The organism is Neobacillus camarae, from assembly GCF_054950115.1.
In genome coordinates, this window is sequence record NZ_JBUCKX010000002.1 from 694233 (window position 1) to 751903 (window position 57671).

General features: G+C 43.6%; 58 protein-coding genes, 1 pseudogene and 1 riboswitch (2 of these 60 cut by a window edge). Of the genes and pseudogenes, 51 read left to right on the forward strand and 8 right to left on the reverse strand.

From position 1 onward, the window contains the following. The 24 genes and pseudogenes from ACY8D0_RS11030 to ACY8D0_RS11145 all read left to right on the forward strand — a co-directional run. Positions 1-164, forward strand: the 3' portion of a protein-coding gene (locus ACY8D0_RS11030; protein ID WP_462411345.1) for a BMC domain-containing protein. Its footprint begins 118 nt before the window's first position; the window shows 164 of its 282 coding nt (coding positions 119-282); the start codon falls outside the window, past its left edge; it ends in the stop codon at positions 162-164. 19 nt (positions 165-183) lie between these two features. Next, positions 184-963 carry a propanediol utilization microcompartment protein PduB gene (pduB, locus tag ACY8D0_RS11035; protein ID WP_462410553.1) on the forward strand — a complete coding sequence of 260 codons (780 nt, stop codon included), beginning with the start codon at positions 184-186 and terminating at the stop codon, positions 961-963. Between the two features lie 18 nt (positions 964-981). Continuing rightward, entirely contained in the window at positions 982-2646 is a 1665-nt protein-coding gene (locus ACY8D0_RS11040; protein ID WP_462410554.1) for a propanediol/glycerol family dehydratase large subunit, read from the forward strand. Positions 2647-2668: 22 nt separating this feature from the next. Next, on the forward strand, positions 2669-3334 hold the full coding sequence (locus ACY8D0_RS11045; RefSeq protein ID WP_462410555.1) for a propanediol/glycerol family dehydratase medium subunit: 666 nt from the start codon (positions 2669-2671) through the stop codon (positions 3332-3334). Positions 3335-3351: 17 nt separating this feature from the next. Beyond that, positions 3352-3873, forward strand: a complete 522-nt coding sequence (locus ACY8D0_RS11050; protein ID WP_462410556.1) for a diol dehydratase small subunit — start codon at positions 3352-3354, stop codon at positions 3871-3873. Positions 3874-3905: 32 nt separating this feature from the next. Next, positions 3906-5732: a diol dehydratase reactivase subunit alpha gene (locus ACY8D0_RS11055; protein WP_462410557.1), complete on the forward strand. Its 1827-nt coding sequence runs from the start codon at positions 3906-3908 to the stop codon at positions 5730-5732. Next, positions 5729-6202 (forward strand): glycerol dehydratase reactivase beta/small subunit family protein, encoded by a 474-nt coding sequence (locus tag ACY8D0_RS11060; protein WP_462410558.1) that lies wholly within the window; start codon positions 5729-5731, stop codon positions 6200-6202. The genes ACY8D0_RS11055 and ACY8D0_RS11060 overlap by 4 nt, the downstream gene beginning before the upstream one ends. Beyond that, a complete protein-coding gene (locus tag ACY8D0_RS11065; RefSeq protein ID WP_462410559.1) occupies positions 6199-6882 on the forward strand; it encodes a BMC domain-containing protein in 684 nt (227 codons plus the stop codon). Before ACY8D0_RS11060 ends, ACY8D0_RS11065 begins: the two co-directional genes overlap by 4 nt. Beyond that, positions 6875-7162, forward strand: a complete 288-nt coding sequence (locus tag ACY8D0_RS11070; protein ID WP_462410560.1) for a BMC domain-containing protein — start codon at positions 6875-6877, stop codon at positions 7160-7162. Before ACY8D0_RS11065 ends, ACY8D0_RS11070 begins: the two co-directional genes overlap by 8 nt. Before the next feature lie 13 nt (positions 7163-7175). Further along, a complete protein-coding gene (locus ACY8D0_RS11075) occupies positions 7176-7820 on the forward strand; it encodes a phosphate propanoyltransferase (protein WP_462410561.1) in 645 nt (214 codons plus the stop codon). A gap of 14 nt (positions 7821-7834) precedes the next feature. Continuing rightward, complete coding sequence (gene eutJ, locus ACY8D0_RS11080; protein ID WP_462411346.1) at positions 7835-8656, forward strand: ethanolamine utilization protein EutJ; 822 nt, start codon at positions 7835-7837, stop codon at positions 8654-8656. Positions 8657-8668: 12 nt separating this feature from the next. Further along, a complete protein-coding gene (locus tag ACY8D0_RS11085) occupies positions 8669-9448 on the forward strand; it encodes a flavoprotein (protein ID WP_462410562.1) in 780 nt (259 codons plus the stop codon). Between the two features lie 14 nt (positions 9449-9462). Then, positions 9463-9765, forward strand: coding sequence for a EutN/CcmL family microcompartment protein (locus tag ACY8D0_RS11090; RefSeq protein WP_462410563.1), 303 nt, complete (start codon positions 9463-9465; stop codon positions 9763-9765). Beyond that, a complete protein-coding gene (locus ACY8D0_RS11095; protein ID WP_462410564.1) occupies positions 9740-10726 on the forward strand; it encodes a cob(I)yrinic acid a,c-diamide adenosyltransferase in 987 nt (328 codons plus the stop codon). Before ACY8D0_RS11090 ends, ACY8D0_RS11095 begins: the two co-directional genes overlap by 26 nt. 5 nt (positions 10727-10731) lie before the next feature. Next, positions 10732-12126 (forward strand): aldehyde dehydrogenase family protein, encoded by a 1395-nt coding sequence (locus tag ACY8D0_RS11100; protein WP_462410565.1) that lies wholly within the window; start codon positions 10732-10734, stop codon positions 12124-12126. 89 nt (positions 12127-12215) lie between these two features. Next, positions 12216-13052: a DUF7973 family transport facilitator gene (locus tag ACY8D0_RS11105; RefSeq protein WP_462410566.1), complete on the forward strand. Its 837-nt coding sequence runs from the start codon at positions 12216-12218 to the stop codon at positions 13050-13052. Positions 13053-13104: 52 nt separating this feature from the next. Beyond that, positions 13105-14259, forward strand: a complete 1155-nt coding sequence (locus ACY8D0_RS11110; protein WP_462410567.1) for a 1-propanol dehydrogenase PduQ — start codon at positions 13105-13107, stop codon at positions 14257-14259. 153 nt (positions 14260-14412) lie between these two features. Then, positions 14413-14766, forward strand: a complete 354-nt coding sequence (locus ACY8D0_RS11115; RefSeq protein WP_462410568.1) for a BMC domain-containing protein — start codon at positions 14413-14415, stop codon at positions 14764-14766. 9 nt (positions 14767-14775) lie between these two features. After that, positions 14776-15221, forward strand: a pseudogene (locus tag ACY8D0_RS11120) (EutP/PduV family microcompartment system protein). Positions 15222-15313: 92 nt separating this feature from the next. After that, positions 15314-15492, forward strand: a riboswitch (cobalamin riboswitch). Positions 15493-15599: 107 nt separating this feature from the next. Further along, positions 15600-17483 (forward strand): DUF4430 domain-containing protein, encoded by a 1884-nt coding sequence (locus tag ACY8D0_RS11125; RefSeq protein ID WP_462410569.1) that lies wholly within the window; start codon positions 15600-15602, stop codon positions 17481-17483. Between the two features lie 336 nt (positions 17484-17819). Continuing rightward, positions 17820-18596, forward strand: a complete 777-nt coding sequence (locus ACY8D0_RS11130; RefSeq protein ID WP_462410570.1) for a DUF4430 domain-containing protein — start codon at positions 17820-17822, stop codon at positions 18594-18596. After that, the gene (locus ACY8D0_RS11135) at positions 18596-19474 is read left to right on the forward strand and encodes an energy-coupling factor transporter transmembrane component T (RefSeq protein ID WP_462410571.1); all 879 of its coding nucleotides are present in this window, start codon (positions 18596-18598) and stop codon (positions 19472-19474) included. Before ACY8D0_RS11130 ends, ACY8D0_RS11135 begins: the two co-directional genes overlap by 1 nt. Next, the gene (locus ACY8D0_RS11140; RefSeq protein WP_462410572.1) at positions 19456-21084 is read left to right on the forward strand and encodes an ABC transporter ATP-binding protein; all 1629 of its coding nucleotides are present in this window, start codon (positions 19456-19458) and stop codon (positions 21082-21084) included. The genes ACY8D0_RS11135 and ACY8D0_RS11140 overlap by 19 nt, the downstream gene beginning before the upstream one ends. Further along, on the forward strand, positions 21054-21746 hold the full coding sequence (locus ACY8D0_RS11145; protein WP_462410573.1) for an ECF transporter S component: 693 nt from the start codon (positions 21054-21056) through the stop codon (positions 21744-21746). The genes ACY8D0_RS11140 and ACY8D0_RS11145 overlap by 31 nt, the downstream gene beginning before the upstream one ends. 291 nt (positions 21747-22037) lie before the next feature. On the opposite strand, the gene ACY8D0_RS11150 is transcribed toward ACY8D0_RS11145, so the two are convergent. Continuing rightward, positions 22038-22937 carry an EamA family transporter gene (locus ACY8D0_RS11150; protein ID WP_462410574.1) on the reverse strand — a complete coding sequence of 300 codons (900 nt, stop codon included), beginning with the start codon at positions 22935-22937 and terminating at the stop codon, positions 22038-22040. Between the two features lie 260 nt (positions 22938-23197). Between ACY8D0_RS11150 and ACY8D0_RS11155 the strand changes: the two genes are divergently transcribed. Further along, entirely contained in the window at positions 23198-23890 is a 693-nt protein-coding gene (locus ACY8D0_RS11155; protein ID WP_462410575.1) for a hypothetical protein, read from the forward strand. A gap of 229 nt (positions 23891-24119) precedes the next feature. Continuing rightward, the gene (locus tag ACY8D0_RS11160) at positions 24120-26606 is read left to right on the forward strand and encodes a tetratricopeptide repeat protein (RefSeq protein WP_462410576.1); all 2487 of its coding nucleotides are present in this window, start codon (positions 24120-24122) and stop codon (positions 26604-26606) included. A gap of 201 nt (positions 26607-26807) precedes the next feature. On the opposite strand, the gene ACY8D0_RS11165 is transcribed toward ACY8D0_RS11160, so the two are convergent. Further along, on the reverse strand, positions 26808-27497 hold the full coding sequence (locus ACY8D0_RS11165) for a copper homeostasis protein CutC (protein WP_462410577.1): 690 nt from the start codon (positions 27495-27497) through the stop codon (positions 26808-26810). A 173-nt stretch (positions 27498-27670) separates the two neighbouring features. Between ACY8D0_RS11165 and ACY8D0_RS11170 the strand changes: the two genes are divergently transcribed. From ACY8D0_RS11170 to ACY8D0_RS11185, 4 genes are all read left to right on the forward strand, one after another. Further along, positions 27671-28171, forward strand: a complete 501-nt coding sequence (locus ACY8D0_RS11170; protein WP_462410578.1) for an RNA polymerase sigma factor — start codon at positions 27671-27673, stop codon at positions 28169-28171. Continuing rightward, a complete protein-coding gene (locus tag ACY8D0_RS11175; protein WP_462410579.1) occupies positions 28168-28932 on the forward strand; it encodes a hypothetical protein in 765 nt (254 codons plus the stop codon). The genes ACY8D0_RS11170 and ACY8D0_RS11175 overlap by 4 nt, the downstream gene beginning before the upstream one ends. Before the next feature lie 123 nt (positions 28933-29055). Beyond that, positions 29056-30369 (forward strand): glycosyltransferase family 2 protein, encoded by a 1314-nt coding sequence (locus tag ACY8D0_RS11180; RefSeq protein WP_462410580.1) that lies wholly within the window; start codon positions 29056-29058, stop codon positions 30367-30369. Positions 30370-30489: 120 nt separating this feature from the next. Continuing rightward, positions 30490-30783 carry a hypothetical protein gene (locus ACY8D0_RS11185; RefSeq protein ID WP_462410581.1) on the forward strand — a complete coding sequence of 98 codons (294 nt, stop codon included), beginning with the start codon at positions 30490-30492 and terminating at the stop codon, positions 30781-30783. Positions 30784-30979: 196 nt separating this feature from the next. Here the strand turns inward: ACY8D0_RS11185 and ACY8D0_RS11190 are convergent, their stop codons facing one another. Beyond that, positions 30980-32893, reverse strand: coding sequence for an oxidoreductase (locus tag ACY8D0_RS11190; RefSeq protein ID WP_462410582.1), 1914 nt, complete (start codon positions 32891-32893; stop codon positions 30980-30982). Positions 32894-33222: 329 nt separating this feature from the next. Between ACY8D0_RS11190 and ACY8D0_RS11195 the strand changes: the two genes are divergently transcribed. The 8 genes from ACY8D0_RS11195 (at position 33223) to ACY8D0_RS11230 (ending at position 40780) form a co-directional block, all read left to right on the forward strand. After that, positions 33223-34287, forward strand: a complete 1065-nt coding sequence (locus tag ACY8D0_RS11195; RefSeq protein WP_462410583.1) for a PD-(D/E)XK nuclease family protein — start codon at positions 33223-33225, stop codon at positions 34285-34287. Between the two features lie 123 nt (positions 34288-34410). Further along, entirely contained in the window at positions 34411-34629 is a 219-nt protein-coding gene (locus ACY8D0_RS11200; protein ID WP_462410584.1) for a hypothetical protein, read from the forward strand. Between the two features lie 195 nt (positions 34630-34824). After that, positions 34825-35532: a DNA alkylation repair protein gene (locus ACY8D0_RS11205; protein ID WP_462410585.1), complete on the forward strand. Its 708-nt coding sequence runs from the start codon at positions 34825-34827 to the stop codon at positions 35530-35532. A 152-nt stretch (positions 35533-35684) separates the two neighbouring features. Then, complete coding sequence (locus tag ACY8D0_RS11210; protein ID WP_462411347.1) at positions 35685-36167, forward strand: DUF2975 domain-containing protein; 483 nt, start codon at positions 35685-35687, stop codon at positions 36165-36167. A gap of 10 nt (positions 36168-36177) precedes the next feature. Then, entirely contained in the window at positions 36178-36387 is a 210-nt protein-coding gene (locus ACY8D0_RS11215; protein WP_462410586.1) for a helix-turn-helix domain-containing protein, read from the forward strand. A gap of 56 nt (positions 36388-36443) precedes the next feature. Next, positions 36444-37244, forward strand: coding sequence for an ElyC/SanA/YdcF family protein (locus ACY8D0_RS11220; protein ID WP_462410587.1), 801 nt, complete (start codon positions 36444-36446; stop codon positions 37242-37244). Positions 37245-37783: 539 nt separating this feature from the next. Then, positions 37784-38941 (forward strand): glycerate kinase family protein, encoded by a 1158-nt coding sequence (locus tag ACY8D0_RS11225; protein WP_462410588.1) that lies wholly within the window; start codon positions 37784-37786, stop codon positions 38939-38941. A 357-nt stretch (positions 38942-39298) separates the two neighbouring features. Further along, entirely contained in the window at positions 39299-40780 is a 1482-nt protein-coding gene (locus ACY8D0_RS11230) for a glycoside hydrolase family 1 protein (RefSeq protein WP_462410589.1), read from the forward strand. A gap of 58 nt (positions 40781-40838) precedes the next feature. Here the strand turns inward: ACY8D0_RS11230 and ACY8D0_RS11235 are convergent, their stop codons facing one another. After that, the gene (locus tag ACY8D0_RS11235; protein WP_462410590.1) at positions 40839-41891 is read right to left on the reverse strand and encodes a YeiH family protein; all 1053 of its coding nucleotides are present in this window, start codon (positions 41889-41891) and stop codon (positions 40839-40841) included. A 267-nt stretch (positions 41892-42158) separates the two neighbouring features. On the opposite strand from ACY8D0_RS11235, the gene ACY8D0_RS11240 reads away from it, so the two are divergent. Then, positions 42159-43280, forward strand: coding sequence for a DUF6688 domain-containing protein (locus ACY8D0_RS11240; protein ID WP_462410591.1), 1122 nt, complete (start codon positions 42159-42161; stop codon positions 43278-43280). Between the two features lie 143 nt (positions 43281-43423). On the opposite strand, the gene ACY8D0_RS11245 is transcribed toward ACY8D0_RS11240, so the two are convergent. Continuing rightward, positions 43424-44179: a DeoR/GlpR family DNA-binding transcription regulator gene (locus ACY8D0_RS11245; RefSeq protein ID WP_462410592.1), complete on the reverse strand. Its 756-nt coding sequence runs from the start codon at positions 44177-44179 to the stop codon at positions 43424-43426. 492 nt (positions 44180-44671) lie between these two features. Here ACY8D0_RS11245 and rhaM point away from each other — a divergent pair, with 492 nt between their 5' ends. The 12 genes from rhaM to ACY8D0_RS11305 all read left to right on the forward strand — a co-directional run bounded on the left by rhaM (position 44672) and on the right by ACY8D0_RS11305 (position 55987). After that, the gene (gene rhaM, locus ACY8D0_RS11250; RefSeq protein ID WP_462410593.1) at positions 44672-44986 is read left to right on the forward strand and encodes an L-rhamnose mutarotase; all 315 of its coding nucleotides are present in this window, start codon (positions 44672-44674) and stop codon (positions 44984-44986) included. A 60-nt stretch (positions 44987-45046) separates the two neighbouring features. After that, positions 45047-46150 (forward strand): beta-galactosidase BglB, encoded by a 1104-nt coding sequence (gene bglB / locus ACY8D0_RS11255; RefSeq protein WP_462410594.1) that lies wholly within the window; start codon positions 45047-45049, stop codon positions 46148-46150. Between the two features lie 68 nt (positions 46151-46218). Continuing rightward, on the forward strand, positions 46219-47763 hold the full coding sequence (locus tag ACY8D0_RS11260) for an MFS transporter (protein ID WP_462410595.1): 1545 nt from the start codon (positions 46219-46221) through the stop codon (positions 47761-47763). A gap of 80 nt (positions 47764-47843) precedes the next feature. Next, the gene (gene kduD, locus ACY8D0_RS11265; protein ID WP_462410596.1) at positions 47844-48620 is read left to right on the forward strand and encodes a 2-dehydro-3-deoxy-D-gluconate 5-dehydrogenase KduD; all 777 of its coding nucleotides are present in this window, start codon (positions 47844-47846) and stop codon (positions 48618-48620) included. A 292-nt stretch (positions 48621-48912) separates the two neighbouring features. Further along, positions 48913-49932: a C40 family peptidase gene (locus tag ACY8D0_RS11270; RefSeq protein WP_462410597.1), complete on the forward strand. Its 1020-nt coding sequence runs from the start codon at positions 48913-48915 to the stop codon at positions 49930-49932. Positions 49933-50300: 368 nt separating this feature from the next. Further along, on the forward strand, positions 50301-51398 hold the full coding sequence (locus tag ACY8D0_RS11275) for an ABC transporter ATP-binding protein (protein ID WP_462410598.1): 1098 nt from the start codon (positions 50301-50303) through the stop codon (positions 51396-51398). Positions 51399-51600: 202 nt separating this feature from the next. After that, positions 51601-52080: a GNAT family N-acetyltransferase gene (locus ACY8D0_RS11280; protein ID WP_462410599.1), complete on the forward strand. Its 480-nt coding sequence runs from the start codon at positions 51601-51603 to the stop codon at positions 52078-52080. A gap of 11 nt (positions 52081-52091) precedes the next feature. Further along, on the forward strand, positions 52092-52700 hold the full coding sequence (locus tag ACY8D0_RS11285; RefSeq protein ID WP_462410600.1) for a transglutaminase-like domain-containing protein: 609 nt from the start codon (positions 52092-52094) through the stop codon (positions 52698-52700). 173 nt (positions 52701-52873) lie between these two features. Then, positions 52874-53887 (forward strand): DUF3231 family protein, encoded by a 1014-nt coding sequence (locus ACY8D0_RS11290; RefSeq protein ID WP_462410601.1) that lies wholly within the window; start codon positions 52874-52876, stop codon positions 53885-53887. Positions 53888-53890: 3 nt separating this feature from the next. Beyond that, a complete protein-coding gene (locus ACY8D0_RS11295) occupies positions 53891-54145 on the forward strand; it encodes a DUF6688 family protein (protein WP_462410602.1) in 255 nt (84 codons plus the stop codon). Then, complete coding sequence (locus ACY8D0_RS11300) at positions 54090-54443, forward strand: MarR family winged helix-turn-helix transcriptional regulator (protein WP_462410603.1); 354 nt, start codon at positions 54090-54092, stop codon at positions 54441-54443. Before ACY8D0_RS11295 ends, ACY8D0_RS11300 begins: the two co-directional genes overlap by 56 nt. Positions 54444-55171: 728 nt before the next feature. Next, a complete protein-coding gene (locus tag ACY8D0_RS11305) occupies positions 55172-55987 on the forward strand; it encodes a DUF8832 domain-containing protein (protein ID WP_462410604.1) in 816 nt (271 codons plus the stop codon). Between the two features lie 41 nt (positions 55988-56028). Here the strand turns inward: ACY8D0_RS11305 and ACY8D0_RS11310 are convergent, their stop codons facing one another. The 3 genes in view from ACY8D0_RS11310 to ACY8D0_RS11320 are tightly spaced (at most 21 nt apart) and all read right to left on the reverse strand, a layout consistent with a single transcriptional unit that may run on beyond the window. Next, complete coding sequence (locus ACY8D0_RS11310; RefSeq protein WP_462411348.1) at positions 56029-56670, reverse strand: YcnI family copper-binding membrane protein; 642 nt, start codon at positions 56668-56670, stop codon at positions 56029-56031. 21 nt (positions 56671-56691) lie between these two features. Beyond that, entirely contained in the window at positions 56692-57342 is a 651-nt protein-coding gene (locus ACY8D0_RS11315; RefSeq protein WP_462410605.1) for a FixH family protein, read from the reverse strand. A gap of 21 nt (positions 57343-57363) precedes the next feature. Beyond that, positions 57364-57671: the end of a copper resistance CopC/CopD family protein gene (locus tag ACY8D0_RS11320; RefSeq protein WP_462410606.1), read on the reverse strand. 667 nt of this gene lie beyond the right edge of the window; 308 of the gene's 975 nt are visible here — the last part of the coding sequence; the start codon falls outside the window, past its right edge; it ends in the stop codon at positions 57364-57366.

A 57671-nucleotide genomic window follows, 5' to 3' on the forward strand; every position in this document is an offset into this window, starting at 1 on the left:
GTCTTGTCACTGTCATGGTTCGCGGGGACGTTGGTGCAGTAAAAGCAGCAACAGATGCTGGTGCAGCTGCAGCAGAAAAAGTGGGAGAGGTTGTTTCGATCCACGTGATTCCAAGACCACACTCTGAAGTGGAAGGCATTTTACCTAAGTTAGTTCAAGAATAAAAACCGGAGGTGTTGAAATATGAAAGAACAACTGATCGAGCAAATCATGGAAGAAGTCATGAAAAAGGTTGAAGCTCCAAAAGCGGCACCTAAAACCGAAGAAAAGAAGTATTGCAATTTGACTGAATTTGTTGGAACCGGCCGCGGCGATACCATTGGCCTTGTCATTGCAAACGTCGATTCTAGTGTTCATGAGGCAATGAAACTGGACAAAAAATATCGTTCCATCGGAATTATCGGTGCACGTACAGGTGCAGGCCCGCAAATTTTGGCAGCGGATGAAGCTGTGAAAGCAACCAACACAGAAATTTTGGCTGTGGAACTTGCCCGTGATACAAAAGGCGGAGCAGGCCATGGTTCCTTAATTATCTTTGGTGCAGAGGACGTGGCAGATGCCCGCCGTGCTGTAGAGGTAGCTCTTAAAGAATTAGACCGTACTTTTGGTGATGTGTACGGAAACGAAGCAGGACATATCGAACTTCAATATACGGCACGTGCAAGCTATGCATGTGAAAAAGCCTTTAATGCACCAATTGGTAAGTCGTTTGGTTTAGTAGTAGGGGCTCCAGCAGCTATTGGGGTAGTTTTAGCAGATACCGTGGTTAAAGCGGCAAATGTAGATGTACTCGGATACAGCTCTCCTGCACAAGGAACTAGCTTTTCCAACGAAGTCATTTTGACATTCAGTGGTGATTCAGGTGCTGTTCGTCAGGCCTTAATCGCAGCTAGAGAAGTTGGAATTAAACTGCTAGGAACTCTTGGAAGTCAGCCTGTTTCAGATACAGTTCCTTACATTTAAATTAAAGGAGGGTAACCCATGAAATCCAAACGCTTTCAAGTATTAGCAGAACGTCCAGTAAACCAAGATGGGTTCGTTGCTGAATGGCCAGAAGTTGGCTTAATTGCCATGAGCGGTCCGAATGACCCGAAACCAAGTATAAAAATCGAAAATGGCATCATTGTTGAATTAGATGGAAAAACCCGCAGTGAATTTGACTTCATTGACCGCTTTATTGCGGATTACGGGATTAATATAGAAAAATCAGAAGAAGCCATGGCAATTGACTCCGTTGATTTTGCCAAAATGTTGGTGGACATTCATGTTCCTAGGGAAACCATCATCCCGCTTACCACTGCGATGACACCGGCAAAAATTACCGAAGTGTTAGGACATATGAACGTGGTGGAAATGATGATGGCCCTTCAAAAAATGAGAGCCAGAAAAACTCCTTCCAACCAATGTCACGTTACTAACGTAAAAGATAACCCAATCCAAATCGCCGCTGATGCTGCTGAAGCTGCCTTGCGTGGCTTTGACGAACAAGAAACCACTGTTGGGATCGTTCGTTATTATCCATTTAACGCCTTAGGCTTGCTCATTGGTGCACAAACAGGACGCGGTGGAATCTTAACTCAATGTTCTGTTGAGGAAGCTACTGAATTGCAATTGGGCATGAGAGGTTTAACTTGTTATGCCGAAACCGTTTCTGTTTATGGTACAGAGCCTGTCTTTGTTGACGGTGATGATACTCCATATTCGAAGGCATTCCTTGCCTCAGCCTATGCCTCCCGCGGTTTGAAAATGCGGTTTACATCTGGTACAGGTTCAGAAGTGCAAATGGGCTATGCAGAAGGAAAATCCATGCTTTATCTGGAAGCCCGTTGTGTGTTCATCACAAAAGGTGCCGGATCTCAAGGTCTTCAAAATGGATCCATCAGCTGTATCGGTGTACCAGGAGGAGTTCCATCCGGTATCCGCGCAGTACTTGCTGAAAACCTAATTACGACGATGCTGGATATGGAAGTGGCATCTGGTAATGACCAGACATTCTCTCACTCTGATATCAGAAGAACAGCCCGTCTCTTGATGCAAATGCTTCCTGGTACAGACTTTATTTTCTCAGGATATAGTTCAACACCAAACTATGACAATATGTTTGCAGGCTCAAACTTTGATGCGGAAGACTTTGATGACTATAACGTATTGCAGCGTGACTTAAAAGTGGATGGCGGTTTGCGTCCTGTCACAGAAGAAGAAGTAGTGGCCATCCGAAATAAAGCGGCTAAAGCAGTACAAGCGGTCTTCGAAGAATTAGGACTTCCTGCTGTCACCGATGAAGAAGTCGAAGCTGCCACCTATGCACATGGCAGTAAGGATATGCCAGACCGTAATGTCGTAGAAGACTTAAGAGCGGCTGAAGACTTTATGAAACGCGGAGTTACAGGTCTTGAAGTTGTCAAAGCTTTGAAAAATAAAAACTTTGATGATGTGGCCCAAAATGTCTTAAATATGCTGAAACAACGGGTTTCAGGAGATTATCTCCATACTTCTGCGATTATTGATAAAGATTTTAATGTCATTAGTGCAGTAAATGATGTCAACGATTATATGGGACCTGGAACAGGATACCGTATGAGTGAAGCACGTTGGGAAGAAATCAAAAATATTCCTCGTGCCATTAGACCGGAAGAAATCAACTAAAACGGAAAGGGGTGTACCTAAAGTGGCCGTGAATGAAACATTAATTCGTCAAATTATTGAAGAAGTAATTCTTGAAATGACAGCTGGTGACAAAAAGGTCGAAGCTGCTCCTAAGCAAGCATCTGTTGCCGACACCGCAAAAGGTTTGGAACTAGTTGTGAAAGGCAATGCCTCCGTTGGAACTAGAAAAGATGAAGTGGTCATTGCACTTGCGCCAGCGTTTGGCCAATATCAAACCAAAACCATTGTGGGAATTCCTCACAAAGATCTTTTAAAAGAAGTCATTGCTGGTATTGAAGAAGAAGGCTTAAAAGCTCGCATTATTCGTGTATATAAGACATCTGATGTTGGATTTGTTGCTCATGAAGCAGCAAAACTCAGCGGTTCTGGAATCGGTATTGGCATTCAATCCAAAGGAACCACTGTCATCCATCAGAAAGATTTACAGCCATTGAATAACTTGGAACTTTTCCCACAAGCACCTTTATTGGATCTCGATACGTTCCGTGCCATTGGGAAAAACGCAGCAAAATATGCAAAGGGTGAGTCACCAAATCCGGTGCCGACCCGAAATGACCAAATGGCCCGTCCTAAATACCAAGCCATTGCGGCACTTTTGCATATTAAAGAAACCGAACATGTGGATCGGAATAAAAAGACAATCGAACTAGACGTTAAGTTCTACTAATAACGGAGGTGAACAGTATGAACACACTACTAATAGAGCAAATCGTAAAAGAAGTATTGTCCTCCATGGGTGAAGCGAACGAAACGCTAGTACAACCAGCAACAGGTGGGACAAAAGTAAGCGCAAAGGTTGAGGCAAAAGCCGATTACCCGCTTGCTGCTAAACGCCCGGAGCTTATTCAAACCCCAACAGGCAAATCGCTGGATGATATCACATTACCTGGAGTTATGAATGGTGAGGTAAGGCCAGAGGATGTCCGGATTTCTGCTGAAACTCTAGAATTGCAAGCACAAATTGCTGATTCTATGGGCCGGAAACCATTTGCGCAGAATCTTCGCAGAGCGGCAGAATTAATCGCTGTTCCAGACGATCGAATTCTTGAAATCTATAATTCTCTAAGACCTTATCGTTCTACCAAAGCAGAATTATTGGCAATTGCTGATGAGCTCGAGACAGTTTACGGAGCAAAGATGAATGCCAAATTGGTGCGTGAATCTGCAGAAGTTTACGAGCTGAGAGATCGACTTAAAAAAGATTAATGGACCCTGTGTGGTAACAGGAGGTAAAGCTAATGAAATTGGTCGCAGGAGTGGATATTGGGAATGCCACGACAGAGGTTGCCATTGCGAATGTGTCAACTGACAACCAAGTAACATTTTTAACCAGTGGCTTTGTCAATACAACAGGTATTAAAGGTACCCGGCAAAATATCCATGGTGTCCTAGCTGCCATCAAAGAAGCTCTTAATAAAATTAATCGAACCATAGAAGATTTGGATCTCATTCGAATTAATGAAGCAGCTCCTGTAATAGGGGATGTGGCCATGGAAACCATCACCGAGACGATTATCACCGAGTCGACGATGATCGGCCACAACCCCTCCACTCCAGGAGGGTTGGGCTTAGGCATTGGAGTAACCATCGATATCAAGGCAATAGAAAATGCTGATCGAAACCAAGAGTATATTGTTTTAATTGATAAGGAAATAGATTTTAACCAAGCTTCGGAAAGAATCAATCAAGCTTGGCAAAAAGGAATTAAAATCAATGGCGCAATTGTTAAAAAAGACGATGGCGTTCTAATTAATAACCGGGTGAACAAGAAAATCCCGATTATTGATGAAGTAAGTTTATTAGAAAAAGTGCCTGTCGGGATGAAGGCCGCGATTGAAGTGGCACCGCCTGGCGGAGTCGTCGAAGTGTTGTCCAATCCATATGGAATCGCTACTGTATTCGACTTAAGTGCCGATGAAACAAAAATGATTGTTCCCATCGCAAGAGCCTTGATCGGAAATCGTTCAGCTGTTGTCATCAAGACACCAAAGGGAGATGTCCAAGCAAGAAGTATCCCTGCCGGAAAAATCCATGTGATCGGGAAAAAGAAGGCAACCGTAGATGTGGATGAAGGCGCCGAAAAAATGATGGAAGTCTTAACCGCTTCCGCACCGATTGAAGATATTAAAGGCGAACCGGGAACCAATGCCGGCGGAATGCTTGAACGAGTAAGACAGGTAATGTCAGAGCTTACCAATCAGCATCCGAAGGACATCAAAATCCAGGACCTGTTGGCGGTGAATACGTTTATCCCGAAAAAGGTAAAAGGCGGCTTGGCAGAGGAATTCTCCATGGAAAACGCCGTAGGGATTGCGGCGATGGTCAAGGCAGATAAATTGCAAATGCAAATGATTGCCGATGAACTTCATGCCCAACTGAACGTGGAAGTAGTAGTCGGCGGGGTTGAAGCAGATATGGCCGTACGAGGCGCACTGACCACGCCGGGAACGAACACACCACTTGCCATTGTCGATATGGGAGCCGGTTCGACCGATGCTTCGATTATGACGAAGGATGGTAAAACGACATCCGTCCATTTAGCGGGTGCAGGCGATATGGTGACGATGCTGATTAATTCAGAATTAGGTCTTGAGGACCTGGCTCTGGCAGAAGACATCAAAAAATATCCACTTGCAAAAGTAGAAAGCTTATTCCATATCCGCCATGAAGATGGAACCGTTCAGTTTTTCGAGAAGCCTTTAGAACCGCATGTGTTTGCAAGGGTTGTCATCCTGAAAGATGGCTATATGATTCCGATTCCAGGAGAGCAATCGGTTGAAAAAATCAAGATTGTGAGAAGAGGCGCAAAAGAGAAAGTATTTGTTACCAATGCGGTCCGTGCACTAACTCTTGTTTCTCCGACCCGCAATATACGGGAAATGGAGTTTGTTGTGTTAGTAGGAGGATCCGCCCTGGATTTTGAAGTTCCTCAACTTGTCACAGATGCTTTATCACAATATGGTGTTGTAGCCGGCAGAGGAAATATTAGAGGGCTTGAAGGTCCACGTAACGCAGTAGCTACAGGACTCATATTGGTTCTAAATGAAGGGGGAAGAGTTCAGTGAGAATAAACAGTGGTCAAGAGACACCAGCCATCCATGTTTATTATAGTTCACAACTGAATGATTCTTCCTTTTTTCATTCCTTGCTGTATGGCATGGAAGAAGAAGGTGTACCCTGCCACCTGCAAGCAGCACAAGGAGATACGGCTGTTGAGATCGGGTATCAAGCTGCCATTGACTCTCCCTTAGGAGTAGGAATTGGAATTGGTTTAGATGAGCAAATCATCCTTCATTATACCAAGCTGCCGAAGGAACAGCCGCTATTTCAAATCGATCATAAAGAGCCGTATAAGCAGAATGTGCTCGGAGCAAATGCTGCCCGGCTGGTAAAGGGAATTCCGTTTAAGAGTTTCGATGAAATTCACGAACAGAATGAAGAAACCCTATCCTCTGAGGAAATGTCTGCGATTGTGAAAGAAGTGATCCGGCAGGTATTGGAAAGAAGGCAAAAGGAGGTGGAATTTAGGAGATGAAAGCATTAGGGTTTATTGAAACAGTGGGATTAGCAGCAGCAGTGGAGGCCGCTGACACCGCCGTTAAATCAGCAAACGTCACTCTGTTGGGCTATGAGCTTACAAAGGGCGGCGGGATGGTACTGATCAAGTTTGAAGGCGATGTTGGGGCTGTTAAAGCCGCGTTGGAAGCTGGCAGCATGCAAGCCAGAAGAGTTTCTAAAGTGGCAAGCTCCCACATGATTGCAAGACCGCACGATGAACTAGAAGGAATGATTTACTCCAAATCCACGGTCGGACCTGCTCACAAGGACGAAAAGGAACTGCCACAGGCCCCAGCTGCCAGTGCAAGCAGGCCAGAACAGCCAGAGGTACAGGTTGAGGGAAGAACGGAAAAAGCGGATGAAGAGCTTCATGTCGATTCCGCTTCTATCCCTGATGATGAAAATATAGGTGATGAAGCTTTATTGGCCGACAATCAGCCTGAAGAGGTGGATTCAGCCCTTGAAGCACCTCCTATTCTAGAAGAACCAGCCGATGGTCAGGAGCCACGGGAAGAGGAGACGAAAATTTTTTCAGAGCAAATTGTAAAAAAAGCAACCTGCAACCAATGCCATGATCCTAAATGCCCAAGACAAAAAGGAGATTTACGATCAACGTGCATTCATTATAAAGAAATAGGAGGAACGGAAAATGAATGATTCATTAGGAATGATTGAAACAAAAGGACTTGTTGGAGCCATTGAGGCTGCAGATGCGATGACAAAATCAGCCAATGTCTCCTTAGTAGGGATTGAGCAAATCGGTTCAGGGCTTGTCACAGTTATGGTACGGGGTGATGTCGGTGCCGTAAAGGCGGCTGTGGATGCTGGTGCGGCTGCTAGTGAAAGAGTGGGCGAAGTGATTTCTGTTCATGTCATTGCAAGACCACACTCTGATGTAGAAAACATTCTTCCACATGGCCCAATGTTGGTGAAATAACGGGGGCTATGAAATGACGAACAGCTCGAGTTTACAAGAAAGAATCATAAAAGAAGTTGTCAAAAGACTGCAAAACCTGGAAGCGGAGCCCTTGGTCCCTATCGGAATTTCCAACCGGCACATCCACTTGAGTAAACAAGATTTGGAGACTCTCTTTGGAACAGGCTATCCATTAACCAAAATGAAGGACTTAAAACAACCCGGGCAATTTGCAGCCAAGGAAACCGTGTCACTCATAGGACCTAAAGGTGAAATCAAGAATGTGAGAATCTTAGGCCCTGTAAGAGGCAAAACCCAAGTGGAGGTCTCGTTAACAGACAGCTTCAAACTGGGGGTCGCTTCTCCTATACGTGAATCCGGGAAAGTAACAGGCACGCCGGGCTTGACCTTGGTTGGCCCTAACGGCAAATTGGAGCTCAAAGAAGGCGTCATCATTGCCCTTAGGCATATTCATGTACCACCTGAATTTGCGGAAGCATTTGATTTGAAAGATAAGGAAATGGTCGAAGTAGAGGTGGGCAGTGAGCGAAAAACCATCTATACAAACGTCCTGATCCGCGTATCAGATAAATTCCGATTGGAAATGCATTTAGACACGGATGAAGCGAATGCCGCTGGAGTGAAAAACGGGGAGCTCGGGAAAATAAGGAAAGGCTAAGAGATATTATGTCTATTGATCTTATAACAGTAAATAACTATATTGATAGGTTTGCCCAATTGGTTAACCAGCAAAAAAGTAATCCCTATCAAGGGGAGTTGAAGGTCGGAGTTGACCTGGGTACGGCCAATATTGTTTTATCTGTCTTGGACGAATCCGGCAATCCGGTTGCTGGTGCATCCCATCCTGGATCCGTCGTGAAGGATGGGTTGGTTGTAGATTATGTTGGAGCCGTAAGAATTGTAAGAAAGCTAAAGAGTGAGATTGAGGCGCTGCTCGGAGTGACGTTAACCAATGCGGCCACCGCCATCCCTCCTGGTACGGTGGGCGGGAACCTAAAAGCCATTGCCAATGTGGTGGAATCCGCAGAAATGGACGTCATCAAAGTGGTCGATGAACCGACTGCGGCCGCTGCAGTACTGGGTATTACCGATGGCGCCGTTGTGGATGTCGGAGGCGGGACCACAGGGATTAGTATTCTGCAAAACGGTGAGGTCATTTATACAGCGGATGAACCAACGGGTGGAACTCATATGAGTCTAGTGGTTGCTGGAGGTTTTAAAACATCTTTTGAGGAAGCGGAAAAGATAAAAAAAGATCCTAGTAGACAAAGAGAAGTCTTCCCTGTCATTAAACCGGTCGTCGAAAAAATGGCCTCGATTGTTAAAAGGCATATCAGTGGCCATGACGTGAAGGAAATTTACGTCGTGGGGGGTGCTAGCTGCTTTGATGAGTTCGAAAAGGTCTTTACGAAAGAGATTGGCATTACAACCATCAAACCGGCTCACCCTCTATTAATCACTCCTTTAGGCATTGCTCTATCCTGCTTGGAATGAGGTGAACGGATTTTGCAAGCTGAAGGCCTATTAGACCGCATCGTGGAAGAAGTATTGAAGCGACTGCAGAAGAAAATGAAAAAGGCCACCGTCCTCTTCACTGGAGGGGCCAGCGGATTTGAAGAATCTTTACAGCAGCTAAAGCTCCTCGTGGAGGACGGTTGGGATTTAAATGTCCTTTTATCTCAAAGTGCTGAATATGTTCTGAAACCTGCTTTCATAAAGGAACAACTCGGTGTTTCCACGATCCATGTTGAAAAAGAGATGAAGGGATTAAAACCATATTACGAGGGAATAAGCGCCCTGATTATTCCGACGTTAACCTTAAATACAGCCGTGAAGATTTCAGTGGGGATTTCGGATACCATGTCCACCAACTTGGCGTCCCACGTCATTATGGAAGGTATTCCGATTATTGCGGCCAAGGATGCATGTGACATGCAAAATCCCATTCGAAAACAACTTGGGTTGCATAAAGCACCGAAAGCCTATTTACAAAACATGAACGAACATCTTCAAACGTTGGAAAGTTACGGGGCCGTGCTGGTCGAGGCAAAGGATTTATACGAAGCCGTTAAACAGAATGTCTTTACCTTCTCGCCTCGGTTTGAAGAGCAGCCTAACCGGCCACAGAAAATGAGAGTTTTTAAGAAAAAGGTCCTGGCAAGATCGGATATTATCGAAGCGAAGCAAAAGCAAGAAACGCTCTCTATACCTAAGAATTCTATTATAAGTCCGCTTGCTCTTGAAACTGCCAAAGAGCTCGGAGTGACGATTATACAAGATAGTTGAGAAGGTGATCCAAGATGTACGTTGGAATTGTAGTTGGCAGTGTAGTAGCAACCAGAAAAGATGATGACCTTGTCGGAAAGAAACTGTTAATTGTGGAAAAAGTCCAGCCCAGCGGGGAAAAAACCGGGGTAATCGAAGTGGCAGTGGACAGTGTCGGAGCCGGCAGGGGCGAATATGTAGTGGTGACAAAAGGAAAATCAGCAGGAAATGTATTCGATAAGCCTGCTTCCGTCATAGATGCTGCGATTGTGGCGATTGTCGATTCGTTAGAGGTAGAGGAGGTAAAGAGTTTTGAGCATCTATACCAAACAAGGTGACCGGGGAGAAACCGGCTTACTAGGCGGGAGCCGGATTGCCAAGGACTCCAAGAAAGTCTCCTGCTACGGGACACTTGATGAAGCCAATGCTTCCCTAGGTGTCGCTTATTCTTTAATCGAAAAAGACGAATTAAAAACGATCATTAAAGAGATCCAGAAGCAGCTGTTTGTCGTTGGGGCGGAATTAGCCAGTGATGACAAAGGGGCGGACCTCCTTAAAAATAAAGTGGGCCAAAAAGAAATTGCCCGGTTTGAGCAAATCATCGATTCTTATGAAGAGAAGCTTGGGAAGATTCATGAGTTTATCATTCCAGGAGAAACGACGGCCTCGGCTGCGCTTCATTTGTCGAGATCGATTATTCGCAGAGCGGAACGATTAATCGTTGAATTGAGTAAAGAAACTGCGGTTCGTTATGAGATTATCCAATACGTAAACCGGTTATCCGATACCTTGTTTATGTTAGCCCGAGCAGAGGTTTACTATCATTTGGTAGCTGATATCAAAGAAAAGGTCATGGATAAATTGGAGGGTTCAAACGTCCATATGACAACGGTTTCCCTGCAGCTGGCCGTTAAGATGGCCGAGGCAGCAGAGGAAAAGGCTCTTCGTTTAGGCGTTCCTGTCGTATTTTCCGTGGTTGACCAAGGTGGGAACATCACGTTAATCCATCGCATGGAGGATTCCCTGCTTGCCAGTTTGGATATTTCCGCAAACAAGGCTTATACCGCTGTCGCCTTGAAAATGGCGACGCATGAACTGGTACCTGCCATTCAACCAGGTGCTGAGCTATATGGGATTCAATTCACGAATCAAAATAAAATTGTCACTTTCGGCGGAGGCTATCCGCTCATAGTTCAAGACCAAATAATCGGAGGCATCGGAGTCAGCGGTGGGACGGTAGAGGAAGATATGACCATTGCGGCCGAAGCCTTAAAGATTTTTAACAACGAAAGAAGGTAACTTAAATGGCTGTTGATGTGCTTAAAATAGAAGATCTTGTTAAAAAAATATTGGATGAAATGAGTTTTACCCAAGAAGAACCGGCTAAACCACAATATGGCTTATTCGAGACCATGGAAGAGGCCATTCAAGCGGCAGAGATGGCCCAAAAAGAATTGGTGAAACTTTCTTTTGAAAAAAGAGGCCATTTAATAGAAGCGATTCGCCAAGCAGCGAGGGAAAATGCCGAAAAGTTTGCCAGAATGGCAGTCGACGAATCTGGAATGGGCAACTACCAAGACAAAGTGACAAAAAATCTTGTTGCTGCTGACAAAACTCCAGGTTTGGAAGACTTAAAAACAGAAGCCTGTTCGGGTGATAATGGTTTAACCGTGGTTGAACTATCTCCTTATGGAGTTATTGGTTCAATTACCCCAACCACCAACCCAACCGAAACAGTCATTTGTAATTCAATTGGGATGATTGCCGCTGGGAACTCGGTTGTCTTCAGTCCTCATCCAACTGCTAAAAACACCTCCCTTTTTGCGATTGAGATGTTGAATAAAGCCATTGTGGCGGCAGGCGGACCAGATAACTTGCTTTCTACCACGATTAATCCATCAATTGAAGAAGCCAACACTATGATGAAGCATAAAAAAATCAGAATGCTAGTTGCAACCGGTGGCCCAGGTGTGGTCAAGGCCGTTCTTTCAAGCGGCAAAAAAGCCATTGGTGCGGGTGCAGGCAATCCTCCTGCTGTTGTGGATGAAACCGCCGATCTTGAAAAAGCAGGAAAAGATATTGTGGACGGGTGCAGTTTTGACAATAACCTTCCATGTGTAGCCGAAAAAGAAGTCATCGTGGTCGAGTCTGTTGCTGATTACCTAGTATTCTATATGAAACAAAATGGCGCTTTCCATATTACCAATAAGGAACAAATTCAAAAGCTTACCGATCTAGTGGTCGACAAAGGGCATGCCAATAAAAAATATGTGGGCAAAGACGTTGCTTACATTTTAAAGCAAATTGGTATAGAGGTTCCAGAGGGTACACGCGTTGCCATCATGGATGTAGAAGGAGATCACCCATTAGTCACCGTTGAACTGATGATGCCGATCCTTCCCATCGTCCGGGTTGAAAATGTTGATCAGGCCATTGACCTGGCTGTGGAGGTAGAGCATGGCTTCCGTCATACGGCCATCATGCACTCGAAGAATGTGGACAATCTCACGAAATTCGCAAGAGCCATTCAAACCACTATTTTCGTGAAAAACGGGCCATCCTTTGCAGGAATTGGTGTGGGCGGAGAAGGTTATACTACCTTTACCATCGCGGGACCTACCGGAGAAGGTTTAACTTCAGCTAAAAACTTCGCAAGACGGAGAAAATGCGTGCTGGTTGACGGTTTATCTGTTCGATAGAGGAATTTATTTGAAGTCAGTAAGGAAATGCACTTCTAGATATCACTTTACAAAATTATTAAAAAAGCGAAACCATTGGAGGCATTTACATGACTTGGACATTAATATTAGCTGCATTTGGCGGCGGAATTTTTGGAGCGGTTCTAGGAGCTCTGCCAGCCTTTATTTTCACAGGATTTATCGGATTAATCGGGGTAGGTGTCCTTTCTGCCGGCGGCCCCGCCACAATTTTAAATGATATCACATTTGGGACGTTATTTGGCCCGCATATCGCATTTGCCGGCGGGGTTGCCGCTGCGGCATTTGCGGCCAATAATAAACATGAATTAGAGAGCGGCGCCGATATTTTAACCCCTTTGAATAAGACCCATGATTTACAGGTTTTATTAGTGGGCGGGATGTTTGGTATCATTGGCTATTTGATCAACTATCTTTATGCTTACTTGAAAATTCCGGTCGATACGGTGGCGATGACGGTCTTTACATCCGGATTAATTGCCCGTTTCCTATTTGGCCATACAGGACTAACCGGCAAGTACACCTCCACCAATGGGGAAAAACGACATTTTATCCCGAATAAGCAATCATTAGGATTTGTTTTGGTTTATTCACTGGGTTTTGGTTTGGTTGTGTCTTACTTGGTCGATCTAACGCAAATCAATGTCCTAGGTTTTGTGATCAGTGCGGCCCTGCTAATTTTCTTGCAGTTTGGCATTGATATACCGATTACCCATCATATTACCCTTGTAGCCGGTTATGCGACCATTGCTTCCGGAAGTGTTCTGGTTGGTGCCTTGTTTGCCGTCATTGCCGGACTGCTGGGTGAAGTCATTGGAAATACGTTTAATAGTTATGTGGATACCCATATCGATCCGCCGGCAACGACAATCTTTCTCTGTAGTTTGTTCATCTTTTCACTAATGTAAAGGGAAATGATGCGGCTTATGGGTATGGCACAATCATCGGAGGAAAGAGCAGATGAATACACTCTTATTAAAGCCAAAAGTTTATTATGGAAATCACTCACTAGAATCCTTACAGGATCTTCATGTTGAAAGAGCTTTAATCATCACGGACCAAATGATGGTCAAGCTTGGAACAGCTGAGAAAATTACCAAGCTGTTGCCGGATGCCTCCTGTACGATTTTTTCTGAGGTAGAACCCAATCCTTCATTAGAAACCGTGAAAGCAGGGTTATCCGCCTTTTTGACCGTGCAGCCGGATTTACTCGTGGCACTTGGAGGAGGCTCGCCGATTGATACTGCCAAAGCCATCTTGTTGTTTGCCCAGCAGGTAAACAACAAGGCTGGCGGTGCCTTGAATGTAAAAAGGCCCTTATTTGTGGCCATCCCAACGACCAGTGGAACTGGTTCAGAGGTTACTTCTTATGCTGTCGTCACCGATACGGCCCGCAACGTGAAAATTCCGTTGAGTGATGACAGCATGTATCCGGATATTGCTATTTTGGATGAGCAGCTGACTAAGTCTGTACCACCTTCTGTCACGGCCGATACCGGTATGGATGTGTTAACGCATGCCATTGAGGCATATGTATCGTTACAGGCTACTGATTTCACCAATATTTTTGCTGAACGAGCCATCAAAGATGTCTTTACTTACCTACTGCGGGCATACCGATTCGGGGAAGACCTTGAGGCGAGAGGGAAATTGCATCTGGCATCCTGTATGGCAGGGGCTGCGTTTACCAATGCTACTCTAGGAATCAATCATAGTTTAGCCCATGCAGTCGGGGCGAAATTCCATTTGTCCCATGGGAAAAGCAACGCCATTTTGCTTCCTTACGTCATCCAATATAATGGTGGTTTATGTGACGGAACGGTTCAAACTTCAGAGGCGGCAAGAAGATACACAGAGATTTCCCAAATGTTAGGACTCGCCAGTTCTACCTTGGAAGAAGGTGTGTTGAGCCTATCGACAGCCGTTCATTATCTTAATAGAAGATTAGGCATTCCGCAGACCTTTAAAGATGGCAAGATTGAGGAAGACACCTATCAAAATTGGATCCCAACCCTTGCAGAGGATGCCTTGAAGGATATTTGCACCGCCGGCAATCCCAAAAGGGTTACTAAGGAAGATTTAGAGTATCTATTAAAATGGGCCTATCAAGCATAATTCATAAGTAAAAAATCAGGAGGGGTAAGTATGGAAAACAGGATTAGAAGACCGCTTCCAAGATTGGTTTATAAATGGCTGATTGGGAAAAAGTAACCCTTTGTTAACAGATGACTAGCGCCAATGATAATAAAAAAATAGGATGTAGTGGAAATGGACGAAAACAGAAAAGACAGAGTCATTCAAGAATATGTTCCTGGTAAACAAGTCACGCTGGCACATATCATCGCCAATCCTGATGGGGATTTGTATAAAAAGTTAGGTCTCGTAGGCAATCATAACCAAGCGATTGGCATTTTAACCATCACGCCAAGCGAGGCATCCATCATTGCTGCAGATATTGCCATGAAGTCAGGAAATATCGAGATCGGATTTGTGGATCGATTTAGTGGTTCCGTCGTGATGACAGGAGATATCTCTTCGGTGGAGTATGCCTTGCAAGAAGTCATCTCAGGATTGTCGGCCATCTTAAATTTTTCAATTGCCACTAAGGTTACAAGAACATAGGAGTCCATGATGAGAAAAATGATTCTAATTGGCAAAACGGGCTGTGGAAAAACAACTCTATGTCAGCAACTCCATGGGGAACCCATCGAATATAAAAAAACTCAAGCCATCCAAACACTTCCCTATGCCATCGATACTCCTGGTGAGTATATTGAAAATCGGTTTTATTACAATGCGCTTACTGTCACGGCCGCTGATGCAGATGTGATTGGTTTGATACAAGACTGTACGGAGAAACGGAACTATTTTCCGCCTTTATTTGCTTCTATTTTTCCGAAGCCGGTCATTGGATTAGTGACAAAAATTGATCTTGCAGAAAGTAAGGAAGATATTCAAGAGGCTGAAATCTATCTTGAAATGGCTGGGCTGGGGCAGAGAAGGTGTTTACTGTTTCTGTTTCCACTGGACAAGGAATCGAACAGGTGGCCAACTATCTAAATCAGGATCAGGTCTAGAAATTACTAACATATATTTGTCGGAAATGGTAAAAATGTAGAAAATAATATCCAAAAAAGTCAATTTTCACATATAATAGTATTATCATAAAAAAATAGTTTTTAAAATAGGTACATCACTATGATGTAAAAGGGAAGTTGGTATAATCCAACGCGGTCCCGCCACTGTAAATGGGAGCAACCTATCACAAGCCACTGTCGGGATTCGATGGGAAGGCATTAGGAAGCGATGAACATGAGCCAGGAGACCTGCCTATTTTTCTTACCATAGCCTACGCGGATAGGAGGGTGTTAAGATTTAGTTGCCTATTTCATCTTAACTGTTACCATACATCCTCCTCCTCCCATAGGGGGATTTTTTTATGGAGAATTTGTAGAATGGAGCGGAGGACAATGTATCGGAATACGAAATTAAGAGTAGGTATGATTCTTTTGCTAGTTTTTGGTTTCTTTGCTAGCGGGCTAAACTTAACAGCAGCATCTGCGGCAGAAAATCAAGCAACGGTTTCCGTAGTAGACCAATACGGAAAAATACTCTTTCCGGAAACGACTGTGACGATTGCAACCAATGAAAATGCTTTTGATGCATTAGTGGGTGCAGTTGGGGAAGAGAATGTAGAGTATACACAATATAGTTTTGGAAAATGGATTGACAGTATCCTTGGTCTTGCAGGAACTGCTGATTTCACCAAATATTGGGGATTTTTCATCAACGGGGAATCCGCGGCAACGGGCGCAGATGGTTATATTGTCCAAGCAGGCGACAAACTGACCTTCCAATATACTGACACCACAGCAGTGAAGCAGGCGACGCTTTCAGTTATCGGTGTAAACGGAGCAGTACTTTATCCGAAAACAAATATAGCGATTGCAGATAATGAAAATGGTTTTGATGCATTAGTGGCTGCAGTTGGAGAAGAGAATGTGGGATATACACAATATAGTTTCGGAAAATGGATCGACAGTATCCTTGGTCTCGCAGGGACAGCCGATTTCGCTAAATATTGGGGTTTTTACATAAATGGGGAATCCGCGACAACGGGAGCAGATGGTTATACCGTTCAAAACGGCGATCAACTAACCTTCCAATATACGGATACGACAGCGGCAGCTGGCGACGGCACACCAACAAACGATGATAGCTCAAATACTGAAACGAACAATCCTATATCCAATGAGCAACTTCAAACTGCTATGGACCAAGCCAGCCAGTATACGCTTTCTAACTGGGATGATACCAATACGTGGGGAGCTGTCGCTTTAAGACAAGCCGGAAAAACAGTTCCTGACAGTTATTTGGAAACGGCCAAACAGTTGATTCAAAGTAAAGGCGGAAATTTTCGTCTGATTACGGATGCAGAAAAATATACGATGGGGATCCTAGCTGCAGGAGGGGACCCAGCCAATATTGCTGGGTATAACCTTGTAGAGAAAATCTATAACGGTGATGTAACCAAACAAGGCAACAACGGTGTAGTCTATGCACTAATTGCCTTGGACAGTGGTAATTTTACCATCCCATCTTCCGCCGTTTGGACGAGGGAAAAATTAATCCAACAGCTTTTGGATGTTCAACAGTCAGACGGCCATTGGTCATTGAGTGCCACTGATTCTTCGACTGACATTGATGTTACGGCAATGGTTCTTACGGCCCTTGCTTCCTATAAGGATCAAGAAGGAGTAAAAGACAGTATTACGAAAGCGGTGGATTATTTATCCACCCAATATCTGTCCGGAAAAGTCGATAACAGTAACTCGGCTGCACAGGTTGTGATTGCATTATCGGCATTGGGAATTGATGCAAATGATTTATTATTTACAAAAGATAATGTGAGTATCATGCAATATCTGATGTCCTTTCAAAATGCAGATGGCGGATTTGGCTATAAGCCGGGGGATGCAAGTGAAACTATGTCCACTCCGCAAGGTCTTCTAGCTGTCGGAGCGTACCAGCGCTTTATGAATGGTAAAGGATCGATTTATCAATTACCTGTTAACAGTCCAGTATCGAATGAGACCGCAACTAATGATGGGCAAACAACAGCACAGACACAAACTCAAACACAAACACAGGCTCAAGCTCAAACCCAAACTCAAGTACAAACCCAAACTCAAGCGCAAACCGAAACACAAGCTGGAAGCCAGGAAGGAAGCACTTTACCAAAGACTGCTACCAATACATGGAACCTCTTGGCTGCAGGGATGCTGCTAGTCATTGGTGGTTTGGTAGTTCTTTATTTTACTAGAAGAAGAAACGCTTAATTGTTGGAAAAATCCCTCTGTCTTTCAAGGTGGAGGGGGGATTTTAAAAAGTTTAAGAATGTATATCATTTTGTAACTTGAGAATTGTCTAGCTCCAGCGCCCTAACGCCTAGTGTCCTTCGCTCTCCGCCCTACGATAAGTCAACATCGATTCGCCACCTGCTCCTGCGCCAAAGCATATTCGAGGAGGCGGCTGTTCAGCTCGTCGCAAAGCCCTGGAAGCTTATTCAGGTAGTTGCTTGGCTCATCGTGTTTCCTTTATCTCAGTTGAAGAGGCTCTAGGCCATACGGCGCTGACCAGGGCGCTTGCGCTTTTCTTAGAAAGGAGTTTTTAATATGAAGAACCGTCCTAAAAAGTTGATTTTTGCTATAGTGGCTTTCCTCCTGATAGTAGGTATTGCCGGATTTAGTTCCATCGCTAAATCGAAGGATGAGGCGAAAAGCGAAAATGTACAGACTGCGGAAGAAAAGTCCGTGAGCACAACGGCAACAGAAAAGAAAGCGGAAGAAAAGGCTGCGACAACCGAGCCAGCAGCAGAAAACACTGCAGAGGACCAGGCTGCCACAACAACAGCCGCAACCGAACAAACCAATGCCACTCAAACTGGGCAAATCGCTGCCTCGGCAGCCACTCCAACAGAGAATAAACAGCCTGCTGCTTCTGCCAGTAGTAGTACATCCGCAGCGTCTGTTGCCCAACCAAGCCAAACTACTACAAATGCAGCCGCCAGCCAGCCGGCAACAACGCCAACTGCACCTGCTGTTACGACGACAAGCCCAGCACCAGAGCAAACTGTCAAGATTACGATTATTGGTCCAAAGGATCGTGGGACGATTTTGGGTGCCGAAAGCGTTACCATTAAAGAGGGTAATACAATCTTGGACGTACTGTTTAATGCTATTGGGAAATCCAATGTCGATTATAGCGGGAGCGGGGCCACAGCTTACGTTGCTGGTATCAATAATATTTATGAGTTTGACTACGGTCCGAAAAGCGGCTGGACCTGCTACCAGAACGGAACGAAGCTTTCAAGAGGTGTAGGAATCACCCAAGTGAAAGCAAATGACCAAATTGAGTGGAAATATACCGAGGATTATTCGGTGAATCAGTGATGAGAAACGAGTTTAAGAGATTCCATCCACTCGTTTTATTTTCCTACTACGTAGGAGCTCTAGCTTTGGTTATCATCATGCAGCATCCGATTTTTTTATGCCTAGCATTCCTGGTTATTTTAGCCGTTAATTATGTGGAAGATCAGTTAAAAGGCGTATCCAAATGGGTTACGTTTATGATTACGACGGGGTTATTCATTCTTATCCTAAACCCCGTTTTTAATGAGCGGGGCCAGCATGTCCTTTTTACTGTGTTTAGCCATCGAGTGACAGGGGAATCAGCCTTGTATGGCGGCATCAATGCCCTGCTCTTAATCGGGGTGATGGCACTGTTTGTTTCCTATAATGAGGTCATGGCCCCCAATAAATTATTGTATTTATTTTCTAAGTTTCTGCCGCAATTTGCTGTATTACTCATGTTAACCCTTCGTTTTATCCCGTTAATGAGAAGAAGGGTAGAGGAGATTTCCGCCATTCAAACGAGTAAGGGAATGTCAGTTGCTCATGGCAGGTGGAGAGACAAAGCCAAAACGGGCATGCTCTACCTGCAATTGCTGCTTGTTCACTCGCTCGAAGAAGCGATCCAAACAGCCGATTCCATGAAGGCGCGTGGGTATGGGCAAGGCTCACGGTCCACCTATGAATATTTCATCTTGAAAAAATCTGACGTGATGGCGCTTGTGTACCTGCTTTTCTTATGTTCTGTTGTGATTTATGGCCGGATTTCAGGATTTGGTTATTTAACCATCTACCCAATCTTGGAGACATTGACGATCTCCGCAACTGAATCCATCATTCTCGTCGTTTATTTATTATTTATTAGTTTTCCACTGTTCGTTCAAATGGGAGGGTATATCCGATGGCGGTTATCCAAATAGACAATATGACTTTTACTTATCCGGATGCACCTGAACCCGCAATCAGGAACCTATCGCTCGAAATCGAAAAGGGTCAATTTGTTGTGCTTTTTGGTTCCTCAGGTTCCGGAAAAAGCACCTTATTACGGTTATTGAAAAAGGAAATTCAACCGCACGGTCAGTTATCGGGCGGGATTTCTATAAATGGCAGTGACTTGCAGGAATCCAAGGAGGTTGGCTTTGTTTTCCAGGATCCGGAAAACCAAGTGGTTGCTGATGATGTGCTGCATGAACTTGTGTTTGGTCTTGAAAATATTGGTCTCTCGACAAATGAGATGAGAAGCAGGGTGGCTGAAATGGTCCATTATTTTGGAGCAGAAGCTTTGCTATCTCGCAAAACGTATGAACTTTCTGGCGGAAAGAAGCAGCTGATTAATCTGGCTTCGGTGCTTCTGATGCAGCCGGACATCCTGCTGTTAGACGAACCTACCTCACAATTGGACCCGGTGAGTGCGCGGGAATTTTTAGATATGCTCATCAGGATTAATGAGGAATTTGGGGTCACGATTATTTTAGCCGAGCACCGCTTAGAGGAAGTGTTACCATTAGCAGATAAAATTGTCATGATGGAAGCGGGGGAAATCATTCATGAGGGCGACTCAAGACAGGTTCTCACGGATCTATGGGATTCACCCTATAAAGCCTATGTCCCTAGCATTCCATCGTTATTTTTGAAAATAAATGGCGAGGGAACCCTGCCTTTAACCGTAAAAGAGGGGAGAGGCTGGATTCAACGCTATTCTATAAAGGAAAAAGTCCTAACGCCTAGGGCTGCCATCCGGGATGAATTCATCCAGACAAAAAATGTTTCTTTTTATTATGATAAGAATTCGATGGTCTTAAATGAGCTGGATTTCACCTTAAATAGGGGTGAGTTTTATTCCCTTCTGGGCGGAAACGGGTCAGGAAAATCAACCCTGCTCAAAATTTTGACGGGAATATTGAAGCCCAAACACGGGAAAGTGATGTTTCAAGGAAAATCATCTAAAGCATTGAAAAACCAAGAGCTGGTGAACAAAATCGGCTACCTGCCGCAGAATCCGAAACTCTTTTTTATCCAGGACAGTCTTGAGAAAGAATTGGAAGCCACGATGGAGCAGTGGGGCATCATGGATCAGCAGGAAGTGGACAACTTATTGGAAAAACTGGGGATTGCCCATCTCACGAAAAAACATCCTCATGATTTGAGTGGGGGAGAGCTGCAAAAGGCTGCGATTGCCTGTTTGCTGATCCGTAAGCCTGAATTGTTATTGCTTGATGAGCCGACAAAAGGATTGGATCCTGTTTCGAAACATCAGTTGGCGGCCATTCTTCAGGAACTCAATGGGTCGGGCATTACGATTTTAATGTCGACGCATGATGTGGAATTTGCTGCCCGGTATTCATCGAGATGCGGCATGATGTTTCAAGGGACCATCACATCCGAAGAAACTTCCGAAAACTTTTTTAAGGGGAATTTCTTTTATACCACGATGATTCAACGGCTTTTCCGCCATATTCCGGACAACAGGATTCTCACGGTGGAGGAGGCGGAGCGTTTATGCGTGTTAACCGAGTACTCGTTAATGTAATATTTCTAGCCCTGCTTGCGGTTTTATTGTATTTGTCGCTATTTTGGCAGGATCATTATTTGTTGCTAAGCTTTGCGCTTGTCTCCGTTTCGCTGTTGTTTTTGCTTTTCCGTTTTGAGAGCAGAAATGTGGAAGCCAGGGAACTCGTTCTGTTGGCTGTTTTAGCGGCGATTGCGGCTGTCGGCCGAATTCCGTTTGCCAGTATCCCCAGTGTCCAGCCAACCACTTTTGTGATTATGATGTCTGGGTATGTGTTTGGTGCTGAAAGTGGCTTCATGATTGGTACGCTGGCCGCGCTAGCTTCCAATATGGTGTTAGGGCAAGGCCCATGGACGCCTTGGCAAATGGTTTCTTGGGGTTTGGTCGGGTTTACAGCAGGCTATCTGCGCCATACCGCCATGATGAACCGTAAGTGGGGAAGAATCTTCTTTGGGATTGTTTGGGGCTATTTATTTGGCTGGATCATGAACCTATGGGGTTTTTTCTCTTTTACTCAATCGGCAGGAACCATTAGTTCGAAAGAAATCATTACCTATTTTGCCGGCAGTGCCTTATTTGATACCCTGCATTCCGTATCCAATGTCTTCTTTCTCGTTGTCTTTGGTGATGTTTGGATAAAAATTTTAACCAGATTCAAACGAAAATATGGGCTGCTTGAATGAAGCTGGAGGTCACGGGGACGGTTCGAGGGCACTGAAAAAGTCCGTCTGGAGAGAAAAGGAAGCTAATAGCCTGGAATATAGGCCGTTAGCTTCTTTTATATTTACTAAGTTCATTTAGAACATCCCCTATTACCTCTAGGGGCCTTTTTTTCTTCGGTACGGTCGTTAGAGAGAGCTTCCTAATTCCTCTGAAGGCCTTTTCTCCTTCAGAACGGTCATTAGGGTACCTACCTCATTTCTCTGAAGAGTCATTTTCCAAAAGCCAGGAGGACCTTCCCATGTACAACGTCCTCATGAAGCAATGCGCAGGAGGATGATACCGAAAAATGCCATTAACAGACCTAAAGCTTCCCGTTTGGTCCAATCTTCCTTCAGATAGAAACGGGCATATAACAGGACAAGGGCGACATTGGAGGCGACGATGGCAGAAACAATCCCTGTGATCCCGTCCCGATAAGCCGGAAAAATCAATAGCATTCCGAGCGCATTGGTGATCCCAACCGCCATGCCCCAGCCCACGGTTTTACCCATTGTCCAACCGGTGGCCACTTGCCGATTAACCAATTCGCTTGCTGCTGCGACTTCTTTACGTACTTTGTTTTCATGGGACTTTACCAAAGCCCATGAAGTTCCGAACATTAAGCTGCCGGTTGCAAACATGAGAGTTAAGGCTGGCAGAGCAGATGCCCCGAATAAGGTAGCCTGCTTCACCGATACATCGGTAAAGCCAAAGAAAAACATGGTTAACAGCCCCCATTGCACTCCTTTTAATTGGCCGAGCCTTAAATCCTGTGAGTATTTAATCAGCAGCAGTCCAATCAAGACGATAAAGAAGGCGGCAAATTGCCAGGGTGTCAGCCCTTCCTGCCACAATATGTAGGCAACCGTCATCACCACAAGCGGCGGCAGTCCGGTAAATAAAGCGACAATGGAGGCTTTGCCGACGGCATACCCCTTATACATAGAGGCGTTGGCAATAAACGAGAACATCCCCATTAGTACTCCCATCAGAGCCCCCATGGACCATGGCTGCTGGACGAACAGATTCACACCCACTGTGATGATGGTGCCGGACAAATAGACCCCCATCAATAATAAATTGCGATCAATCGGCCGCTGCGATGTCCAATGATAAAGAATTCCCCTTAAACCAAAACAGACCGCTGCGGCGACCGCGAAAACAAACCACATACCCCTTCACCCACTTTTAAAATTTCCAACTCATGTAAGTCTATGGTTAGTATACATGAAACATGAAGCGTGAGGATGGTTCCTCTGTATTAATTATTGATTAATAGACTGAGATGGATGAAAAGGGCTAAAAATAGTTAACGAGGTTCCTACTGGTATCTGTGGTAAAATTTTTCAATATATTTACAGATTTGTTACATAGGTGTAAAATATATTTCGGATATTGTTATATTAATATAGCTTTTCGGAGGGGATAAATTGTGAACAAATCACTTATTGCTGGTTTTGCGGCGCTTATATATGCAGGAACTGTTCTTGTTGGTTGCAGCGGACAAAAGGCATCTGAAGAACCTAAAAAAGCAGCTACAGCGGCTGAACAAAAAGAGGTTTCCAATAAACCAGTTAGTAAACCGCAAAAAGATGAAAGCGGGAATATTATTTTAACAGAGGTAGGGCAAAAAGCATCAGATGATGATGGGACAACGGCTGAACTGATGAAGATCAAAGAAGTTAATCAAACCGTTGATATCGCTCCTGTAAAACTAACAGTCCAGGATTTAAAAGTCATCAAGTTAACCAATGTAGGAAAAGACTTTGGAGATTTCCTATTACAATATACCGGTGGTTCGGAATTGCCAAAGGAATTAAATTATATCCAAGTGAATTATACAGCTGAGAATACAGAGGATAAAAATATTAGCTGGAACCAAGTTCAAACGCTTGTTACGAATACTGGGGAACAATTAGATGCAAGCGGAAATGACTTTATCTGGGAGAAGAACCCATTTGATGGCACTTTTTACGGGAAGACGAAAATTGAGGGCACGATTGGGGTCATCACGAATAGTAAGCCAGAGGATTTAACTTCATTGAAGTTCATTATTAGCAGTACATTTGATCCGGATACTTTCGAGGACATTACACCGGAGCAGCAAGCAGTTTTCCAATTTTAATTTCAAAAAGCCAATGCTAAAAATAAATGTCTGTTTAAGAAGCTTGAGGCCTATATGTAATTTGTTAAAACAAGGAGATACGTTCTATCTTCTTGTTTTTTTGATAGCCTGTTTACCACAACTCTGGTAAATAAATTTCATATGGAAAATAGGCACAAAGTTTAATACTATAAAAATAGTAACTAAACCGAAAGTCTTGCTTTAAGGGAAGCATTAAAGGAGTTCAATTATGATCAAGCCTAAATATACCCTGCAGTCCAAATATAAAAGCCCGGCCAGCAGGCAGTTCACCGACCGCGAGGAATTCGTGACCTCATTTCTAAATGCATTAAGAAATAAAGAAAGTGATACATACAAAGTTCTATCATTCTATGGAGTCGGCGGCATCGGGAAAACCAGTCTACGTAAAAAGCTGGGCGAAATATTAGAGGATGACTTTCCGAACAGCGTGTGGACCGTGATCGATTTTGAAGTATCCAATTTCCGTAACTTGGATACCGCCCTTTTCGTATTGCGCAAAAACCTTAAATCCCAATATCATATTAAGTTTCCATTATTTGAACTGGCCTACTCGATCTATTGGTCGAAAGTACACCCCAACATTACGGCGAGTAAGGAAAACCTGCCTTTCTTAGAAGAAGGAGGAGTGGTGGCGGATATAATCTCCACTTTAGGAGATGTCCCAGTGATTGGCATTGCGCCGAAAATCTTAGGGATTGCCTTGAAAAGCAAGGAGCTGGCACCGAGATATTTAAACAGCGTGATTCGAAGCGAATTAATCCAAATGGAGCAATTCGAACCGAATGAAATCAAGGAACGTCTGCCGCTGTACTTTGCCACCGATCTAAGAGAATGGTTAGCGGCAAAGAATTCTCCAGTAGTGATTTTTTTAGATACCTATGAAGCTCTTTGGGAAAATAAACGCACGGAGGGGAACCTCTATACCCAAGATGAATGGGTCCGCGAACTGGTGGCCCATTTACCTGAGGTATTATGGGTGGTCACCGGCCGTGAGAAACTCCGTTGGGCGGAACTGGATGCGGATTGGAAGGACGCACTGGAGCAGCACTTAATTGGACAATTATCCGATATCGATGTGAGGAGTTTTCTCGTTTCCTGCAATATTGTGGATGAGCAGGTGCAGCAAACCATTATCGAGTCGTGTCACGGGGTCCCTTATTATTTGGATATTTCCGTGGATACCTATGAAGAAATCATCGATAAATTTGACCGGCTGCCGATCAAGGAAGACTTCGGTCAAACTCCTAAGGAAGTGTTTGAGCGATTTATCAGGTATCTGGATAAAAGTGAAATCGAGACCTTGAAGCTGCTGGCCATCCCGCGTGCCTTTAATGAAGACTTGTTTACGCTTTTGGTCACAACGTTTCAGACGGGTTATTCGCTCACTTCGTTTGCTGATTTATGCCGGTTCTCTTTTACACAAAAGTTAGACACGGAGAATTGGGACATGCACCAGCTGATGAGAATCAGCCTCCAAGATCAAATGTCGGGTACCTTAACCCAACGCGTTCAGGAAAGTCTGTTTCAATACTATGATCACCAGTTGAAAAGTATATCAGAGAGTCAATTAGCAGCAGAGGGTGTGCAATATGTAACAGAAGCGTATTACCATTTGAGCTCATATGCCGACGTAGTCCGTGTAACAGACTGGTTTGAACAGGCAACCGTTCCGTTTTTTAAATTGAAATTAAGACATTGTATCATTCCGATTTATCAAGAGCTAGTCGATGACCTGCGGGAAGGAAATGCCGCCCCGCTTCTCTTGGCCAAACATTTAACGGAACTTGCTTATCTTTATAACGATTATTGGCGGTTTGATTTGTCTGAAGGAATGCTTGTGGAGGCCATTGAGATCCAGAAGAATTTGCTTGGCGATTCCCATATCGATTTAGCAACAACATTTAGAAGACTTTCGGTTGTGTATTCTATTAAAGGAAAGAATTTGGAAAAAGCAGAAGAGCTACTGCATCAGGCACTAGCCATTCAATCCAATCACTTGGGGCCGCGTGCTGCAGATCTCGCGTTAACCTATACCAGCTTAGGGAGACTTTATTTGGTTCAAAACAAGGATCTTGATGCGGAAGCCCACTATCGTAAAGCATTGGAAGTCAGGCTGGAAAACTTTCCAGAGAATCATATGAAAGTAGCTTATTCCTATAATAACTTAGGATGGTCTCAATTGAAGCTGGAAAAGCTGGAGGAGGCTAAGTACAACCTGACAAAGTCCATCGGCATTCGGGAAGAGCAGGTAGGAAGAACTCACAGGGACTTGGCAATTCCGCTTAACAATTTAGGCCGCGTTTACCATCTTGAAGGCGACCTTGAACAGGCAGAAAAGCTTTATCTTGAAGCGGTCAAAATCAAGGAAGAAAAGTTTGGCGAAGGGCATCCGAGCCTCTCTGCTTCGTACCATGATTTAGGAAGGCTGTATTTTCAATTGGAAAACTATCCGCTTGCGGAGGACTATTATCGTTCAGCCATCGATATCCGGGAAAGTTACCTTGGTGAGGACCATCCGGGAGTCGGCGAGGTGCTGGTCGATCTTGCGGATTTACTGGCGGCAACCGGCCATTTAGGACAGGCGATGGATTGCTATCAACGGGCGGAAACCATCAACGAGAATAATGTAGGAATGTCTTCCTCCAAAGTAGAGCAGCTCCATGCTGGTTTAGAAAAACTGGTGAGCCAGCAGTGAAGGCTGGGGACGAATGCCCATCGAAAATAAGGTGTAAATTTACACTGTATATTTTTCTTTAATTGAAGATCATTCTTTCGAAAAAAGTAAAACCACCCTGCGCTCTTGCAAGCAAAAGGGTGGTTTCATGAAAGACTAAGCGGTGGCAGGGAGAAGTGTCCGCAGCACTTCTCTTTTTATTATGTATCTCAAATAAACCTGTCAGTTTACGAGTTTCTTAATCGTTTGGATTACATCTCCCCGAATCGGATTTTTAAAATTCCCATCCAATCTGACAGCAGACCCAAAGTGATATTCACTGGCCTGGAGTTGCTTGTGAATATATCCAATATTATCTGCGTTAAGACCGCCCCCCGGCATTATGATGGGGCCATTTGTTTTTTGCGATACTTCTATCATTTTTTGTAACGTATCCAGACCATTGGGGACGGTTGGCTGACCCCCTGAGGTCAAGATTCGATCTATTTTAAACGGCGAATCGCAAAGGGACTTGCAGATTGCCAATGAATCTACCTCGTCAATGGCACGATGAAAGGTCACGGATAAACCTTTTGCTTCTTCTAACACCATTTCCAATAACTCGTAATCCACTGTCTTCTGTTCGGTGTTCGCTCCAAAAACGATACCAGCCGCACCAAGCTCTCGAATGACTTTAATATCCTCTTTCATCGCATCCCATTCATGCTTCCGGTATACGAATGAAAAGCTATGGGGACGAACCATGACCATGACGGGGATGGTCACGCTTTGCACCACCGTCTTGATCGTTCCATAACTTGCGGTCAGGCCGCCTTCAGACATCGCAGACACGAGTTCGAGGCGATCGGCCCCGTGTGCTTCAGCTGTCCGGGCCTCTTCCTGATTCAAGACAATCACTTCTACTAAACTCATCCTCATCAACCTTCTTTCTATGATAACAGTCCAATAGCTTAAGTGTACCCGAGATTCTGGGGAGATTGGAAATTTTTATATACAGAAAATTTGTAAAAGGTGAAATAATTATCTTACTGCTTCGACTAACTTATAAGTAAAAAAGTCAGAAGAAAAATGGAGTTGACCAGCTGATGAGTAGCAGCAAAATTTCAGAGTGGTTTTACTTATACAACAAAGATATATACCACTATTTGGTGTATTACATCGGGTCAAGTGATGTGGAAGACCTGGTGCAGGAAGTTTTTATCCGGGCCATAAAGGGCTTTGATACGTATCAGGCAAAATCCAGTCCTAAGACCTGGCTTTATTCGATTGCACGCCATGTCGGGATCGATGAAATCAGGAAAAGGAAGCGTTACGGGATCAAGCAAATAAATGGGTTCCTGGAGGAGCCAACGGATAAGGAGACGCCGGAGCAAATTATCCAACAACATGAAGAGAACCGGTTGCTGTATCAAACCATTCAATCTTTAAAAGAGAATTATCGAGATGTCATCATCCTTAGAGGCATTAAAGAACTTTCTGTTCCTGAAACGGCATCGATTTTAAATTGGAATGAAAATAAGGTTAGGATCACCTATCATCGTGCGTTAAAGACACTACAAAAAAGGATAGGAGGAATTTCTCTATGAGAGAGAATGAGAACTTTCATGAATTAGAGAGAAAAATTCAAGCATTGCCAGAGCCTGATTTTGATCAAAAGTTTCCTAAAGCTGTTCAAGATACCATCCATGATCAGCTTTTGCGGTTTGCGCGTTCCTATGAAAAGAAGAAAAAGAGGAAAGCTGTCATATGGAAAACGATATCGGTTGGTTTGGCCAGTGTGGCCGCCATCGCCTTATTCGCGATTCTTGTTTTTCCGCTGAATGAGGGTCGTCCATCCAGGCCTGATGCTGACCAACAAGGGCAACAAACTACCTCAGATGAAAACAACGAGAAAAATGATCAAAATCCTGTGAATCAAAATGAAACGGAGGATCAATCGCCAGAAACGATTGTATATAAAAACATAAAATATGGATTTACCTTTGCGTTGCCAAAAACGTGGGCCAATTACCAGATTGTAACGGATGCATGGGAAGGAATTTCGACTGATGAACAAAGTGAAGTAAACGAAAAGGGTCCCATCCTATTAATCAGACACCCTGAATGGACGGAGGAAAAACCGAGACAGGATATCCCGATTATGATTTTTACTCTAGAGCAATGGTCCTCACTTGAAAAAGAGAAATTTCATATTGGCGCGGCACCCGTTGGTCCAACCGTGCTGGGGCAAAATAATCGATATGTTTTTGCGCTTCCTGCCAGATACAACTTTGCCTTTCTAGAAGGATATGAAGAAGTGGAAACCATTTTAGCAGACCAGCCGCTTCAAACAAGTAATGCAGAATAAGATGCCTATGGGGGCGATTCTGGTGGCAAAAAGCCATGGGAACCGTCCTCTTGGTCTGTTTTGGATAATTAGGATGGCGTTGTAAACAATAAAATTATAAAGAAGTTTAATGAGGAATTTGTGATGAAAACCAAAACAAGATATTATCTTCCCGTCGTTTGGAAGTTCTGGATTTGCCATGGATTTGCTTGTATATGGTTCCTCTTTTCGGTTTATATCTCCATTCCTTGGGTAAACGATTTAGGCGGCTTATTAGGAACCGTTCCGTCAATCTTGATCATCGCCGCGATTGCCTATATCCCTGGCTATTTAAACGCGTTCATGGTCATGAGCCTTTTTTTTGATAAGCAACCGGAACTGAAGGTCCAGCAGCCGACCGTTCCGATTTCCATCTTAATCTCCTGTAAGGATGAAGAAAACAGAATTGTCGACACTCTCCGTTATATTGCAGAGCAAGATTACCAAGGCAAAATGAAAGTCATTGTGATCGATAATGCGTCGACCGACCAGACTGGCAACAGGGCAAGGCAAGTCGGTCAGGAGCAAGACCTTGATTTGCAGGTTATTTTTGAAAAAAGGCCTGGTAAAAACTTTGCCCTTAATCAAGCATTAGCCCTGGTGGATACCCCTTTTGTAATTACCCTTGATGCCGACACAATTTTAACGAAATCGGCTGTCCGGTTGCTGGTATCGAGATTAGTATCATCCCCGAAGGATATTTGCGCGGTAGCCGGTTCGGTACTTGTACGGAATAGCCGGAAAAATTATTGGACAAAAATCCAGGAATGGGATTATTTTTTAGGCATTGCATCCATTAAACGTCTGCAAGGGTTTTATCAAGGAACATTGGTGGCCCAAGGAGCTTTCAGTTTGTATAAGCGTGAAGCCATTGAAAACATCGGGGGATGGGATGATGCCATCGGGGAAGATATCGTACTCACCTGGCAAATGCTCGAGATGAATTGCAAGGTCTATTTTGAGCCCCTTGCCGTTGCCTTTACCGATGTGCCGGAAACGTTCGTCCATTTGGCAAGACAACGAAGCCGCTGGGCAAGGGGAATGATTGAAGCGTTTAAACGGGTCAAGCCATGGAACCAACCCGCGATTTTCGTCAAATACCTCACCGGAACGAACCTAATTTTTCCGTACTTGGATTTTGTCTATACCTTTGTTTGGATTCCAGGATTAGTCCTCGCGTTCTTTGGCTATTATTACATCGTCGGTGCAACCATTCTATTTGTTTTACCATTGGCTTTATTAACGAACTACGCCATGTATCATTTCCAACGAAAAGTGTTTCAAAAATTGAGATTAAAAATCAGGAAAAACATTTTTGGCTTTTTTGCCTATGTTTTGACCTACCAAATGATTATGTCGCCTATTTCCGTTTGGGGATACGCCCAAGAGTTTTTACAGCTCAAAAGGGTTTGGAAGTAAAGCGGATCCACGTGCTTCATTTATCGGGACGTCGAACTGTTCTTGGTTTTCGAGGATGAGTCCAAAGCACCTTCCATTGTTGAGTACTATACTATACCTTTCTTAAGGGAGGGAAGCTGTATGGATTGGAAGAAATGGAAATTAGGCGATAATTGGGGAAGTTTTACAAGATGGTGGATTCTGCTTACTGTCTTGTCAACCATTGCAGCCTGCATATGGGGTGTCAATGTAGATAGGTCATTCCTTGGAACTGTGGAAATGGCAGGGTTATTCCTTGGGGCATGGTTCATCATTCTTCTTGTTTTTACAGGCTGCATGAGCATGGTCCAAAAGTTTATTTCAGTGAATTTTGGGGAAAGCTTATTGTTTTTGGTCTCCTACTATCTGGGTTCGTTACTCATTATGATGAAATGAAGAAATCGTTTGGCTGGTGAAAGTGAAAGACTAGTTACCTGCTAGAAGGGGAATTCCCCTGATGCAGGCTTCTTTGCATAAGTATTGACTTATCAGGCGTTTATGTGGGGATACCCCAGGATTACTTGCTATTAAAATAAAGCGGGTACTCGTGCTCCATTTTTGATGGCACGAGTACCCGTTTCTGTGTTTTGATTTAAATGCTGCGTGCGATGTGGAAGCCTTGGTGTACGGCTGTTAGAATTTTATCTGGATGGATCGCGTCACCGATTTTATCCACGTCGACTTTGCCGTTTAATTGATCATATAACTCATCGTTGGAAACAAAGCCTGAAGCAATGACATAGGTGTCAGCGGTCAGCGTTTTATGTTCCTCGTCTTGGATATACTCCATCACTTCATTGGAAAGAAGCGTTACTTTGGCATTGGCAATCGTAGCAATCTCCCGGTCTTTTAACAGCTGCCTAAGGGCTTGATCGTTATTCAAACAATGATGGGCCGTTACCAAGATGTCATCCAACATTTCAATGATGGTGACATTCTCTGCTTTTTCTGCACAATGGGCTGCCACTTCACAGCCAACTAAACCGCCGCCGATGACCACGACATTTTTTCCGAAAGCCGCTTTGTTAGTTAACACATCATTCGCTAAGATGACCTTATCTGTGTCATGGATGCCATTGATAGGAGGCAAAAAGGCACGGGATCCTGTTCCTAGAATGACTTTGTCAAAATGGCCGGCCAGCACTTCTTCCGCTGTCGCCTCTTTCATCAATTTAATTTTGACGTTGCTGCGATAAATTTTACCGGTTAAATACTCTACATAGTCCGCTACGTCTTTTTTGAATTTAGGACCGCCTGCGGCTAGCAATGTTCCGCCTAATGTATTGGTTTTTTCCCAAAGTTCTACATCAAGGCCTCTTTCAGCGGCCACGATGGCGGCTTCCATACCGCCAGGTCCTGCACCAACCACGAGCACGCGTTTTCTTTCCGTTGCAGGAGTTACTAGATAATAATCTTCACTAAAGCAGAGCGGGTTGACGGAGCAATGAATGAATTTTCCGGAGAATCCGGCAAAGAGACATTCGTTACAGCCGATACATGGAACAATATCATAGGTTTCATTCCGTTTTACTTTGTTTACCCACTGTGGATCGGCTAAGGATTGATGGCCTAATCCAATGAAATCTGCTTTTTCTTCCTGGAGGCATTTTTCAGCCAATCCCGGATTTCCAAGCTTACCTTGGGACATGACAGGGATATCGACATATTTTCTCACTTCCGCCGCAATGTCAATTTGCGTTGGTGACTCTTGATAGACGGTATTGATCGCTTTATACCAGGCTTCATAGCAGCCTACGTCAATGTGAAGGGCGTTTACTCCGGCTGCCTCCAGCATTTTGGCGATGGCTATGCCTTCAGGAAGTTCACGGCCGCCTTCCACTCCGTGATAGGGGGTGAATTTGACTAAAATCGGGAAGTTTGGCCCGCAGGTTTTTCTGATTTCGGCAATGATTTCAAGGGTGAATCGCATTCTGCCTTGGATATCACCGCCATATTCATCCGTGCGCCGGTTCCACATCGAGGATTGGAACTGGTCGATTAAATAGCCGCCATAGGCATGCAGTTCTACGGCATCTGCGCCAGCTGCTTTTGCTTTGGCAGCGCCTTCGCCCATTTTTTGGACGATGTTTTGAATTTGTTCGACGGAATAGGCTTTACAGGTGACATCCGGGAACCAGAAACATTGATTTTCACTGGCGGAGTATGGCGTGCCGCCCCGTGTTGGCAATTGCATTCTTCCCAGTCCAGGGGTGATTTGCACGCATAGTTTGGCACCATTGTTGTGAATGCGTTCGGCCAAAAAGCTCATTTGCTCAAAGGAGCGTGCTGTATCTATTACGTTACAAGCCTTTGCTTCATACTCAAGGGTAACCTGGTTGGCGCCGGTGATGATTAATCCTGTGCCGCCTTTGGCTCTTTCCTCATAATAGCGAATGGCACGGTCTGAAAAAGAACCATCTGGTTCGGTAGCTGTTCCCATTGGCGCCATAAAAACGCGGTTCCGTAGTTCCATTTTTCCAATGTAGCCTTTTTCTAATAGTTTCATAACGTTCCCTCCTGTTAGTTTGTGAATAATTGAGCATGGTGAAATAGCCTTAATCCCACGCTTCATTATTCAAGCTATTTGTTGTTTATATTGTGTTTACATGTAAATTGTAACAAAGGCCATCCCGGATTCAATGGTTTCAAATGAACCTTCACAAAGAATTCTTAACAATCTTTTTTATATTCTAACAGTGTTTAAATGGCTGAGGTTTACTTTTAGTTCTATATATCTATTTCTCGTAGGAAACTACTAATCGTTTTTTCTTATAGTAATGTTAAAATAATACATATAAAAGCTGTATATTAAAGAACTAGGAGGCAAGTGTCATCATGAGTTCCTCGTTTCAAAGGATGTATGAGGTGGTCAGAAAAACGGAAAATGATCCCTATGAAGACTATTTGACGGAAATGATTAGGCCGGTTCTGGAGAATCCCAAAATGTTAAGTAGTTTTCTTAAGAGATTTGTAGATAAAAAGCTGGACTCGATTGATCATCATAAAGTGTTTACTCAAAGAACCTATACAAAAATAAAGGACCATCTCACGGACAGCCGGCCGGATATGGTGATTACCTTCGAAGAACAAGGCATTCGGCATATTATGTTTATTGAAAATAAGTTAGGTTCCGGCGAAGGCGACCGGCAATTATCGCGCTATGCCGACCATTTAGAGGAACAGGCAAAAATGGGCTATCACGCCCATCTGCTATACATAACCCAATATTATGATCCGAAGCCAATCAGCTTGCTGCTGGACCAGACGAGCGGCAGCGGGTGTCAGCAATATCAATGGTACGAAATTTATCACTGGATGAAAGAATTTGAAGAGGATTTGTACTGTCAACAAATTATGCTTTTTATGGAGGGATTCAGTTTGAATAAGGATAGAAGGTTCACTCCGATTGATATCCATTCGATTCAAAATATGGGAAGGATTCAATCCATGCTGGATGATTGTTTGGACGGGCGAGTAGCTGATACTTTTACCTCCTTGTTTGGGAAGCCGAAGCAGTGGAACACCCGTGCATCCCAATTACGGGAAGCTTGGCGTTATGTTCTATATAATGACCAATCGGATTGGAAGTTTGTCGGCTGCGGATTGTGGTTAACCGATGACGATTATCCATTAGTCACGGTTTTTATGGAGGTCGACCCAAGATGCAATCGGAAACCGAATGTCTTACAAGTGGTTCAACAGTTTTGTAGTGACCATGAAGGGTGGGAATTAGAAGGCCCAGAAGACCTGAACAGTGAGTTCAGAGTCTCCTATGACCAATCACTTGTCACCTTCTTGTCGGACCATGACCATATAGAAAGCATTCAAACCTTCTTGATCTCGAAATTGCAGGAACTCCATGAATTAAAGGATAAAAATCCTTCGTTACATTGGAATTGAGACCATGGGGGATGGTTTTGGCAATGAAAAAATAGGGGAACTGTCCTGGACCTCATCTGTTTGGCTGATTTTGCATATACTATAGGATACCAACTTTTAAAGAAGGTGTTAGAGATAACCAGTATGAAAGAAGTTGAAACGGTCCTGTCCGGTTTGAATCATAAGCTGGCCGATTATTGGCTGAACAATGAATTGATTAAAAGGACGATTGCAATCAGTTACGATTATTGGTTAGAAGACACGGGTATCCCCATGGATTTAGAGGATTTTGTCCAGCAGTATCTTGACCATGCATCCTATTTGGGCGGCATTTTTTCTCATGGAATGGAAGAGATTGACTGATTCAACTTGCCAAGCAAAGGCATTAGAAGATCTCCAAGGCACAACAAGGCGAATTTGCGATTGTTGTGCCTTTTTATGTGGAAAGCTTCCCGGGAGAACGATGGGGCCAGAACCCATATGAACTGTCCCTGTGGCCACCTGTGGACAAATGGTATAATGAGGCTAATGGATGGTAAAGAAAGGAAGTGCAAGCCAATGGATTTCGAAACGGTTATGCAGGAACTGGAAGCGCTCGGCAAGGAGCGGACGAAAAAGATATACATAAGCAATGGTGCCCACGAACCGCTGTTTGGTGTGGCGACCGGTGCCATGAAGCCGCTGGCAAAGAAAATCAAGCTCAATCAGCCTTTGGCCGAGCAGCTTTACGCCACCGGTAACTATGATGCCATGTATTTTGCCGGAATCATTGCCGACCCAAAGTCCATGACGGAGGCGGATTTTGAGCGTTGGATTGATGGGGCTTATTTTTATATGCTGTCTGATTATGTGGTGGCCGTGACTTTGGCGGAAGCCGATATAGCGCAGACGGTTGCTGACAAATGGATGGCAAGCGGGGAAGAGCTGAAAATGTCGGCAGGCTGGAGCTGTTACTGCTGGCTTTTGGGAAATCGGCCGGACCGTGAATTTGATGCAGACAAGCTGGCCGAAATGCTCGATCAGGTGAAAAATACCATTCACGATGCTCCAGCCCGGACAAAATCCGCTATGAATAATTTTATCTACACGGCCGCGATTTCGTATGTGCCGCTCCATGAAAAGGCGGTTGAAACGGCAAAGGCAATGGGTCCGGTCGAAATCAGGCGGGAGGGCAAAAAAAGCAGTATTCTGCAAGCTTCCGAAAGTATTCAAAAGGAACTGGATAGAGGGCGGCTAGGCTTCAAACGTAAATATGTGAGGTGCTAGCTTGTTTTAAGCGTGACCTCAATCCATGATTAGAAATGAGGGCATTCCTTTGGATGAGGAATGCTTTTTATCTTTCCTGAAACGGTAAAAATTTATTGTAAAACGATAAACGTCTTGCTATAATCAATTTAAAAAATGGCGAGGTGGTTATGATGAAACGAGGTTCAACATTATTTTTAAAGTTAGCCGTTTTTGTGATTGGAACTCCAGTTCTTGCTATATGCATATATTTGGTGACTGTTGTCACCAGGAATGTGGCCAAAGGCTTAGCAGGGTGGGATTATGCCGTACTTGGCATTATCATCATCGTGTTTGTAACGGCGGTCCCATTCTATATGGCGTTGTATCAGGCGTTTAAACTGTTAAGCTATATCGACAAAAATGAAGCATTCTCAGAGCTGTCTGTCATTTCCTTAAAGAAAATCAAAAAATACGCCATCACCATCAGCGGCCTGTATGTTGCCGGTTTGCCGCTTTTCTATATCTTTGCCGAGCTCGACGACGCTCCAGAAGTTGTCGTCATTGGGATGATGCTTGTTTTTGCCCCGCTGGTGATTGCGGTCTTTGCTGCTGTTCTCCAAAGACTTTTACAAGAAGCGATAGATATCAAATCTGAAAATGATTTAACGGTCTGAGGTGAATAATATGGCGATGATAATTAATATTGACGTAATGCTGGCCAAACGGAAAATGAGTGTAACAGAGCTTTCGGAGAGGGTGGGAATCACGATGGCGAACCTTTCTATCTTAAAAAATGGAAAGGCCAAAGCAATCCGGTTATCCACTTTAGAGGCAATCTGTAAGGCTTTAGATTGCCAGCCTGGAGATCTATTAGAATACAGAAGCGATGAATAAACCGTGGAAACGGGCTTAGTTAGTTTTCGGCATGGCCATCCTTGGGAGGTATTTCATTGGATTTATATAGGGCTGCGGAAAATTTAAATATAGTAAGTGATTTTCTTGGAAAAAGAGATATCCCTGTTTTATCGAGTTGTGCTTTAGAAGAAAGGTATCAGATTTCGCAAGTAGATTTGCTGATTTTATTTGGCGGCAGCATTCCCTATGGCTGTGATGTGGTTGGTCGGGCTCTATTAACCGGGATTGCTAAAAACTTCATGATTGTGGGAGGGGAAGGCCATACCACAGAGGGTTTGCGACAGGCCATGCATCATGCCTATCCTGAAATCGTCACGGAAGGTAAAAGGGAAGCGGATTTAATGAGTGAATATATCAGGCGGGAATACAATATTGAAAACATTCTCATTGAGAGAAACTCGACTAATTGTGGAAACAATGTCACGTATGCTTTAGAGATGATCAAAGAGCATCAGCTAAATCCAAAGACGATTTTGATCGTCCAAGATGCGGCCATGCAGCACCGGATGGACGCTACGTTTAAAAAGTATCTTCCCAATCCGGAGATTGAAATCATCAATTTTGCCTCCTATCATGTTCGTGTTGGAGTAAGAGACGGAGAATTAGTGATGGAGCCATCCGGTCTTTGGGGAATGTGGGATATCAAACGGTATATTTCATTGCTTATGGGTGAGATTCCAAGATTATGGGATAATGCCGATGGATATGGGCCAAACGGGAAGGATTATCTTGCCCATGTGGATGTTCCTGCAGATGTCATAACGGCTTTTGAAGAATTAAAAGACGATTTTGGGGATTTGGTTAGGGTGGCCAATCCTTTGTATCGTTCTAAATAAGACCATGGTGACGGTTTGAGTGGCTGGGATACCACTCGAACCGTCCTTTTTTTATGCTAATCTGCAAATAGCTTGGAGAGCACAAGTAAACTGGACTTATGTGCAAGTAGGAGCGGTGTATCCTCAAGTAGAGGAAAGTTATCCGCAAGAAAGAGCGGGTTATGCGCAAGTAATTTGGGAGAGCACAAGTAAACTGGACTTATGTGCAAGTAGGAGCGGTGTATCCTCAAGTAGAGGAAAGCTATCCGCAAGAAAGAGCGGGTTATGCGCAAGTAATTTGGGAGAGCACAAGTAAACTGGACTTATGTGCAAGTAGGAGCGGTGTATCCTCAAGTAGAGGAAAGCTATCCGCAAGAAAGAACGGGTTATGCGCAAGTAATTTGGGAGAGCGCAAGTAAACTGGGCTTATGTTCAAGTAAGAGCGTTGTATCCGCAAGTAAAAGAAAGTTATCCGCAAGTCAAACAAGGCCACGCCTCTATCGAAGGAGTTTACCTGTATAATGAAAGAAGCTGTAAGACAGTCAAGGGGGAGGGTTAGCATGAAAATTTTAGTAGCGATGGATTCCTTAAAAGGAAGCCTTTCATCTTTAGAAGCAAATCGTGCCATTGCCGAAGGATTAATGCAAGCAAGTCCAGACTTTGAAATTCAAACCGTGCCCATTGCCGACGGAGGGGAGGGAACCGTTGAAGCCCTCGTCCATGCCACAAACGGGAGCTTTGCGAACACCGTTGTTACAGACCCATTAGGCCGGAAAGTGAAGGCGAGATACGGCATTTTGGGAGATAGATTGACCGCCGTAATCGAGGTCGCAGAAGCCTGCGGGCTGCCGTTATTAAGCAAGGAGGAACGCAACCCGCTCCGCACCACGACCTATGGCGTTGGGGAGATGATGATGGACGCCATCGAAAGAGGCTGTCACGATCTCATTGTCGGACTTGGGGGAAGTGCCACCAATGATGCTGGAGTCGGCATGCTGCAGGCATTAGGGTACAAGTTTTTCAACAAACAAGGGTTATCTGTTGGATTTGGCGGAGCGGAGCTGAAAAACATTGCGAAGATTGATGCGGGGTCAGTGCCTGAAAAAATGAAGAACGTGCGGTTTCGGGTGGCATGTGATGTCAACAACCCGCTCTATGGCGAGAATGGGGCCGCCTATATCTACGGTCCGCAAAAAGGGGCGACACCTGAAATGGTCGTCGAACTGGACCATGGCCTCCGGCATTTCGTCAACGTGGTAAAGGATCAATTAGGCCCAGACCTGCAGCAAATTTCCGGGGCAGGGGCTGCTGGCGGATTGGGGGCTGCTTTTGCAGGATTTCTAAATGCCAAGCTGGAATCAGGCGTTGGACTTATTCTGGATACCGCCGGATTGGAGGGGGAAATTCAGGGAGTCGACCTGGTGATGACAGGAGAAGGAAAACTGGACCGGCAAACCTCGATGGGAAAAGCGCCCGCGGGTATCGCCGCAATAGGCAAGAAGCATGGGAAACCTGTGATTGCCTTGGCTGGGGATGTTTCAGAGGGGAATCCATCCTTACATGAGTCGGGAATAACCGCTTATTTTACGATCGTAAGCGGCCCGATGGATTTAGAGACTGCTATGCAAGCGGAAGTTGCCCGAAAAAATTTGCGTCAGACCGCCGAGCAGATTGGGAGAATCCTGGCAGGCCCTTTTAATTTTGGCTTCGGGTCTTGATCTGTTCTTTCTAGGGTTCGTTTATCCGCGTAATTTGTTCTTTAAAGTTAGTTTTTTTAAAATGGCCAGCAACTTGAATTTGTTTATCAACCCAATTTATTTGTTTATCAACCCAATTAACCTGTTTATCAACGCATTTTGATATTCTATCAACCAAAAGGAGCCTTCTATCAACCGAAACCTCTCGCTTATCGACACTTGGCATAGTGCACCACAAAAAAGAATACGCCTCCTTTATCAAAGGTGAAAACTTTTTTTATGTTATTTATTTTGATATAATTTTTAACTAGTTAATAGTTTCTTCCCAATTAAGGAAATTTTCAGAGTGCATTTTGCTAACAAGGGAGAGAATTACATATGGTGAAAAGTTATTTTCCAGAAGGATTTTTATGGGGCGGCGCGATTGCTGCCAACCAAGCAGAAGGAGCCTGGAATGTGGACGGTAAGGGAATCTCCGTTGCCGATGTGGCTAAATTTAAGCCGAATGTGCCGGTAGAAGACTATAAAAATCAATGGCATGTAGGATTAAAGGACATTGAGGAAGCGATGGCCACAGAGGATACTGTCTATTATCCGAAACGCCGAGGGATTGATTTTTACCATCACTATAAAGAGGACTTGGCTTTGTTCGGGGAAATGGGCTTTAAAGTGCTGCGTGTCTCCATCGCCTGGGCAAGAATTTTTCCTAATGGCAATGAAGACAAGCCCAATCAGGCTGGATTGGACTTTTACCGCTCCATGTTCGAGGAGATGAGAAAAAACAACATCGAACCGCTTGTCACGTTATCCCATTATGAAATGCCGTTATACCTCGTGAACAAGTATGATGGCTGGGTTTCCCGGGAACTGGTCGATCTGTTTGTGAAATATTGCAAGGTCGTGTTTGAAGAATACAAGGACCTCGTGAAATATTGGTTAACCTTTAATGAGATTGATAGTATTTTCCGCCATCCTTTTACCACTGCCGGGATAGTCGAGGAAAAATACAGTAGTAAAAAAGAAGCGGAAGAAGCCATCTACCAGGCCTTTCACCATCAGTTTGTGGCGGCGGCGCTGGCAAAAAAACATCTTCTGGAGATCATTCCGGGTGCGCAAATCGGCTGCATGCTGACCAAAACGCTCACTTATCCGGAGACTTGCCATCCGGAGGATATTTTATTGGCGCAAAAAGAGAATCGCGAAAATCATTTTAGTGCCGATGTTCAAGTGTTTGGTGAATACCCTCGCTGGGTTCTCCATCATTGGGAAGAGAGCCACTTCCACATCGCCATGGAAGAGGGCGATTTAAAGCTGTTGAAAAAGTATCCGGTTGACTTTTTGTCCTTCAGTTATTACATGTCCCGAGTCGTTTCCATTCATGAGGAAGACCGGGAAAAAGTCGGCGGAAACCTTACGACCAGCGTGAAAAACCCTTATTTAGAAACATCCGAGTGGGGCTGGCAAGTGGACCCCGTCGGCTTCAGGGTTGCTTTGATTGACCTGTATGATCACTATCGGATTCCGTTGTTCGTCGTGGAAAATGGGATTGGCGCACGGGATGTTGTCGAAGAGGATGGTTCTATCAAAGACGATTACCGGATTGCTTATTTCCAATCTCATTTTGAGCAGATGAACCTGGCCATCAAGGAAGGCGTGGAGCTGATGGGGTATACCTCATGGGGCTGTATTGACATTGTCAGTGCCGCTACTTCCCAAATGACCAAACGCTATGGATTCATCTACGTCGACTCCGATGACTTAGGCAACGGTACCTTTAAACGGATTAAGAAAAATTCCTTCTATTGGTATAAAAAAGTCATCGAAACCAATGGTGCTAGTTTAGATACCAATGAGAAATAGTTTAGAAAAGCCAGCTGCTATTAAAAAAGTAGTTGGCTTTTTGCCGTTGGTTTCCCCTCTACAAAAAAAGGTACGTTATCACCGATAGAAGAAACGAAGTGATCAGCATGGCAAGCAGCGGCCTGAGTGCTTTCGTACGTAGGTCCCGGAGACTGACTTTGAGTCCAAGGCCCACCATGGCGGAGGAAAGGATAAAGCTTGTCACGGTAGAAATGCCGTTTTGGAATCCTTCGGTAACCGGAATCCAATGGCCCAATCCATAACTGCCAACTAAACTCATGAGGATAAAGCCGACCAAAAACCATGGGAACTCAACTTTATTGGCTTCCAAAGCTCCGGCATTTTTTCGCTTCATCCAATACATCAAAATAAAGCATAAAGGAACTAGCAGCAAAACCCGGCCTAATTTTGCCAGCAAAGCCATGGCCAGCCCATCAGGACCTGCTGGGGCACCCGCTAAAGCGACATGGGCAATCTCATGAAGGCTGCTGCCGCTCCATATGCCATATTCCACCGCAGACAACGGCAAAAGCGGACGAATAATCGTATAGGTGATCGAAAAAATGGTCCCCACCAAAGCAATGATTCCCACACCCATTGCCGTATCCTCTTCTTTTGCTTTCATGATCGGCGCTGCCGCTGCAATAGCTGCTGCTCCGCATACGCCGGTACCGATTCCAAGCAGCAACGACAAAGAGAAATCCGCCTTCAGCCACTTGCCCAGCCAAACGGTGGCCAGGATGGCAAAAGCAATGACGCCGGCATCGCGGAGCACCAGACCGAATCCTTGGCTAAAAATCACTCCCATATTTAACTTTAAGCCATATAAAATGATGGCAAAACGCAAGAAATACCTGGCTGAGAATTCGATTCCGGCTCGGAGTTTGTCGGGATATCCCCCCAATTGCCGGTAGACAACTGCCAGGAGAATGGAGCAAGCGAGCGGTCCCACCCGGTTCAAGCCCGGCAACATGCCCAAGACATATCCTGCCGCTGCAAAAGCGAAAGTAAATCCCATTCCCCCTACCCATAACCCAACAGATGTTTTTGATTTTGATTGATTGATATGCTGGTCATCAGATCGTAAGGCTCTTGCTGTTTCCCCACTCATTCTATCACCCCACAACTCATTTGGTGATATCAGATTACATCAGTTTTGATGATAAGAAAAATAACAATTTATAATCGTTATGATAAGTAATTTAATAGCATGGGAAATCATTTTAATCTAAGGAAAGTTAACGAAAAAAGTTGTACATAGATTGTCTATGTATTAATATTTATATATACCAAGAGTATCTATGTAATAATGTGAATGGCATGACAGGGGAACTGGTTATGTCATGGCAGATGGTTACAATGGGAGGGGAATTTTGTTATGTGGTTAGTGGTCATTCTGTTTGTTTCAATTCCTGCCTATGCTTTTATTCGAATGTTACAGAGTTTTGCGAAGCGGAAAGCGGCTGGCGAGAGACCGATAAAAACCAAGGTCATTGATGCTATTTATTCTGGAGCTATTCTTTGTTTGTTGATGATCGGATTTTTTATCAATCAAATGGGCTTGGAGGCAGGCGAGCAGATGCGGATTTTCTCCATGAACGGGGTCAAAGCGAATGGATACGCTTCACTTGCTAGTGAGCATGTCCTGTCCGTAATTATGTTACTTATCTTCGGCATGTTTAGCTTTTGGCTGATCCATTCAAAATACGAGATTTCTCCCATTCTATTTGTGGTCAGCAGTACGGTCATAATTCTAAATATTATATTGGCTGTCATTTACCTAACCCATACCGCATTCACCCATGACGGAGAGACGTTTTCTGTCCCACTGTTGCAGGTCAGCTTTTTGTCGTTAATCTTCCTTTATATTGCTGGGTTAGAAGACTCACTCAATCACTTTCTTGAAAGGATGCGCGAATCCGAACCGGAATACAACAAGCCGGTTTTGCTGTTTCTATACAAGATTTCATCCCACTATCAAAAGATGTCGCGCGTATGGGCAGTCTTCCTTTTTCCTGTCCTCATCGTGATCCAATTGCTGATGGTTCTGTTTGGGCAGCGGCCCGACAGCTTTATCCGGTTGTTTCTGGACACCAGTTCATTTCATTATTCCAGGATTCCGGCACCCGCGCCGGAAGTCGTGGAGGGGGACGGCCATTATCTGTGCACGGTTTCGGCAGCAGGGCATAAAAAATGGGTGAAGCCGGTCCGGGCAGGAATCAGGAGAGGCTCCAGAATTGTCGTCAACCGGCAATTGCTGGTTGCCAACGCCTTCGAAAACATTCTCGAGGAATATACACCCAACCTCCATAAAGCTATTCGCACCTTTTACGACAGGTACGGATACCCGTTAAGCCGGCATATCCGCTCCAAATGGTCCGCCGACCTGGTCTACCTGATGATGAAGCCATTGGAATGGTTTTTCTTAATTGTGCTCTATACCGTCGACCATAAACCGGAAAATCGGATTTCTGTTCAATACAGCGAATTGCGAAAATAACGACCCATTTTTGATCATTTACGACCTGTTTTTTGGCTTATTACTAACTAAATTTCAAAACTTGCAACACTTTATTGGTGGTTTTTGGAAGTTTTGATATAGGAGTTCATGCGTCCTATTATTTACAACCGCCCCTGTGGACCTCAGTAAATCACGGTAATATTGTTCTGATGGAGAAATTTAATCCAATGGTCACTTGGTTTTAAATCCGTAACTAAGTAATCTATTTGTTGAAAATCTAGAAAACTAATAAAAGCGACATTGTCAAATTTGGTATGGTCAACGAGCAGCATGGTTTTGCTTGCCTGCTTGACCATGAGCTTTTTTAATTCGGCATCAGGTTCATTTGAGTCCATGATGCCTTTCTTCATATCAAGGCCATTGCAGCTGATGACGGCGAAGTCCGGATTATATTTGTTGGTCGTCTCGAGGGAAATGGACCCCACCAATGATAATGAATGCGGTACCAATTCACCGCCGGTGGAAACAATTCTTGTGGCATGGCCTGGGATTTCATTTAATATTTTCACAGAATTGGTGATAACGGTTACATTACGCTTCTGGTTTAGCAATTTAATCAATTCAAAACAGGTGGAACTGGAATCGACAAATAGGGAATCGTTATCGCCGATGTAATGGATGGCTTTCTGCGAAATCACTTGTTTAATGGTTAAATTTAGGTCAATTCGTTCATTAAATGGCAGGTCCACATTAGTATGTTCATTGATGACTGCACCGCCATAGGTGCGGGTCAGTGCTCCTTCTCTTTCTAGTTTTTCTAAATCCCTGCGGATGGTTTCCTCCGTCACATGAAACTGATTTCTTAAATCTGATACCAGTACCCTCTTATTTTTTTGTAAAATGGACGTGATGATTTGCCGTCTCTCAATGCCTAACAAAATAATGGACCTCCCTTTTTAGTAACCGGTTTCATACTGTTATTCTAATATTATAACAAAAAGGAAAATATAAAATTACTATTTTGCAAAAAAAACTAAAAAAAGCCACATAATAAAAAGTGGAAATGTGTCAACTTTGGTAAAACACAACACAAACCAACAAAATCAAAGAATAATTTGTTGCTTTAACCGCTTTCCTGTTTTATGATGTTGTTGTAAGGTTTTTGAAATACAGATAAATCCTCATCATTCAAAATGATTTTTCAGGATGAAGTTTTTAAAAAGATGAGCAGAGTTTGATTCTTATGATGCTGTAACCTGAGTAATGCGCAAACCCTGTTCATGCGATTCAGATTAAGGGGAAGAGGTGCTAGCAGGGAAATTACAATATCAGATTTTAGGGGATCACTCTAAAATGTAAACGATTTAGTTGATATCTTTCGTGGGAATTTGTCATGGTAACCATAAAACCAATCAAACAGGAGAAACGAAATGATTAGAAAAGCAAGTATCATGTATGTCAATAAAGACAGTTATGAGGAATACAAACGCCGTCACGATGAACTCTGGCCGGAGATGGCTGCGGAATTGAAGGCCCATGGCGCCCATAATTATTCTATTTTCCTAGATAGAGAGTCTGGCAAATTATTTGCTTACTTGGAAGTAGAAAGTGAAGAAAAATGGGAGCAAATGTCCCAGACTGATATTTGCCAAAAGTGGTGGGCTTATATGGAGCCATTAATGAAAACGAATCCAGACAATAGTCCGGTGTCGGTCGACTTAGAGGAAGTTTTTTTTCTGGCATAGTGCAAACCCTTCCATTGGGTGATTCTTCAATAACAAGAAAATTCAGGAGGCAGAGTGTGTATGATTCAAACTGAGTTATCGATCAAAAGAGAAGATGTTTTAAACCAAATCGATGTTTTAATGGACAATCTCACACAAATCAAAGACGATTCCGGAGAATTTTTATTGAATTTTGACGGCCTTGTCGTCGATGATAAAAGCTGGCATGTTTGGAACTGGCCGCAGGGTGTTGCATTATATGGAATCTATAAATATTGGCGGCAAACCAAAAATGTAAAGGCTTTAAACATCGTCCAAGACTGGTTTGAAGCTAGATTAGAAGAGGGCGTACCGCCTAAAAACGTCAATACGATGGCACCGCTATTAACTTTGGCACTAATCTATGAAGATACGAAAGATCAAAAGTACGTTCCATATTTGGAAACGTGGGCTGAATGGGTCATGTACGATATGCCGCGGACAAACGAAAACGGATTGCAGCATATGACTTACGGGCCGGAAAACAAAAATCAGCTTTGGGATGACACCTTGATGATGACGGTACTGCCATTGGCCAAAATCGGCAAGCTCCTCAACCGAAAAGAATATATCGAAGAGGCCAAACGGCAATTTTTGATCCACATCAAGTATCTGGCTGACAGAAAAACGGGTCTCTGGTTCCATGGCTGGACTTTCGAAGAAAACCATAACTATGCGGAAGCCCTTTGGGGACGGGGAAATTGCTGGATTACCATCGCTATTCCTGAAATTATCGAAATTTTAGAACTAGAAAAAGGAGACTTCCTACGGGAATTCCTCATTGAAACGTTACACCGTCAGATTGAAGCGTTGGCTCATCTCCAAGATGAAAGCGGTTTATGGCATACGTTGCTGAATGATCCGACTTCTTACCTAGAAGCATCTGCCACTGCCGGTTTTGCTTACGGCATTTTGAAATCGGTTCATAAACGATATGTCGGCCAAGAGTATGAAGAAGTGGCCAATAAAGCGGTTAAGGCCATTTTAAATGAGATTGGCGAAGATGGCGCGCTGCAAAAAGTTTCCGTCGGTACCGGAATGGGCGACAGTTTGCAATTTTATAAAGAGATTCGCATCACCACCATGCCATATGGACAATCATTGGCGATTCTAGCTTTAGCAGAGTTTTTGAATTCCTATATTTAAAAAATATTTCAAATGGATTAGAGCTTTATTTTTCATAAATCACTTTAACAACTTTGGAGGAAAACAAAATGGTGAGAAAGCCAAAATTCATTAATTACTTGTCGTATGGGTTGGGTGACTTCTTAGGGGCAGGCGCATTCGCGTTAACAGCCGCCTGGCTGCTCTTCTTCTTAACCACTTTCTGTGGACTGACAGCCGTAGAAGCGGGTTCCATTTTCGCCATCGCACGGATTGTCGATGCCATTGCAGCACCAACCATGGGTTATATTACCGATAACTTCCATAAAACCAAATTGGGCCGAAAGTTTGGAAGACGGAAATTCTTTATCTTAGCCGCCATTCCACTGGTGCTTGTCTATACGGCCATCTGGATTTCCGGATTTGGTTACTGGTACTACTTGTTAACTTATATCGCGTTTGAAATTGTTTATTCTATGATTTTGATTCCTTATGATACGCTTGCCGCTGAAATGAGCAGCGATTATAAAGTCCGTTCCAAATTTACCGGTGCACGTATGTTTATTGCCCAGGCTTCCGCTGTATTCGCAGCGTATATCCCAGGCCGTCTTGTCCAAGCATTAGGAAAAGATGATCCAATGACTTTCTTGTATTCCGGTATGATTTTCACTGCCATCATTATGGTGGTATTGGTTATGCTTTACAAAAACACTTGGGAACGTCCTTTTGATGAAATCCCTGAAGATAAAGTCATCAATAATAGAACCTTTTTACAAAATGTCCAAAAGATTTATCTTGATTTGTTCTCGACATTACGGGTCAAAACCTTCCGTCACCATCTTGGCATGTATTTAGGCGGATATTTAAGCCAGGACGTATTCAATGCGGTATTTACTTACTTTGTCGTATTTGCTCTGATGCAAAGTGCCGTATTGGCTTCCAACTTATTAACCGTTATGTATATCTTGCAGATCGTGGGTGTAGGGATTGCACTTACCATCACGCTTAAAATGAATCCTGCTCCGGCTTTCCGGACTGCTGTATTATTCTTTATCGCAGGAATTCTTGGCTTCACCGCTTTAAAAATGACTGGAACGCTCAATAATACAGCTTTAATCTTTGTGATGATCGGCATATGCGGTTTGGGCCGCGGCGGTTTGAACTTTATTCCTTGGAACAACTACGCGTTTATTCCAGACGTAGACGAAGCCTTAACAGGCCAAAGACGCGAAGGTGTGTTTGCCGGGGTTATGAGTTTGATCCGCAAAGGAACCCAAGCACTAGCTGTATTCTTGGTGAGTGTGGCCTTGCAGGAAGCAGGCTTTGTATCCGGACAGGCTCACCAGCCAAATTCCGCCATTACGATGATTCTTTCCATTCTATTGTTTGGCACCCTGTTCTTCTTAGTTGCTGGTTTAATCGTTTCTTACCGTTACAAATTAACCAAAGAAAACCATGTTGTTTTATTAAATGAGATTCAACGTTTGAAAAATGGCGGTTCTAAAGCCAAAGCTACTACAGAAGCTCGTCAAGTATTTGAACAGCTGACTGGTTGGGCATATGAAAAAACTTGGGGCAATAACACTGTAGGCTATGAAAACTACATCAAATCCAAAGAAAAGCAAAACGACGATCGAAAACCGAAAGCGATTTAGTAAGTTAGGAAACCATGGGGGACGGTTCTCACAGCACAAGCCATGTGAACCGTCCGCATAGAATTAGGAGGAAGGTAATTATGAATTTAAATGATTTCTCATTAGATATTTTCTCACTAGCCGGAAAGGTTGCGATTGTGACTGGCGGCAATACGGGATTAGGGCAAGGTTATGCAGTGGCTATGGCTAAAGCAGGCGCTGACCTATTTGTGGTAACGTATGATACCAACTGGGATGAAACAAGAGAGTTAATTGAAAGAGAAGGACGCCGTGTGGAATTTTACCAAGCGGATTTAACAAACCGCGAAACGATCAAAGAAGTTGTTGCAGCTTGCGTAACGGCATATGGCCGAATTGATATTCTGGTAAACAACGCCGGCACCATTCGCCGTGCGCCGCTTCTTGAGTACAAGGCGGAAGATTGGGATGCTGTCATGGATATCAATCTCAATTCCGTGTATTTCTTGAGCCAAGAAGTTGCCAAAGTCATGGTTGAGCAAAAGAGCGGAAAAATTATTAACATCGCTTCGATGCTGTCTTTCCAAGGCGGAAAATTTGTTCCTCCATATACAGCCAGTAAGCATGCGGTTGCTGGAATCACGAGAGCATTTGCCAATGAGCTGGCGCAATATGGCGTGCAGATTAATGCGATTGCTCCAGGATATGTTGAGACGGCTAATACAGCACCGATTCGCCAAAATGAAGAGCGCAAGGAAGAGATTACTGCACGTATCCCTGCCGGACGTTGGGCTACTCCAGCTGACTTAATGGGTGTCGTGGTATTTTTGGCAGGCAGCGCGTCTGATTATATGAATGGCCACATCCTAGCGGTTGATGGAGGATGGCTTGCACGATAAGCTGGTGAAGTAAAGCAGGGGAATGTCCCCCTGCTTTATTTTTTTACGGCTGGATATGTATTGTTAAAAAATGGTATATATATTATTATTAAGATTAGTAGATAAATCCAGTTATTGGAAAGGCTAGCCTTTCTATTGGCTGGATTTTTATTATTCATCATGAATATGTCAGCAAATGTAACAAAAAAGCGGGGTGGAATACATATTTCTAAAGGAAATAACCTATGAAACTATCAACTGATTGTTTTCAGACTTGGGACTAGCAATTTTTAGAGACGAGAGGGGACTGGGGATGCACTTTAAAAGCTGGATTAGTTGTTTATTAACCTTATTGATTTTATTAGGCTGTTCCACGCCAATTAGCAATGCGGAAACAAATGATGTGAATAAAACAGCCTATGTTGACGTGGCCGTAGCGACTCTTTGGACAACAAAAGGGAAGACCCAGACTCGGGATATCGATGCACCTTCCTTAACCAATCCGGTCGATTTGCGACAGTGGAATGCCAATATGGAAGACTCCGAGATTCGGCGTTGGCTGACAGGAAAGCTGGAAACGCAGGCACTTTACGGAACGAAGGTCACTATCTTGCAAGAAGAAGGGGATTGGGTTCAAGTGGCTGTAGAGGGACAGCCGACCCCGCGCAATTCGTTGGGCTATCCGGGGTGGATGCTGAAAACACAGTTAACGGACGATGAGCGTTTGGTTGGATTAGCCGATCAACCTTTTATTATGGTGACCAGCAATACCGCCTGGCTTTATGAGGGTAAGGCGTTAAAGGATCCATTTATGGAGGTCAGCTTTAATACGAAGCTGCCGGTGGTGAAGGATTTTGGCGATGTGGTCATGGTGGCGACTCCGGATGATGGCAATAAATTTATCAGCAAAAAGGATGCTGCGGTCTATCAAACCGAGGCAGATCTGCCTAAAATTTCTCAACAGGGATTAATTGAAACCGGCAAGAAGTTCTTGGGACTGCGGTATTTGTGGGCAGGAGTTTCCGGGTTTGGCTTTGACTGTTCCGGCTTTACCTATACGATTCATAAAGCGTTCGGTGTCACCATTCCTCGTGATTCTTCCGTTCAAGCGAAAAATGGCAAGGAAATTCCGAAAGACCAAATTCAACCTGGTGACCTGTTGTTCTTTGCTTATAATAACGGCACAGGGTCGGTTCACCATGTTTCCATGTATCTTGGCGATGGGTTGATGATTCATGCCCCGAATGCATCTAAAAATGTGGAGATTATTCTATTGGATACCCCTGGCTATATCAATGAATTTTCTGGTGCCCGCAGATACTGGGAAAATTAAATGATGGCCATGGGGACGGTTTGAGGGCACTGAAAAAGTCGTTTAAAGAGAAGGAAGCTAATGGCCTGGCATCTAGGCTGTTAGCTTCTTTTTATATATAATAAATTCACTTCGAACATCCCCAAATTCCCCTGAAGACTCAATTTCCTAAGGTACGGTCGTTTTAATTATGTAGTAATGGTACTATTTAGCTCCTTTGGATGGTTATCGAGGTCCTCCCTGGCTGCCACGCTCGAAAACAGTGTAAGATCTTCTTCCATGACTGAAGTTTCAGATTCCATATATTGCTACAATAGAAGACAATACTTATGGGCTAAAATGCTGTACTGAGTTTTTTTGCTAATCATACATAATCTAGGGAGGTACACATGGCTGAATTAAAGCTAGAGAATATCTATAAAATTTACGATGGGAAAGTGACGGCTGTTGATGATTTTAACTTGCACGTCCATGACCATGAATTCATTGTTTTTGTTGGTCCGTCAGGCTGCGGCAAATCGACGACGCTCCGGATGATTGCGGGGCTGGAGGAAATATCAAAGGGAGATTTTTATATTGATGATAAACGAGTCAACGATGTGGCCCCGAAAGACCGGGACATCGCCATGGTTTTCCAAAACTATGCTTTATATCCTCACATGTCCGTTTATGATAATATGGCGTTTGGCCTTAAACTTCGCAAATTCCCCAAGGCCGAGATTGATCAGCGTGTAATAGAAGCAGCCAAAATTCTTGGGCTTGAGCCGTATCTCAGCCGCAAGCCAAAGGCACTATCAGGCGGCCAAAGGCAGCGTGTCGCATTGGGACGTGCCATCGTTCGGGATGCAAAAGTGTTTTTAATGGACGAGCCCTTATCCAATCTTGATGCCAAGCTCCGGATGCAGATGCGCGCAGAGATTTCCAAGCTTCATCAGCGGCTGCAGACCACGACCATCTATGTCACCCATGACCAGACAGAAGCCATGACGATGGCTTCCAGGATTGTCGTCATGAAGGATGGGGTGATTCAGCAGGTGGGGACCCCGAAGGAAGTATATGAAAAACCAAACAACGTCTTTGTCGGAGGATTCATTGGGTCGCCTTCCATGAATTTTTTACAAGGAAAGTTTGAAGACGGGAAGTTCGTTGCCGGAACGGTTTCTTTTGCGCTGCCGGAGGGAAAATCGAAGCTGCTTCAGGAGCAGCAGTATGAGGGGAAGGATATTATCTTTGGAATCCGTCCTGAAGATATTCATGATGATCTGACAACGCACGATGTATATCCGGGCTCCAAAATGAATGTCCAAATTGATGTTTCGGAGCTGACGGGGGCGGAGACGATTCTTTATACCAGCATCGATGGCCAGGAATTGATTGCTCGCGTGAATGCCAGGACTGACATCATACCGGGCCAAACCATCGAGGTTGCCTTTGACATGAACAAAGGGCATTTCTTCGATGCGGATACGGAAATGAGAATCAAGTAAGTTCATGGTTATTGGCATGGCCACGGGAACCGTTCCGTGGCTTGTTTTTTATTCATCAAGCCTATGATTTTTGGGCTTTTTTGCATTGCTTGCCTGATGGGATAACTGGACAAAAAACATAGAAAACATCCCTGTTGTCAATGAAATTCGCGGTTGAATAAATAATTAGTTCAATGTATATTAATACAAAAGAGTGGGAGGTGTGTGTAACTTGGAGATAAAATATGCAGATATCTCAGATTCGCCCGTTATACACGAATTGATGATCAAGGCTTTTTCTGAATATAAAGAGGAAGTACCGCCTTCTAGTGCATTAGAAGAAACCCCAGAATCCGTTAAAATGGCTTTCATGCAAGGGGAGCGGGGACTCATTTGTTATCTGGATGAGCAGCCGGTTGGAATGGTTCGTTTTAAAATCACGGAAAAAGGTTTATATTTTTATAGACTTTCCGTCCTCCCGGAAAGACAAGGAATGGGTTTCGCAAAGAAAATACTAAACGCTCTTGAAGGATTGGCACTTGAAAAAGAAGTACCCGTAATCTATTGTAAAGTCCGCCTTAATGTGCCCAGAAATATATATCTATATACTTCAATTGGATTTAGTGTATATGATGAGGAAGTTGTCCAAAAACCCAATGGTATACATATAAAAGTTGCGTCCATGATGAAGAAAATAGGTTAAGGAGTCATGTTATGCATTTGGTATGTGAAACTGAGAAGTTAGACGATTACTTGTGTGAATTGAACGAAGTGAATTATTCAAATCCGATCATTAGGGCCAAGGCAGAGGAACTTTTTCATCCATCACAAACCGAAATAGAAAAAGCCAAAATTGCCTTTGAATTTGTCCGTGATGAAATAGCTCATTCTTGGGATATCCAAGGGAACCGTGTGACGTGTAAAGCATCGGATGTCTTACTGTACAAGGAAGGGATCTGCTATGCAAAATCGAATTTATTGGCAGCCTTACTGCGATCGCAAGGAATCCCAACAGGGTTCTGTTACCAACGTTTGATGTTATTTGATACACCGGAAAAAGGATATTGCATACACGCGTTAAATGCCCTATTTTTAAAGTCTCTTCATAAATGGGTTAGGCTGGACTCCCGAGGTAACAAAGAGGGGATTGATGCGCAATTTTCTGCTGATGGAGAAAAGTTAGCGTTTCCGGTTCAAGAGGAATTTGATGAAAAGGACTATCCTGTTATTTATGCGAAGCCACATCCAAAGACCATTGCCGCCTTATACTTGAACTCAGATCCAATCGAAATGTATAAACGCCACTTGCCGGAAAATTTATAAAGCGAGAAGCGGGAAGGAGTTCTCCTGCTTTTTTTTTTGCACTACTGGACATCCAATGGGAAATTGCCGGCAAGCAGGTATAAAAGGGCGAAAATCGCCGGTAATATGACTCCCGAGCATTTTTATTAGAACTTTAAGAAATACTATAAAAAAATATGCGGGAGGATATAACCTTGGAGAAAAAGCAGGCGAATATTGAACTGTCTTGCACGGAAATCGGTGGTCTTTGGGGTGTCTATATACAAGAAAGCATGAGTTCTTGTTTCCTTACCTACTTTTTGTACCATCTTCAAGACGAGGAAATCATTCCACTGGCAAAAGAGGCGCTACAAATATCAAAAGGGCGGTTAGAAAAAATAAAAAATATTTTCCTATCAGAAAGGTTTCCTTTGCCTGCTGCTTTTTCAGAAGGGGATTTAAATTTGGCCGCTCCTCCTTTATTTAATGACATATTTACCCTAAGTTACCTTTATATGACCAATCGGTTAGGAATGATTAATTTTAGTTATACCGCCTCAAACAATGTTCGACTGGATGTGCTTGATTTTTTTACGGAGTGTATACATACATCTACTGAATTGTTTGGCAAAGCAGTCAAGATGATGCTGTCCAAAGGCATCTATGACCGCCCACCGAAAATGGTCTATCCAAAAGAAATTGAGTTTGTCCAAAAAGAATCCTTTCTTTCCGGAATTTTAGGAAAAAAGCGTCCCTTGAATGCGATTGAATTAACCGAGATATTCTTTAATATTGAGCGGAATTACTTTTCAGTTCTAATCATGATTGCATTTGCTCAAGTAGTCAAAGACAAGGAACTGAAACAACACATTCTTAAGGGGAAAAAGCTTAGTGAAAAACAAATTTCTCTTTTCAATGATTTACTGAAGGAAGAGGATCTTCTGGGGACCGTGACGGTGACGATGGAAGTGACTGACTCTACTGTGTCACCATTCTCAGACAAACTCATTTTTTCTATGATTAATGTTTTAAATTCCGTAGACATCAGTTTAATTTCCCATGCCATGTCGGTCACAATGAGAACCGACCTTACCACACAATATACTAAGATCATAGGAGAGGTAATGCTGTACGCAAAAGCTACATTTGATATTGTAGTGGAAAAGAAGTGGCTGGAGCAGCCCCCTCTTGTGACAGATAGGAAGATGCTCATACAAAACAATAATTAAGAAGTGAGGATAGCCCCCTTAGCTCAAACCAGGTGCCCCGCCGGTCTTGTCTACCTGATGATGAAGCCTTTGAAGTGGCTTTTCCTCCTTGTCTTATATGCCGTCGACCATAAACCGGAAAACCGAATACATGTTCAAGATTGTAAGGGAAAAATAATGGGGGGAAGCGTTCTTGTAACAAAAGCCAAGGGAACCGTTCCCGATGGCAATGCGGAAAAAAACCACAAGAACCGTCCCCGTGGCTTACGCATCTCCTGAATTAACGCAGCAAGAGATAGCTGAAAGACTTATATCATCAAAAAGTACAATTAGTGTTGGGGTAGATAAACTGGTTAAAATGGGGTTAGTTGAAAGGGAAATATCCGATGAAGACAGAAGGGAAGTAAAGCTAAAATTATCGAATAAAGGTGAGGAAGTATCAAAGGCATCCAGTAGGAATTCAATCTCTTATAAAGCAATGCTTACCGCATTAGATAATATTCCTGAAGAAGATATTCAATCTTTGCTTCGTATCCAGAAAGAATTACGAAATCATCTAATCAATAGTGGTTATTAAAAAATATGGTTACTCAAATGGGTGTGTTAGTAGAACAAGAATGGAGGAAACCCTGAAAATAGGGTTTCCTAAAAATTTTAATTATTTATCAACATTAAAATTTAACAGAGCCTAAAAATAAAAAACCCAAACCATACCGACACAAGACACAAGCGTCCTATGAAGATATGATTTGGGTTTTGCCTGCTTAATCAATAACAATCCCAAAAAGGATACTTATTTGTTTGCGCTTTCATTTTATCGCATAAGACAAAAATGTAAACGGTTTCTCTCGTGGAAATTTATGGGCATGAAGCACACTGAAAAGAAAAACTAAACTATTAATCTACGAGGAATTTCCGTCATTAATAGAGAGACAAACGAAATCGACCTTTTTCGCGGCTTTCCATTAGTCAGGGAGAATGGTAATAAAGAAAAGAGCCCGAGTTTAATCAAACGTTTGTTTAAATGACAAATTATTTGCCGGGAAATTTTAAGAGACCTTATGGCAGCGGGAAGAATAACCAAGTTAATTAAATGTTTGATTAACTTCCACAGCAAGGAAATTTGTTGAAATACGTTTTAGATTGAGAGTTCAAAATCAAAATTTAGTAGGTTATAAAATCGTAAAAAATAGTGGTTGTGTCGTTACGCAATCTTCCACTCAACCCACTAGTAGTTGAAGTATCCTAAGGGTATGATAAATTGGAGATATAAAACCTATTTAAGGCTCGAAAGAGGGTATTTCCTTGAGACGTTTCATAATTGGATACCTATTATTAATGGTATTACTATTGTCAGCATGTAATGCAGCCAGAGTTCCCATGCACACCAACCAAAAACAAATGATGAATATGAAGCCGGTCAGCGGAGAAGAAACACAATCAGAATGGTCTGTTCCTGACAATCTTACTGCCAACCAGCCAGTGACCATCTCCATTCTTATAAAAGATAAACAAAATCAGCCAATAAAGGAATTTGAGACAGTCAGTACGAAAAAAATGCACTTGGTTGTTGTCAGCAAAGACCTGTCTTACTTCGATCATATTCACCCCACTTTTAAAGGCAATGGGCAATTTGAAATCACGACCACATTCCCGGCAGCCGGTGACTATAAGCTCATTGCGGAAATGACTCCAGTCGGAGCTAAGGATTATAGTATTGAAGATGATTGGCTGACGGTACAGGGGACTCCAGCAAATCCAGTACCAATTGAACCTGACACTACAAAATCAAAAGTGATTGACGGGACCAAAGTAACTCTTTCCTTTGATGAGAAACTTGAAGCAGGAAAAAATATCGATATGAACTTCACGTTGGATGATGCAGCAACGAATAAACCGATTAAAGACCTCCAGTCCTACTTAGGAACGGTGGGGCATGCCGTAGCGATTGATAAAGATGTCAAACAGTTCATGCATATCCATCCCTTGTACCCGAAAGCAAAGGGACCGAAGGTGGTCTTCATGACGTATTTCCCCACAAAGGGGATTTACAAAGTCTGGGGTCAATTTAACGTCAAAGGACATATTCTGACGGTTCCATTTGTGATTAACATAGAATAATGAAGAAAAACCTGTTCATTAGTTAAACAGGTTTTTCTTCATTATTTTTTACGAAATGCCACAACAAGAGCCGCTAAGGAAAGGATAACCGAAACAGCTGATAAAATCAGTGGGACAGAATTTGAGGACTTTTCTGTAACAGTTGTGGTCGTTCCTTCTTTCTTCGTGTCTTCTGTTGCAGATTGGTCAGCATGTTGGTTGTTTGTTGTCGTTCCCGAAACAATCTCAGTAATAGAATGTGGCGATGCCGCTCCTTCCTCTCCTGTCCATTCCACGATACTGCCATCTTTATAGTATTGATACGCATCCCATGCGACGTCCCCGGTTTGGTCAGGGTTTTTGGCAACAAACGAAAACTGCTGGAATTGTCCAGGTAAAATGCCATCCCCCGTAGCCTCAAAAGTAATTGATTTAACCTTTCCGTCAGCATCTCTTTCAGCTGAATAGGTCCAACCTGGAACTGGCTGGTAAGACTCAATCTCTACCCCAGCAGGTGTTTTTAACGTCACCTTCGTGGTTGCTACCTCTTTCTCGACCGGTACTTTAACGGTATAAGTTTCCCAAGCGCCTGTTGTTGATGTCTTTGGCATGACTGTCACATGGGCACTTGCCGCACTTGAGAACAAGAATAATCCTAATACCGTGGGGAAAAATACTTTAGAAATCTTTTTCATGGTTTGTATCATCTAAACCACTCTCCTTTTTTATTGACTTCCCACGAATACCTCAAAGTCGGTATCCATCGTTTCTAAATCCTTGGTAAGGACATGTACACGCACATTCCAACGACCCGCCATATTAAAATTCATTCCTTTAGCTTCATACTGGCCATCCTTGACTTTTTGTAAGGTTTTCGTATCGTCGCCCATTTCCATTTCCAGTGATGTAAAGGTAAGCGTTACTTGCTCAACATCTTTGATTGGCTGACCTTTTTCGTCTTTCAAGTATAAAACAAAAGCATTTTCCCCTATCACATTTGGAGTCACATCGAATGTGATTTTGCTATTATTCGTACTTGTATGGGTTTCCTTAAATGGGCCAGGCGACGCCATAGCAGTCGGAAGATTGGTTAATAAAACAGATAGAATGAGAACCAATAATCCTGCAGCCAATTCTCCCCATAAGGAGCCCCTCCAGCCTTTTTCTCCGTTGTTTTTCCCTTTCCAAAAATTGCGGGCTGCAAAAACAAGCATAATCATCAGCAGGAGTACCTTTCCGGACAGGACTCGTCCATAGTCAGTTGTCAGGAGTGTCCGGAGATTAGGAATATAGGAAAGACTGCTAAAAAAGCCCGTTAAGGCTAACAAAATGACTAAAAGGATTCCCCATTTGGAAAACCTTCGGATAGAATCCAAATAGAGTGGCTTCGTTTCTATTTATTTTACAAGAGGAATTAAAGCGACTAATACGATTAAACTCCCCATCCAAATGGAGGCGGAAAGTAAATGGATGAAGTCTAATGTAATCGTTATCCCTGGATTGGTGGACGCGGCTGCATGACTGATAAAAGCCTTTGATAATAACAAACCGGTTCCTATCAAAAACGTAATCCCAATCCAAAGGGGTTCATACTTGTTTTTCATTAAGATAAATGCAGCTATGAAAAGCAAAATTAAACAAGAGATTTGGAGGATCCATGTATCCCCGTAAGAGGTGTTTGTTACCATATCCATTAACACTTGGA

Bases quoted from the DNA above. Each gene is read 5' to 3' on its own strand.
- pduB (WP_462410553.1), top strand. From the start codon at position 184: ATGAAAGAACAACTGATCGAGCAAATCATGGAAGAAGTCATGAAAAAG.
- ACY8D0_RS11040 (WP_462410554.1), top strand. From the start codon at position 982: ATGAAATCCAAACGCTTTCAAGTATTAGCAGAACGTCCAGTAAACCAA.
- ACY8D0_RS11050 (WP_462410556.1), top strand. From the start codon at position 3,352: ATGAACACACTACTAATAGAGCAAATCGTAAAAGAAGTATTGTCCTCC.
- ACY8D0_RS11055 (WP_462410557.1), top strand. From the start codon at position 3,906: ATGAAATTGGTCGCAGGAGTGGATATTGGGAATGCCACGACAGAGGTT.
- ACY8D0_RS11065 (WP_462410559.1), top strand. From the start codon at position 6,199: ATGAAAGCATTAGGGTTTATTGAAACAGTGGGATTAGCAGCAGCAGTG.
- ACY8D0_RS11070 (WP_462410560.1), top strand. From the start codon at position 6,875: ATGAATGATTCATTAGGAATGATTGAAACAAAAGGACTTGTTGGAGCC.
- ACY8D0_RS11075 (WP_462410561.1), top strand. From the start codon at position 7,176: ATGACGAACAGCTCGAGTTTACAAGAAAGAATCATAAAAGAAGTTGTC.
- ACY8D0_RS11090 (WP_462410563.1), top strand. From the start codon at position 9,463: ATGTACGTTGGAATTGTAGTTGGCAGTGTAGTAGCAACCAGAAAAGAT.
- ACY8D0_RS11100 (WP_462410565.1), top strand. From the start codon at position 10,732: ATGGCTGTTGATGTGCTTAAAATAGAAGATCTTGTTAAAAAAATATTG.
- ACY8D0_RS11105 (WP_462410566.1), top strand. From the start codon at position 12,216: ATGACTTGGACATTAATATTAGCTGCATTTGGCGGCGGAATTTTTGGA.
- ACY8D0_RS11110 (WP_462410567.1), top strand. From the start codon at position 13,105: ATGAATACACTCTTATTAAAGCCAAAAGTTTATTATGGAAATCACTCA.
- ACY8D0_RS11115 (WP_462410568.1), top strand. From the start codon at position 14,413: ATGGACGAAAACAGAAAAGACAGAGTCATTCAAGAATATGTTCCTGGT.
- ACY8D0_RS11125 (WP_462410569.1), top strand. From the start codon at position 15,600: ATGGAGCGGAGGACAATGTATCGGAATACGAAATTAAGAGTAGGTATG.
- ACY8D0_RS11130 (WP_462410570.1), top strand. From the start codon at position 17,820: ATGAAGAACCGTCCTAAAAAGTTGATTTTTGCTATAGTGGCTTTCCTC.
- ACY8D0_RS11135 (WP_462410571.1), top strand. From the start codon at position 18,596: ATGAGAAACGAGTTTAAGAGATTCCATCCACTCGTTTTATTTTCCTAC.
- ACY8D0_RS11140 (WP_462410572.1), top strand. From the start codon at position 19,456: ATGGCGGTTATCCAAATAGACAATATGACTTTTACTTATCCGGATGCA.
- ACY8D0_RS11145 (WP_462410573.1), top strand. From the start codon at position 21,054: ATGCGTGTTAACCGAGTACTCGTTAATGTAATATTTCTAGCCCTGCTT.
- ACY8D0_RS11150 (WP_462410574.1), bottom strand. From the start codon at position 22,937: ATGTGGTTTGTTTTCGCGGTCGCCGCAGCGGTCTGTTTTGGTTTAAGG.
- ACY8D0_RS11160 (WP_462410576.1), top strand. From the start codon at position 24,120: ATGATCAAGCCTAAATATACCCTGCAGTCCAAATATAAAAGCCCGGCC.
- ACY8D0_RS11165 (WP_462410577.1), bottom strand. From the start codon at position 27,497: ATGAGTTTAGTAGAAGTGATTGTCTTGAATCAGGAAGAGGCCCGGACA.
- ACY8D0_RS11170 (WP_462410578.1), top strand. From the start codon at position 27,671: ATGAGTAGCAGCAAAATTTCAGAGTGGTTTTACTTATACAACAAAGAT.
- ACY8D0_RS11175 (WP_462410579.1), top strand. From the start codon at position 28,168: ATGAGAGAGAATGAGAACTTTCATGAATTAGAGAGAAAAATTCAAGCA.
- ACY8D0_RS11180 (WP_462410580.1), top strand. From the start codon at position 29,056: ATGAAAACCAAAACAAGATATTATCTTCCCGTCGTTTGGAAGTTCTGG.
- ACY8D0_RS11185 (WP_462410581.1), top strand. From the start codon at position 30,490: ATGGATTGGAAGAAATGGAAATTAGGCGATAATTGGGGAAGTTTTACA.
- ACY8D0_RS11190 (WP_462410582.1), bottom strand. From the start codon at position 32,893: ATGAAACTATTAGAAAAAGGCTACATTGGAAAAATGGAACTACGGAAC.
- ACY8D0_RS11195 (WP_462410583.1), top strand. From the start codon at position 33,223: ATGAGTTCCTCGTTTCAAAGGATGTATGAGGTGGTCAGAAAAACGGAA.
- ACY8D0_RS11200 (WP_462410584.1), top strand. From the start codon at position 34,411: ATGAAAGAAGTTGAAACGGTCCTGTCCGGTTTGAATCATAAGCTGGCC.
- ACY8D0_RS11205 (WP_462410585.1), top strand. From the start codon at position 34,825: ATGGATTTCGAAACGGTTATGCAGGAACTGGAAGCGCTCGGCAAGGAG.
- ACY8D0_RS11210 (WP_462411347.1), top strand. From the start codon at position 35,685: ATGAAACGAGGTTCAACATTATTTTTAAAGTTAGCCGTTTTTGTGATT.
- ACY8D0_RS11215 (WP_462410586.1), top strand. From the start codon at position 36,178: ATGGCGATGATAATTAATATTGACGTAATGCTGGCCAAACGGAAAATG.
- ACY8D0_RS11225 (WP_462410588.1), top strand. From the start codon at position 37,784: ATGAAAATTTTAGTAGCGATGGATTCCTTAAAAGGAAGCCTTTCATCT.
- ACY8D0_RS11230 (WP_462410589.1), top strand. From the start codon at position 39,299: ATGGTGAAAAGTTATTTTCCAGAAGGATTTTTATGGGGCGGCGCGATT.
- ACY8D0_RS11235 (WP_462410590.1), bottom strand. From the start codon at position 41,891: ATGAGTGGGGAAACAGCAAGAGCCTTACGATCTGATGACCAGCATATC.
- ACY8D0_RS11240 (WP_462410591.1), top strand. From the start codon at position 42,159: ATGTGGTTAGTGGTCATTCTGTTTGTTTCAATTCCTGCCTATGCTTTT.
- rhaM (WP_462410593.1), top strand. From the start codon at position 44,672: ATGATTAGAAAAGCAAGTATCATGTATGTCAATAAAGACAGTTATGAG.
- bglB (WP_462410594.1), top strand. From the start codon at position 45,047: ATGATTCAAACTGAGTTATCGATCAAAAGAGAAGATGTTTTAAACCAA.
- ACY8D0_RS11260 (WP_462410595.1), top strand. From the start codon at position 46,219: ATGGTGAGAAAGCCAAAATTCATTAATTACTTGTCGTATGGGTTGGGT.
- kduD (WP_462410596.1), top strand. From the start codon at position 47,844: ATGAATTTAAATGATTTCTCATTAGATATTTTCTCACTAGCCGGAAAG.
- ACY8D0_RS11270 (WP_462410597.1), top strand. From the start codon at position 48,913: ATGCACTTTAAAAGCTGGATTAGTTGTTTATTAACCTTATTGATTTTA.
- ACY8D0_RS11275 (WP_462410598.1), top strand. From the start codon at position 50,301: ATGGCTGAATTAAAGCTAGAGAATATCTATAAAATTTACGATGGGAAA.
- ACY8D0_RS11285 (WP_462410600.1), top strand. From the start codon at position 52,092: ATGCATTTGGTATGTGAAACTGAGAAGTTAGACGATTACTTGTGTGAA.
- ACY8D0_RS11300 (WP_462410603.1), top strand. From the start codon at position 54,090: ATGGCAATGCGGAAAAAAACCACAAGAACCGTCCCCGTGGCTTACGCA.